General features: G+C 42.4%; 45 protein-coding genes, 1 tRNA gene and 1 pseudogene (2 of these 47 cut by a window edge). 22 read left to right on the top strand and 25 right to left on the bottom strand.

Going from position 1 to position 57,671, the window contains the following annotated elements; genetic code table 11:
* The 11 genes from mobA to AC2FA3_RS06800 form a co-directional block, all read right to left on the bottom strand.
* Positions 1-112, bottom strand: partial view of a molybdenum cofactor guanylyltransferase gene (gene mobA, locus AC2FA3_RS06850; protein ID WP_490508938.1) — the 5' end (the start) only. Its footprint begins 653 nt before the window's first position; only the first 112 of its 765 coding nucleotides appear in the window; the start codon lies at positions 110-112; its stop codon lies beyond the left edge, outside the window.
* 3 nt (positions 113-115) lie between these two features.
* The gene (gene moaB / locus AC2FA3_RS06845) at positions 116-646 is read right to left on the bottom strand and encodes a molybdenum cofactor biosynthesis protein B (RefSeq protein ID WP_045447155.1); all 531 of its coding nucleotides are present in this window, start codon (positions 644-646) and stop codon (positions 116-118) included.
* Between the two features lie 57 nt (positions 647-703).
* The gene (gene moaA / locus AC2FA3_RS06840) at positions 704-1,804 is read right to left on the bottom strand and encodes a GTP 3',8-cyclase MoaA (protein WP_490508937.1); all 1,101 of its coding nucleotides are present in this window, start codon (positions 1,802-1,804) and stop codon (positions 704-706) included.
* 291 nt (positions 1,805-2,095) lie between these two features.
* The gene (locus AC2FA3_RS06835) at positions 2,096-3,391 is read right to left on the bottom strand and encodes a molybdopterin molybdotransferase MoeA (protein ID WP_490508936.1); all 1,296 of its coding nucleotides are present in this window, start codon (positions 3,389-3,391) and stop codon (positions 2,096-2,098) included.
* A 164-nt stretch (positions 3,392-3,555) separates the two neighbouring features.
* Positions 3,556-4,680, bottom strand: a complete 1,125-nt coding sequence (locus AC2FA3_RS06830) for a peptidylprolyl isomerase (protein WP_490508935.1) — start codon at positions 4,678-4,680, stop codon at positions 3,556-3,558.
* A gap of 303 nt (positions 4,681-4,983) precedes the next feature.
* Positions 4,984-6,165, bottom strand: coding sequence for a globin domain-containing protein (locus AC2FA3_RS06825; protein WP_490508934.1), 1,182 nt, complete (start codon positions 6,163-6,165; stop codon positions 4,984-4,986).
* 230 nt (positions 6,166-6,395) lie between these two features.
* Positions 6,396-7,121 (bottom strand): respiratory nitrate reductase subunit gamma, encoded by a 726-nt coding sequence (gene narI, locus AC2FA3_RS06820; protein WP_490508933.1) that lies wholly within the window; start codon positions 7,119-7,121, stop codon positions 6,396-6,398.
* A gap of 14 nt (positions 7,122-7,135) precedes the next feature.
* Positions 7,136-7,984 carry a nitrate reductase molybdenum cofactor assembly chaperone gene (narJ, locus tag AC2FA3_RS06815; protein ID WP_490508932.1) on the bottom strand — a complete coding sequence of 283 codons (849 nt, stop codon included), beginning with the start codon at positions 7,982-7,984 and terminating at the stop codon, positions 7,136-7,138.
* 1 nt (position 7,985) lies between these two features.
* The gene (gene narH / locus AC2FA3_RS06810; protein WP_149489006.1) at positions 7,986-9,524 is read right to left on the bottom strand and encodes a nitrate reductase subunit beta; all 1,539 of its coding nucleotides are present in this window, start codon (positions 9,522-9,524) and stop codon (positions 7,986-7,988) included.
* A gap of 119 nt (positions 9,525-9,643) precedes the next feature.
* Entirely contained in the window at positions 9,644-13,402 is a 3,759-nt protein-coding gene (locus AC2FA3_RS06805; RefSeq protein WP_490508931.1) for a nitrate reductase subunit alpha, read from the bottom strand.
* A 363-nt stretch (positions 13,403-13,765) separates the two neighbouring features.
* Entirely contained in the window at positions 13,766-15,145 is a 1,380-nt protein-coding gene (locus AC2FA3_RS06800; protein WP_490508930.1) for a NarK family nitrate/nitrite MFS transporter, read from the bottom strand.
* 560 nt (positions 15,146-15,705) lie between these two features.
* Between AC2FA3_RS06800 and AC2FA3_RS06795 the strand changes: the two genes are divergently transcribed.
* From AC2FA3_RS06795 to AC2FA3_RS06785, 3 genes are all read left to right on the top strand, one after another.
* Positions 15,706-17,763, top strand: coding sequence for a histidine kinase (locus AC2FA3_RS06795; protein ID WP_490508929.1), 2,058 nt, complete (start codon positions 15,706-15,708; stop codon positions 17,761-17,763).
* A gap of 128 nt (positions 17,764-17,891) precedes the next feature.
* On the top strand, positions 17,892-18,551 hold the full coding sequence (narL, locus tag AC2FA3_RS06790; RefSeq protein WP_144297175.1) for a two-component system response regulator NarL: 660 nt from the start codon (positions 17,892-17,894) through the stop codon (positions 18,549-18,551).
* A 147-nt stretch (positions 18,552-18,698) separates the two neighbouring features.
* On the top strand, positions 18,699-19,751 hold the full coding sequence (locus tag AC2FA3_RS06785) for a cytochrome P450 (RefSeq protein WP_490508928.1): 1,053 nt from the start codon (positions 18,699-18,701) through the stop codon (positions 19,749-19,751).
* 90 nt (positions 19,752-19,841) lie between these two features.
* On the opposite strand, the gene AC2FA3_RS06780 is transcribed toward AC2FA3_RS06785, so the two are convergent.
* Positions 19,842-21,320, bottom strand: a complete 1,479-nt coding sequence (locus tag AC2FA3_RS06780) for an MFS transporter (protein WP_490508927.1) — start codon at positions 21,318-21,320, stop codon at positions 19,842-19,844.
* Positions 21,321-21,665: 345 nt separating this feature from the next.
* On the opposite strand from AC2FA3_RS06780, the gene AC2FA3_RS06775 reads away from it, so the two are divergent.
* The 3 genes from AC2FA3_RS06775 (at position 21,666) to AC2FA3_RS06765 (ending at position 25,942) form a co-directional block, all read left to right on the top strand.
* Positions 21,666-22,064, top strand: a complete 399-nt coding sequence (locus AC2FA3_RS06775) for a TehB family protein (RefSeq protein WP_490508926.1) — start codon at positions 21,666-21,668, stop codon at positions 22,062-22,064.
* 116 nt (positions 22,065-22,180) lie between these two features.
* Complete coding sequence (locus tag AC2FA3_RS06770) at positions 22,181-23,098, top strand: HpcH/HpaI aldolase/citrate lyase family protein (RefSeq protein ID WP_490508925.1); 918 nt, start codon at positions 22,181-22,183, stop codon at positions 23,096-23,098.
* A gap of 570 nt (positions 23,099-23,668) precedes the next feature.
* On the top strand, positions 23,669-25,942 hold the full coding sequence (locus AC2FA3_RS06765; RefSeq protein WP_490508924.1) for a nitric-oxide reductase large subunit: 2,274 nt from the start codon (positions 23,669-23,671) through the stop codon (positions 25,940-25,942).
* A 152-nt stretch (positions 25,943-26,094) separates the two neighbouring features.
* On the opposite strand, the gene AC2FA3_RS06760 is transcribed toward AC2FA3_RS06765, so the two are convergent.
* Positions 26,095-27,615: an ATP-binding protein gene (locus tag AC2FA3_RS06760; RefSeq protein WP_490508923.1), complete on the bottom strand. Its 1,521-nt coding sequence runs from the start codon at positions 27,613-27,615 to the stop codon at positions 26,095-26,097.
* A 1-nt stretch (position 27,616) separates the two neighbouring features.
* The gene (locus tag AC2FA3_RS06755; protein ID WP_201609004.1) at positions 27,617-28,324 is read right to left on the bottom strand and encodes a heavy metal response regulator transcription factor; all 708 of its coding nucleotides are present in this window, start codon (positions 28,322-28,324) and stop codon (positions 27,617-27,619) included.
* A 292-nt stretch (positions 28,325-28,616) separates the two neighbouring features.
* Between AC2FA3_RS06755 and AC2FA3_RS06750 the strand changes: the two genes are divergently transcribed.
* The 3 genes from AC2FA3_RS06750 (at position 28,617) to copM (ending at position 30,844) form a co-directional block, all read left to right on the top strand.
* The gene (locus tag AC2FA3_RS06750) at positions 28,617-29,318 is read left to right on the top strand and encodes a DUF411 domain-containing protein (protein ID WP_490508922.1); all 702 of its coding nucleotides are present in this window, start codon (positions 28,617-28,619) and stop codon (positions 29,316-29,318) included.
* A 171-nt stretch (positions 29,319-29,489) separates the two neighbouring features.
* The gene (locus tag AC2FA3_RS06745) at positions 29,490-29,957 is read left to right on the top strand and encodes a DUF305 domain-containing protein (protein WP_490508921.1); all 468 of its coding nucleotides are present in this window, start codon (positions 29,490-29,492) and stop codon (positions 29,955-29,957) included.
* 122 nt (positions 29,958-30,079) lie between these two features.
* Positions 30,080-30,844 (top strand): CopM family metallochaperone, encoded by a 765-nt coding sequence (gene copM / locus AC2FA3_RS06740; RefSeq protein WP_490508920.1) that lies wholly within the window; start codon positions 30,080-30,082, stop codon positions 30,842-30,844.
* A gap of 158 nt (positions 30,845-31,002) precedes the next feature.
* Here copM and AC2FA3_RS06735 read toward each other — a convergent pair whose 3' ends face one another.
* Positions 31,003-31,518, bottom strand: coding sequence for a hypothetical protein (locus tag AC2FA3_RS06735; RefSeq protein ID WP_201543648.1), 516 nt, complete (start codon positions 31,516-31,518; stop codon positions 31,003-31,005).
* Between the two features lie 355 nt (positions 31,519-31,873).
* Here AC2FA3_RS06735 and recJ point away from each other — a divergent pair, with 355 nt between their 5' ends.
* Complete coding sequence (recJ, locus tag AC2FA3_RS06730) at positions 31,874-33,712, top strand: single-stranded-DNA-specific exonuclease RecJ (protein WP_490508919.1); 1,839 nt, start codon at positions 31,874-31,876, stop codon at positions 33,710-33,712.
* A 78-nt stretch (positions 33,713-33,790) separates the two neighbouring features.
* On the opposite strand, the gene AC2FA3_RS06725 is transcribed toward recJ, so the two are convergent.
* From AC2FA3_RS06725 to AC2FA3_RS06690, 8 genes and pseudogenes are all read right to left on the bottom strand, one after another.
* On the bottom strand, positions 33,791-34,453 hold the full coding sequence (locus AC2FA3_RS06725; protein WP_490508918.1) for a trimeric intracellular cation channel family protein: 663 nt from the start codon (positions 34,451-34,453) through the stop codon (positions 33,791-33,793).
* A gap of 71 nt (positions 34,454-34,524) precedes the next feature.
* The gene (locus tag AC2FA3_RS06720; protein ID WP_490508917.1) at positions 34,525-35,160 is read right to left on the bottom strand and encodes a trimeric intracellular cation channel family protein; all 636 of its coding nucleotides are present in this window, start codon (positions 35,158-35,160) and stop codon (positions 34,525-34,527) included.
* 14 nt (positions 35,161-35,174) lie between these two features.
* Positions 35,175-36,356 carry a multidrug resistance efflux transporter family protein gene (locus AC2FA3_RS06715; RefSeq protein ID WP_490508916.1) on the bottom strand — a complete coding sequence of 394 codons (1,182 nt, stop codon included), beginning with the start codon at positions 36,354-36,356 and terminating at the stop codon, positions 35,175-35,177.
* A gap of 113 nt (positions 36,357-36,469) precedes the next feature.
* Entirely contained in the window at positions 36,470-36,937 is a 468-nt protein-coding gene (locus AC2FA3_RS06710; RefSeq protein ID WP_490508915.1) for a hypothetical protein, read from the bottom strand.
* A 135-nt stretch (positions 36,938-37,072) separates the two neighbouring features.
* Positions 37,073-37,894: a 2,3,4,5-tetrahydropyridine-2,6-dicarboxylate N-succinyltransferase gene (gene dapD / locus AC2FA3_RS06705; RefSeq protein WP_201609012.1), complete on the bottom strand. Its 822-nt coding sequence runs from the start codon at positions 37,892-37,894 to the stop codon at positions 37,073-37,075.
* 149 nt (positions 37,895-38,043) lie between these two features.
* Positions 38,044-38,985 (bottom strand): alpha/beta fold hydrolase, encoded by a 942-nt coding sequence (locus AC2FA3_RS06700; RefSeq protein WP_490508914.1) that lies wholly within the window; start codon positions 38,983-38,985, stop codon positions 38,044-38,046.
* 114 nt (positions 38,986-39,099) lie between these two features.
* A pseudogene (locus AC2FA3_RS06695) lies at positions 39,100-40,680 on the bottom strand (amidohydrolase).
* Positions 40,681-41,068: 388 nt separating this feature from the next.
* Positions 41,069-41,144, bottom strand: a tRNA-Asn gene (locus tag AC2FA3_RS06690).
* Positions 41,145-41,547: 403 nt separating this feature from the next.
* Here AC2FA3_RS06690 and AC2FA3_RS06685 point away from each other — a divergent pair.
* The 8 genes from AC2FA3_RS06685 (at position 41,548) to AC2FA3_RS06650 (ending at position 49,947) form a co-directional block, all read left to right on the top strand.
* Positions 41,548-42,306: an SDR family NAD(P)-dependent oxidoreductase gene (locus tag AC2FA3_RS06685; RefSeq protein WP_490508913.1), complete on the top strand. Its 759-nt coding sequence runs from the start codon at positions 41,548-41,550 to the stop codon at positions 42,304-42,306.
* A 71-nt stretch (positions 42,307-42,377) separates the two neighbouring features.
* On the top strand, positions 42,378-44,087 hold the full coding sequence (locus AC2FA3_RS06680; RefSeq protein ID WP_490508912.1) for an NAD(P)/FAD-dependent oxidoreductase: 1,710 nt from the start codon (positions 42,378-42,380) through the stop codon (positions 44,085-44,087).
* Positions 44,088-44,110: 23 nt separating this feature from the next.
* A complete protein-coding gene (locus tag AC2FA3_RS06675) occupies positions 44,111-45,142 on the top strand; it encodes a DUF1365 domain-containing protein (RefSeq protein ID WP_490508911.1) in 1,032 nt (343 codons plus the stop codon).
* A 61-nt stretch (positions 45,143-45,203) separates the two neighbouring features.
* The gene (locus tag AC2FA3_RS06670; RefSeq protein WP_490508910.1) at positions 45,204-46,562 is read left to right on the top strand and encodes a class I SAM-dependent methyltransferase; all 1,359 of its coding nucleotides are present in this window, start codon (positions 45,204-45,206) and stop codon (positions 46,560-46,562) included.
* 40 nt (positions 46,563-46,602) lie between these two features.
* On the top strand, positions 46,603-47,013 hold the full coding sequence (locus AC2FA3_RS06665) for a DUF2177 family protein (RefSeq protein ID WP_149489028.1): 411 nt from the start codon (positions 46,603-46,605) through the stop codon (positions 47,011-47,013).
* A gap of 195 nt (positions 47,014-47,208) precedes the next feature.
* Positions 47,209-47,817: an acyl-CoA thioesterase gene (locus AC2FA3_RS06660; RefSeq protein ID WP_262880628.1), complete on the top strand. Its 609-nt coding sequence runs from the start codon at positions 47,209-47,211 to the stop codon at positions 47,815-47,817.
* A 199-nt stretch (positions 47,818-48,016) separates the two neighbouring features.
* Positions 48,017-49,120: a cation diffusion facilitator family transporter gene (locus AC2FA3_RS06655; RefSeq protein ID WP_490508909.1), complete on the top strand. Its 1,104-nt coding sequence runs from the start codon at positions 48,017-48,019 to the stop codon at positions 49,118-49,120.
* A gap of 95 nt (positions 49,121-49,215) precedes the next feature.
* Positions 49,216-49,947: a DUF2059 domain-containing protein gene (locus AC2FA3_RS06650; protein ID WP_490508908.1), complete on the top strand. Its 732-nt coding sequence runs from the start codon at positions 49,216-49,218 to the stop codon at positions 49,945-49,947.
* A gap of 132 nt (positions 49,948-50,079) precedes the next feature.
* On the opposite strand, the gene dps is transcribed toward AC2FA3_RS06650, so the two are convergent.
* A complete protein-coding gene (gene dps, locus AC2FA3_RS06645; protein ID WP_490508907.1) occupies positions 50,080-50,577 on the bottom strand; it encodes a DNA starvation/stationary phase protection protein Dps in 498 nt (165 codons plus the stop codon).
* A gap of 508 nt (positions 50,578-51,085) precedes the next feature.
* Here dps and uvrB point away from each other — a divergent pair.
* The 4 genes from uvrB (at position 51,086) to AC2FA3_RS06625 (ending at position 56,592) form a co-directional block, all read left to right on the top strand.
* Positions 51,086-53,074: an excinuclease ABC subunit UvrB gene (gene uvrB, locus AC2FA3_RS06640; RefSeq protein ID WP_490509011.1), complete on the top strand. Its 1,989-nt coding sequence runs from the start codon at positions 51,086-51,088 to the stop codon at positions 53,072-53,074.
* 89 nt (positions 53,075-53,163) lie between these two features.
* Complete coding sequence (locus AC2FA3_RS06635) at positions 53,164-54,645, top strand: AbiH family protein (RefSeq protein ID WP_490508906.1); 1,482 nt, start codon at positions 53,164-53,166, stop codon at positions 54,643-54,645.
* Between the two features lie 207 nt (positions 54,646-54,852).
* Positions 54,853-55,929 carry a pyridoxal phosphate-dependent aminotransferase gene (locus AC2FA3_RS06630; protein WP_490508905.1) on the top strand — a complete coding sequence of 359 codons (1,077 nt, stop codon included), beginning with the start codon at positions 54,853-54,855 and terminating at the stop codon, positions 55,927-55,929.
* 285 nt (positions 55,930-56,214) lie between these two features.
* Positions 56,215-56,592 (top strand): hypothetical protein, encoded by a 378-nt coding sequence (locus AC2FA3_RS06625; RefSeq protein WP_490508904.1) that lies wholly within the window; start codon positions 56,215-56,217, stop codon positions 56,590-56,592.
* A gap of 137 nt (positions 56,593-56,729) precedes the next feature.
* Here the strand turns inward: AC2FA3_RS06625 and AC2FA3_RS06620 are convergent, their stop codons facing one another.
* Positions 56,730-57,671, bottom strand: partial view of an alkaline phosphatase D family protein gene (locus AC2FA3_RS06620; RefSeq protein WP_490508903.1) — the 3' portion only. 744 nt of this gene lie beyond the right edge of the window; only the last 942 of its 1,686 coding nucleotides appear in the window; the start codon falls outside the window, past its right edge; the stop codon is at positions 56,730-56,732.

The following is a 57,671-nucleotide window of genomic DNA, read 5'->3' as shown; positions in this document are numbered from 1 at the left end:
GCTCAGCTTTTGGCGTTCCCATACGTTTGGATGCGCCGCCTGCCAAGATAACGATACCGGCTAAGCGATTCAGTCTATCTACTTCGATTAAGCTATCCGAAACTTCAACCATTGATCAATCATGGCCTGGGTTGGTGCGCATAAAGTGCGGCACAAAATTACAAGGACGCGTGCGGCTATCGAGCTGCTCTTGTAAGATGCCTTCCCAAGCAGTGCGGCAAGCACCTGATGAGCCAGGTAAGCAGAAAATACCGGTGCCATTTGCCATGCCAGCCACGGCGCGAGATTGGATGGTAGACATACCGATATCGTCTTTTGAGATTAAGCGGAACATCTCGCCAAAGCCATCGACCGATTTATCAAATAACACTCCAACCGCTTCCGGCATACTGTCGCGGATATAAAAACCGGTACCGCCAGTGGTGATAATAGCGTGCACATTAGGGTCTGCAATCCAGCCACTGATAACGGCTCTGATTTTATAAATATCATCGATAATCAGCTGACGATCAGCCAGTTGATGACCTGCTGCTGTCAATTGATCGACCAAATACTGCCCTGAGGTGTCTTCTGCAAGAGTACGACTGTCAGAAACCGTCAAGATGGCGATATTAAGCGGGGTAAAGGGGGCTTGCAGCTTACTCATGGATGTTCCTTAATAAATACGCTTGTTATGAAAATAAAAGTTTTTATTATTAATAAATTAACCACCAATCATCGACAAATTATTCATCATGCCGCTGTTTGATTCGTGAAGATGATGATGTTCAGGTTTAATCGGCATAAAGCTGTGTAAGGTATTAACGAGACCAGCCACATCGTCTTGTTCGAGATACTGACGAATATCGTAGTTACCTTGGTCAAATAAGCACAAATGCACCTTGCCTTGGCTACTGACCCGCAGGCGATTGCAGCTGTCACAAAAATGGGCAGCATAAGGTGCGATCATACCGATGCGTCCTTTATAATCTGGATGGCTATATTCTATTGCTGGACCATCGTTACTGCCACGCACATGGGTTTGCCAGCCGTTTTTTAATAAGTAATTGGTAATAATATCGGACTGTGCATGCTGAGCAAAAAACAAATCGCTGTTGTCACTGGTCTGCATAAATTCAATAAATCGATAAGTGACAGGTCTGTCTTTTATATAATCGATGGCATTCATCAGATTTTCAAAGGCCGTTTCTGCCATTAAAATACTGTTTATCTTTAGCTTAATGTCTGTAGTCGCAAGTAAAGTATCCATATCAGCCAAGAGCTGAGGCAACATGTCAAAGCCAGTCATCTTATGAAAAGTAGCAGCATTAAAGCTATCCATACTGATATTGAGCTGGTTAAGCCCAGCGGCTTGCCAGTTAGCCAAATGCTTGCCAAGCTTATAGCCATTGCTGGTCATGGCAACGGTTTCAATGCCTTCGGTGTTTTTGATGGTTTTAATAATTTCTACCACATCACGGCGTATAGAGGGTTCACCGCCAGTAATTCTGACTTTTTTGGTGCCAACTTGGGCAAAGCCGCGGATTAAGGTGGCAATTTCGCTGATACTGAGCTCGTTTTGTGGTGGTTTGCCTTGATAGCCATCTGGCAGGCAATATTCACAGCGAAAATTACAGAAATCAGTAATCGATAGACGCAAATAGGTTAGACGTCGTGCGAAACCATCGGTTAATGGTTGAGAGAGCGTGACCGGAGAATACGTCGACGTGATAGCAGTTTTCGATGAGTCAGCATCAAAAACAGCGGGTGCAGCGGCAGGCGAATACAATTGCACGTTGCCTGCGTTGGGGGCAAGATGGTTCATAGATGATTACCATTAATATTAAGTATAGTGTGTACTTTTAGGCGTTGCCTCAGGTTGTGAGTGGGAATTTCTATTTAGATACGATTATGACAGCTGGCAAGCAAATAACTATTCACCGTAAGTGAGCTAAAAACTACTACCAAAGTAGTAGATAGTATTTGATAGTAAACAATCAGTTTCTCATGATTAACGGTATAAAGAGTTATTAACTGTGTAACTCTTTATACCGTTAATTAGCCATGCAGCTTTTTAGCTATACAGTTATCAATGAATCAATTATTTAGCTGTTATTTAGCAGTGCAACCAAGGGAAGGGCTGTACGGTTACTGTTTCGCCAGCAGCTACATTGCCAGAATCTTGTGCCAAAAGAATAAAGCAATTTGCGTGGCTAAGCTGTTTAATACGGTGTGATTGTTGCTTGCTAAAGCTCTCAACGTGAAATTCGCCCGCTGCATTCTGCGACAAAATACCTCTTTGAAAATCCATCCGTCCCGCTGATTTTTTTATATCATTTTTAAGGGTAGCGATTAGGCTGAGCTGCATGGGTCGCTGTTGTGGCGCAGCGCCTGCCATTTGCCACAAAGCTGGAATGACAAATTGCAAGCTACCGACGACGGTCGATAGCGGATTACCGGGCAAACCAAAATATAATACGGGTTTGGCAAGGTCTTTAGTCAGCTCACCGAAGACAAACGGCTTGCCGGGTTTCATTGCGACTTTATAATGGTTAATCTGTCCGAGCTGCTCAATGACCGTGGTCAAAAAATCATAGTCGCCAACCGATACGCCCGCAGTAGAGATAAGTACGTCACACTCTTGCATGGCTTGAGTTACGGCAGCAGTAGTTTTGTCTAAATCATCAGCAATGATGCCATAATCTCGAATAGTGACGGGCAAATCAGCGAGCAGGCTTTTTAGAGTAGGGGTGTTAGAGTTATAGATTTGCGCCAAGCTGTTCAGCTCATGACCAATCGCAACCAGTTCATCGCCCGTCGCGAGCACACCAACGATTAAAGGCTGATAGACATTGACTTTATCGAGCCCTAAATTAGCCAGTAGGCTGATATCACTAGGATTTAAGCGCTTACCCTTTAATAAAACCGCTTCGCCAGTTTCAATTTCTTCGCCTTGCTTACGGATATTATCATCATGCTTAGCGTTTTGACTGAGGGTAATAGCATAGGGCTGTGATTTATCAATACTGTCTTTTATCGCAGCAAAGTTGGTGTTTTCTTGCATGATAACCGTATCACAGCTGTCAGGAACGACCGCACCAGTAAAAATGCGGACACCTTGCCCTGATTGTATATCACCACTGTAAGGGCTGCCTGCTTGTGATTCACCGACGATATCAATCGTGCTGTTTGCTGAGAGTACGCTGTCTTTAGCAATCGCATAACCATCCATCGCTGATAGGTTTTGCCTTGGTATAGCAAAGGGCGAGACGATATCTTCTGCTAGTATATGATGACGGCTGTCTAATAAGTCGTAGCTAACGACGTCTCTTTTATTGAGCGGATAGTCTTTGGTATTATAAGTTTCTATACGCTGCTGTATTTCAAAGATTAGCCCTGCAACCGTAATCATAAACGTTTACTCATTTTATTAAAATTGAACTGTATTATTAATATGAAACTGCATATAGGTATAAAGAATAGGTTATATGCTGGCAATCTTTATACCGTAGCAGCTACTTTATAACATAAGAGCTACTTTATATCATAAGAAGTAAGCGACTGACAGCGAATTGCTTAGCCGCGGAAAATATTCTCTTGCTCAAGCGTCATGTCGATACCTTCGATTTCAGCTTCATTCGCTAAAGTAAATAAGTAGTCGCATAATGACTGGTGAAACGCTTGCTGGCTCAGCTTATTATGGATAGCAGGGCTAACTTGCTCATAAGTCATCTGTATGCCAGGTTCTTTATTGAGCACATCAACGATATGAAAACCGTAACGGCTCTCGATAGGGCTTGGGGCAAGTCCTGCATCTAATTTAAATAACGCACCTTCGAATTCTTGTACGGTTTGCCCTTTGCTAATAACGCCCAGCTCGCCACCTTGTTCTTTTGATGGGCAAGCTGAATGCTGGCGTGCTAATTGAATAAACTCGGCGTCAGGATTGGTATTGTTTTTGATTTGTTCAATTAATTCGTAAGCGGTCTTTTTAAGCTTTAAGCGCTCATCGCCATCTTCAGGCAGGCATGCCAATAAAATATGGCGTACGGTCATAATAGGATCGGTCTTAAAATCAGTGATGTTTTGATTATAATAACGCTCACAAGTTGCCATATCTGGCATCGTCGCTTGGACGTTTTTGTCTATCAAGGCAGAAATCGCTTGCTCTTCGTCGTTTTCCCATACCGCTTCACCAAGGCTTGGCTCATCTAAAACTGCCAATCTAAGTAATTCACGCACAACGAGCGCTTGTGTCGCTAAATATACCGCATCTTCTTTGTTTTCCGCTGGATGATACTGTAGCTCTTGGGCGATATTGGTTCTATCTATCATCACGCCATTAACCGTCACTGAAGGCAGCTCATCACGGCTAGAGGCAATCAGGTTCTTATGGTTGCTGCGTTCTTCTGCCATCGCTTTTTCGATAAACTCTTGATCAGAATGTGGTTTTTGTAAATCCGTCAAGGTTGGCATCAGATGCACGATATCATCACCATGGCTATGGTTGTGCTCATGGCTATGATCATGATCGTGGCTGTGGTCATGACCGCAATCATGACCGCCGTGTGTAGTATCAGCACCAGTAGGGGCATGAGCGGCATGGTCAGTATGAGTGTCACTACTAACGTGATTATTTACATAGTTATTTACGTTATTAGTCGTCGTGTGGTCGGCTGGATTGTAGGTACTGACAGTCATGGCTTTTGCTCCACTAAGGGTTCTGGTAATAGGAATTTTAAAATACAGTCAATCTTAAACTACAGTTAATATGAGTATGACGATTAAGGTTTTTGTTAAAACTATTTGGGTCAAAAACTATTTGCATTAAAGATAACGAGTGTTAAAGCGGAATAAAAAAATAGAGCCGCATTTAAATGATGTTACTGCTAATGAAGCATTTAAAGGCGGCTCTATGGCTGTTGCTAAGTGACTTTATACTATCTTTAACCAAGTATTGAGCGCATTTTCTATCTTACTCAATACTTAGTTAGACAGATAATATTAAGCCAGCTCTATGCTCATCTTCGGACCAAAGGGTTCGTAATGAACGCTATCAACGCCATGGTCAAGAGTCATTAAGCCATCAATGATACTTTCCATAAACATCATAGAGCCACAGACATAAATATCGGCAGGCTTCGGTAAATTGGCAAGCCACGCCTCATCTAAAATTTGCCCAGAGTCAAAGTAGAAGATGTGCTTTTCTACATTTTCGGCAGCGGCAAGCAACTCATTAACTTTGCTGTCAAAGGCATGATGTTCTTTATTCTGACAGGCATAAACCCAAACGATAGGGCGTAGCGGATTGGCAGTTACTTGCGCCTCTAACATCGATAAAATTGGGGTGACACCGACACCTGCACTGACCAATACCAATGGGATTTCGTTTTGTTGTACCAAGTCTTGGTTGAGCTCAAAATCACCGGCAGGGGCAGATAATAAAATCGTATCGCCAACGTCTAAGTGATCATGTAAGTAGTTTGACACTAAACCATTATACTCATTGCGGTTGTCACGTCTAACGGCAAACTGAATGCCTTTGTCGCTATTGGCTGAATATAAAGAATAGTGACGTAGAGCAATATGCTCGCTGTCTGTTGGATCGGTTTTAACGGTGATGTATTGACCGGCAGACAGTTTAAGTTTGTTTAAATCAATATCATCGTTTGCAGGAACAACAGTAAATGCGGCAATATCAGTCGCTGCTTCTGATTTTTCGGTAATCGTAAACGGCGCAAAACCTTCCCACATCTCTTGCTCGTACATGTCTTTTTCTAACTGAATAAAGACATCGGCAATTTCATCATAGGCTTCTGTCCAAGCATCGATGATGTCATCGTTTGCCGCTTCACCCAGTACTTCTTTGATAGCACCCAATAAATGATGACCAACGATAGGATAGTGCTCAGGCAAAATTTGCAAAGCGCGATGCTTATGGCTGATTTGGGTAACTTGCGGCAATAGTGTCGCTAAGTTTTCCAAATGCTTGGCTGCTGCCAAAACGGTCATAGCCAGTGCAGTTTGCTGACGGCCTAATTTTTGATTGGTTTCGTTAAAAATATCGAGCAGTTCAGGATGTTCGTTGAACATGTTTTTATAAAATACGGTAGTAATCGCGGTCCCATGTTCTTCGAGCACAGGTACGGTTGCTTTCACGATTTTTAATGTTTGTGGTGACGCCATGGTGGATCCTTTAGTGATATTTCACATTGATAAGTTTAGGGATTGAAGTTCTCTTTAAGAACCTGACAACCATTATCAGACGTTATAAAAAGCGCTGGGATTAAGCCTGTAACCGTCTAATAATTAAGTAGTTCACATAAGATTCATTAAAAATGAATCTTATGGTATCGTAACTTTATCTAAACATCAATGCTGTATCACTATTGTGGATATTTCTATTGGCAACGTTTCTATTGCGAACGTTTCTCTCTTACAATCTGGTAACGGCGACCGAAATACCAGATTGGTGCGCTGATAATATGAATAAGGCGTGTGAATGGGAATATCGCAATCAGGGTGATACCGAGCGCCATATGCAGCTGATAAATCAAGTCAGTTTGCTCGATACGCGCCGCTGCCTGCCAAGGTCTTAAGATAGTGATGTCTTGTGCCCAGCCTGCCAAATTCATCATGGTGTAGCCATCTAAATGCTTCACTGAGGTAAAAATGGAAATAAGACCTAAGTTAAGCTGAATAAATAACAGCACCAGTACCAATTTGTCCGAGAACGATGAAGTGTTTGAGATGCGGTCATCGGTAAAGCGTCGCCACATCAGCATGACCAGACCAAACCAACAGAATACCCCAGCGATACCACCGACAACCACCGCTAAAATCTGCTTATGGCCGGCACTGATAAAACGGTCATAAAGAAAATGCGGCGTCAACATGCCAAAGAGATGACCTAGTAATACGACGATAATACCGACGTGAAATAAGTTGCTGGCAAGGCGCATGTTTTTGGTTCTGAGCATTTGCGTCGAACCAGATTTCCATGAATACTGAGATAAATCAAAACGTACCCAAGTACCAATGATAGCGATAGTTAATGCTATGTACGGATAAACGCCAAAAAGGAAAATTTGCAGCCAACTGAGGTTGGCTAAAGACTGTACACTAGGATCTGCAATATTCATGTCCTTTCTCCCTATTATGGTTTAACCGGCTGGTTGGTTTTAAAGTCTACCCAGTGTACGGGGGCGTCGACAGCATTTGGATTGGCTCTAACACCCGCTTTTGCAGCAAGGTTTTGGGTGCTGGTTTGAGAGGAGCAACGCTCTTCTTGCTGCGCATCCAAAAACGTCACGACTTCCTCTTCCCATTCTTTATCTAAGGCCTCAAAGCTGTCATCAGGCTTTTCTTTGCTGATTTTCTCTTGATACTCTTCGACTATGTCTAAAGGCTTTCCAGCAATCTGCAATAGCGCATTAAAGCAGCCCTTATACATACTGCCGCGGTGCTCAAGTCTGGCAGCGAGCAAGGCAATAATATGGCTGACATCGGCGATATCCATACGAATTTGAATATCATCGTCGATAACCGTCGCTTGATACGCCAAAAATTCTAGATATAAAGGCAGATAATCAGGCAGCTCTTTGACGCTAATGGCAAAGCCAGCTTCTTCGTACTGACCCATCAAATCGACCATGGCTTGACCACGGTCGCGCGACTCGCCATGCACGTGTTCAAACAACCACAGCGATAAAGAACGACCGCGCTCAAACAGACCGTCATAACGCGCTTGTGCTTCAAGAGAGCCGGTGTCGATTAAATCTTCAATCAAGTCAATGATTTGCGCACGTACTTCAGGGCTAATAATGGTTGAAGTCGCTACAATCTCTGTGCAATCAGCAAGCGTATCGCCTAAAAACAGCTCATTGCTTGGATAATCGATAAGTAAGCTTAGGACTTTGAGTATTTTTAAGTCTGAAGCGCCAATCATCGGCGTCTCAATAATGTCATTTACTGAACTGCTGGTATGAACTTGAGTAGTTTGCATCTTATGACTCCCACTTTTGGACAGTATCGATGAAATCGCGGCGATTGGCTTTACGTTGTCCAAACATACTGTTGTCAGAATGTCCTGAACAGCCCTCGCCAAAGGTAAATCCGCAACCATTACGTTCAGCAAAAGCGTCACTTAACGCCTCTTCACGATGCGCCGTTGGAATCACAAAGCGGTCTTCGTAGTTGGCAATCGCCAAGTAGCGATACATCTCTTCAACTTGTAGCTTGGTCAGACCAACGTCGTCTAAAATGCTTTGTACTTCTTGTTTTTCGACCAGTTGCATACGCTTGTAGCTACGCATCGCAAGCAGACGTTTTAGCGCCAGACGAACCGGCTCTTCATCACCAGCGGTCAAAAGATTGGCTAAATAACGTAGCGGGATACGTAAGCTATCAACATCTGGAATCAGACCATCCATACCAACTTTGCCCGCTTCAGCAGCGTTTTGAATCGGTGATAATGGCGGTACATACCAAACCATTGGTAGCGTACGGTATTCAGGATGTAGCGGTAGCGCAAGCTTCCAGTCTACGGCAAGCTTATATACTGGTGAGCGCTGCGCAGAATCAATCACTGACTGCGGCACACCGTCTTTTAATGCTTGAGCAATAACTACAGGGTCATTAGGATCCAAGAATAAATCCAATTGCGCTGGATAAATGTCTTTTTCATTTGGTGTACTAGCCGCTTCAGCGATTTTGTCAGCGTCATATAGTAAGACGCCTAAGTAGCGAATCCGACCAACACAAGTTTCCGAACAAACCGTTGGCAAGCCAGCTTCAATGCGTGGATAGCAGAAGATACATTTTTCAGATTTGCCGGACTTCCAGTTGTAGTAAATCTTTTTATAAGGGCAGCCTGAGATACACATGCGCCAGCCGCGACATTTTTCCTGATCAATTAGGACAATACCGTCTTCTTCACGCTTGTAGATCGCACCACTAGGACAAGCCGCTACGCAAGTTGGGTTCAAGCAATGCTCACACAGACGCGGCAAATACATCATAAAAGTATTTTCGTACTCTCCGTAGATATCCGCTTGAATATTGTCAAAGTTTTTATCTTTACGACGTTTTTCAAACTCCGTACCAAGAATCTCTTCCCAGTTAGGACCCCATTCAATCTTTTGCATACGCTTGCCAGTGATGGCTGAACGCGGACGGGCGATAGGTTGATGGTTACTGATAGGCGCAGTATGCAGATGCTGATAATCGAAATCATACGGTTCGTAATAATCATCAATCTCTGGCAAATCCGGGTTGGCAAAGATATTGGCCAATACTCTAAATTTACCACCGATGCGCGGATTGATGGTGCCATTGGCATTACGTATCCAGCCACCTTTCCATTTGGTTTGGTTTTCCCACTCTTTGGGATAGCCAATACCGGGCTTTGACTCAACGTTGTTAAACCACGCATATTCCATACCTTCACGGCTGGTCCAAACGTTTTTACAGGTGACTGAGCAGGTATGACAACCGATACATTTATCAAGGTTAAGCACCATGCCGACTTGCGAACGAATTTTCATGGATCTGTGCTCCAAATATTAGTAGAAAAAGCAGCCTTTATTCTTCATCAAGGTTGTTTAAAAGATGTCGTTTTAAAAAACTCTTTTAAAACGACATATTCTCAATAGAAGAAGATGCTTTAATCCTCAATGGTGGTTGGTAGTGGACGCGGTAATTCGTTATCTGGCTTGTCTTCGAGCCAGTCAATTTTTGACATTTTACGAATTACGACAAACTCATCACGGTTACAACCCACGGTGCCATAGTAGTTAAAGCCATAAGATTGCTGAGCATAGCTACCAATCATATGTGTCGGTTTCAAGATAGTACGGGTCATTGAGTTATGAATACCGCCACGCGTACCGGTCTGCTCAGAACCTGGGATATTGACCAGTTTTTCTTGAGCGTGGTACATCATGGTCATGCCTTCTTTGACACGTTGGCTGACGATGGCACGAGCGGTCAGGGCGCCGTTGGCATTAAATAATTCAATCCAGTCGTTATCGACGATACCTGCTTTCGCCGCATCGACTTCTGACATCCAAACACAAGGTCCACCACGGCTTAAGGTCAGCATCAATAAGTTTTCAGAGTAGGTACTGTGGATGCCCCATTTTTGGTGCGGTGTTAAGAAGTTCAGTACAATCTCTTTATTGCCATTTGGTTTGGCGTCTTTGAGCAGTTCAGTGGTCTTGGTATCAATCGGTGGACGATACTGTTGCATTTGCTCACCAAACGCCTGCATCCAAGGATGGTCTTGATAAAACTGCTGACGACCAGTCAGCGTGCGCCAAGGAATCAGTTCATGAACGTTGGTATAACCGGCGTTATAACTCACCTGATCCGACTCAATACCTGACCACGTTGGGCTTGAAATAATCTTGCGCGGCTGGGCAACGATATCTTTAAAGCGGATTTTTTCATGTTCGCTAGATTTGGCAAGATGAGTATGGTCGCGACCGGTGAACTGTGACAATGCCGCCCAACCTTTTACCGCGACATGACCATTGGTTTCAGGTGCGAGCATCAAAATCATTTCAGAAGCATTGATAGCGGTATTGAGACTTGGTCTGCCTTCAGAAATACCCGGCTCAGTCACACGGTGGTTTAAATCACCAAGCTGTTTGACTTCGGTTTTCATATCCCAATTTAAGCCTTTTGAGCCGTTGCCTAGTTTTTCTAGGGCAGGACCCATAGAAGTAAACTTCTTGTAAGTATTTGGATAATCACGCTCAACCACCATAATCATCGGACAGTTCTTACCGGGTACTGGTTTTTCGCCAGCCGTTTTCCAGTCAGTGCCACCAAACGGCTGTGCCAATTCACCCGGGGTGTCATGTTGCATCGGCAAGGTGACGACATCAGTTTCAACACCTAAATGACCTTTTGAGACTTCAGAGAAGCTCTTGGCAATACCTTTATAGATTTCCCAATCGGTTTTAGATTCCCATGCAGGGTCGGTCGCTGCAGTAAGTGGGTGGATAAACGGATGCATATCTGAGGTATTCATGTCATCTTTTTCGTACCATGTTGCAGTCGGTAGCACGATGTCAGAATACAGACAGGTCGACGACATACGGAAGTCTAGAGTGACAACCAAGTCCAATTTACCGGTAGGACCTTTTTCTACCCAATCGACTTCTTTTGGTTGCAGATGACCCTCGGCGTTTTCTTCATTAAGCAGGCCGTTTTTGGTACCCAAGAAATACTTGAGCATATATTCATGGCCTTTACCTGACGAACCCAATAAGTTTGAGCGCCAGATAAACATATTGCGCGGGAAGTTGGCTGGATTATCAGGAGATTCACAAGCAAAGCGTAAGCTGCCATCTTCGAGAGAGTCGACGACATACTCTTCTATATCTTTGCCGCTTTCTTTGGCTTTGGCCGCGATGGTCAATGGGTTACGGTTTAATTGTGGCGCTGAAGGCAACCAGCCTGCACGCTCTGCTTGAATATTATAGTCAAGCATGTGCTCTGGGAAGAATTTCTTATTAACCAGTGGCGATAGGATTTCATGGGCAGAAATAGTTTCATGACGCCACTGTGAGCTGTGGGTATAGAAGAAACTGGTACCTGCCATATGACGCGGTGGACGCATCCAGTCGAGTGCAAATGCCAATGGCAACCAGCCAGTCTGTGGACGTAGTTTTTCTTGACCAACATAATGCGCCCAGCCGCCGCCCGATTTACCGATACAGCCACACAGCATCAGCATGTTAATAACGCCGCGATAGTTCATATCGAGGTGATACCAATGGTTCATACCTGCGCCGATGATAATCATCGATTTACCATGCGTTTTATGCGCGTTTTCAGCGAACTCACGTGCGACTTGGATAACGCGCTCACGGCTAAGACCCGTGATGACTTCTTGCCAAGCAGGTGTTCCCGGAACCGTCTCGTCATTGTAATCATCGGTGACGTGTTCGCCGCCAACACCATTATCAACACCAAGGTTAGCAACGGTTAAATCAAAAACGGTGGCGACGATAGCGGTGCTGCCATCGGCAAGGGTAATGGTTTTGCAAGGGACAGTTTTTTGCTGTATCGCTTCGCCCGGTACCGAGGTAAAGTGTGGGTGTGACACATGACCAAAGTAATCAAAGCCGACTACGCAGGTTTCATTGCTATCTTTTAACGTCAGTGTTAGGTCAATATCTGCACCTGTCGTGCCGCTTTTTTGCTCAAGATTCCATTTGCCTTTTTCGCCCCAACGATAACCGATAGAGCCGAGTGGAGAAACCAGCTCGCCATCACTATTTAGACCAATGGTTTTCCATTCTGGGTTGTTTTCTTGACCTAAATTATCGATTAAGTCAGAAGCACGCAGATAGCGACCTGCATGGCGCGCGCCTTCTTCACCTTCTAGCATGACTAGCACAGGTAAATCAGTGTAGCGTTTGGCGTAATCTAAGAAGTAATCGCTTGGCTGCTTAAGATAAAACTCTTTGATAATGACATGACAGAATGCCTGCGCGACTGCCGCATCAGTACCCTGTTTTGGATTTAGCCATAAGTCAGTTAACTTAGAAACCTCAGCATAATCAGGGGTGATGGAGACGGTTTTAGTACCTTTATAACGCACTTCGGTGAAGAAATGCGCATCTGGTGTACGCGTTTGCGGAACGTTTGAGCCCCAAGCAATAATATAATCAGAGTTGTACCAATCGGCTGACTCTGGCACGTCAGTCTGCTCGCCCCAGACCATTGGCGACGCTGGCGGTAGATCACAATACCAGTCGTAGAATGACAAGCAAACACCACCAATCAACGATAAATAACGACTACCCGCAGCATAACTGACCATCGACATCGCAGGAATCGGAGAGAAACCAACGATACGGTCAGGACCAAAGGTTTTGGCGGTATAGACGTTACTGGCAGCGATGATTTCGTTGACTTCCGCCCACGTCGAGCGAATAAAACCACCCAAACCGCGCTTAGATTTGTACTGTTCTGCTTTGATAGGGTCTTGGACAATACTGCCCCAAGCATCGACTGGATCAGGATACTGCGCTTTGGCTTCACGCCATAATTTTAGAAGCGGCTTACGTACCTTAGGGTATTTAACACGGTTGGCTGAGTACATATACCAGCTATAGCTTGCGCCACGTGGGCAGCCACGCGGTTCGTGGTTTGGTAGATCTGGACGGGTTTCAGGATAGTCGGTTTGCTGCGTCTCCCACGTCACCAAGCCGTTTTTGACGTAAATTTTCCACGAGCAAGAACCGGTACAGTTGACACCATGCGTTGAGCGCACAACTTTGTCATACTGCCAGCGGCTACGATATACGTTTTCCCAATCACGAGCTTCATCACGCGTCTCGCCATGCCCATCGGAAAATTCGCCCTGTTTACGTTTAAAAAAACGGAATTGGTCGAGTAAATGGCTCATTTCGCTATCCTCTGTTTTATTGCCTATGGTGTATCTAGAGCTGAGTGCAGAATGCTTCTATCTTTATCTTGCTATGCACATAAGCCGTAAATATTTTTCGATGGTGTCATTTTAGTTAAGCGATCACGCTGTTACTATCAGCTAACATGAGCAGAGCACTACCACCTTAGTAGTAGCTGCTAAAACTGAGAACTCATTTAAAACACTATTAAATCTAAGTTATTAATGATGATTAATAACTCAAAAGTCGTTAACAAGTATTTAAAACAAAAAAAGTGCTACTTACGCTGGCAAGTAGCACTATAAAGAGAGACGTTTGAATTAAAAGAAATATCCTTAATAGCTTTATATAAGTGAATCAGCTTAACAAGGAATCTCAGCGTTAGGACGGCTGTAATACCACCAAGTTAATACAATACAAAGAACATAAAAGACAATTAAGGCGATAAAAGTGCCATCGACGCCCAGTCCTGAACCGAACATCTTCGGTACAAAGAACGCGCCATAGGCGGCGACTGCCGAGGTAAACCCAACCACCGCTGCAGACTCTTTACGTATCTCGACAAACAACTCTTCTGTCCCTGCTTTTTCAGGCTCACGGCGGTCATGAAAGGTTCTAAAAATAACCGGAATCATGGTAAAGGTCGAGCCGTTACCGATACCTGTGGTGATAAATAGCACCATAAAGGAGATAAAGTAGCCAACGAAGCTGCCCTCATGGGTTTCGCTAGGTAGGAAATACATCACCGCAAATACTGCCAATACCATCACAATGTAGTTCCAAAAAGTGACTTTTGCGCCGCTGGTTTTATCAGATATCCAGCCACCTAGTGGACGAAATAGTGCGCCGACCAGAGGACCTAAAAAGGCAAATTTAAGCGCATCAATAGCAGGGAACGAGTTCTTAATCAACATCGGAAACGCGGCTGAAAAACCAATGAACGAGCCAAAGGTCGCCATATAAAGGATACACATGATCCAGTTATGTTTGCGTTTAAAGATAACCGCTTGGTCTTTAAAAGAAGCCTTGGCGGTGGCAATATCGTTCATGCCAAACCAAGCCAGCGCTGAAAATAGTAGGATAAAGGGTACCCAGATAAAGCCAGCATTTTGTAGATAAAACAATTTACCGCTTGCAGAAACTTGCGGATCGCCGCCTAAGCTACCAAAGGCTGCTACCAATATAATCATCGGTACCACAAACTGCATGACCGAGACGCCAAGGTTACCTAAGCCGGCGTTTAAACCAAGTGCAGTGCCTTGTTCCGCTTTTGGAAAGAAGAACGAGATATTGGACATGGACGAAGCGAAGTTACCACCGCCAAAGCCGCAAAGCAGCGCAATAATGGCGAATGTCATAAACGGCGTTTCAGGATTTTGTACCGCAAAGCCCATCCATAACGCTGGAATCAACAGAGATAAAGTCGATATCGCTGTCCAACGACGACCACCAAAAATCGGGACCATAAAAGAATAAAAAATCCGTAGCGTTGCCCCTGATAGACCGGGCAGCGCCGCTAACCAAAATAGCTGTCCGCCATCAAAATCAAAACCAATCTCTGGTAAGCGCACGATGACCGCGCTCCATACCATCCATACCGCAAACGCTAATAGTAAGGATGGAATGGATATCCATAAATTTCTACGGGCGACTTTTTTACCGCCACCCTCCCAAAACTCTTTTACTTCTGGTCGCCAGTCAGTGATGAGCTTACCACCTTTGGAGTTGTAATCATTGCCCATACTATTCCTCACTTAATATCATCTATGCTTAGTTATAATGGATATTTTTATAATGCTAAGTAGCTATAAAAATTGTCATAGGCAGTCGTTTTATTGATTTATGATGACCGCTTATGTATATGTTAGATTGATGCGGAAAATTTATATTGGTTGCCAAGGCGTTTTTTATGACCGTTAGCCATGACAGTTAATCGTGTCAAGCAATCATGACAACCAATGATGATAACTATCAATCTTATAAAAATGATACCTCACAGTACTTCGTTATCGCGATGAAGAGTATTCATACATAGTGGTATACTGATGGCTAAAAGGGGTATATTAGGCGCAGAGTTATTACCAAAAGTTTGCTTTTTTATTGATCAGTAAGCGTTTTTGTTATTTTAAATGTTTGTTTTTAAAGGCCTGTTTTAAAGTGGTCTTTTTTGAAGTATTGAAGTACGGTAGTTGCGAATCTAATTACGTTTAACTTACTTTAAGTGCGCTCGCTTTTAAACAGAGCGCTTCACTGGCCATATTTAACCCTTTTTTCCGCTAATTTTGCTGGGTGAATGCTATTCATGAGTTCTAATCAACGCAGGCAGTCTTTAGCCCTTCATGCTTGGGGCGCTATTATCATCATTGCCATCTTATCTTTGATGTCGGCGCTAGGGAGTGGGGCACTGGCGTGGGTCGCAAAATCTGATGCTGAAGCCATTAATACGGCAGGCTCAATACGCATGGCAACCTATCGTATCAACTTTCAGATAGCGACAGATTTTTCTGATGACCATCCTTTTAGCCCAAGTTTAAATATTCGCCAAAACGACGTAAGCGATACAGAGAATAAGCAGAGCGCCAAACAAGACAAATTAGACTTCGCTAATAAAACTAACCCTGAAAAGATAGATATTCTCAGTCGAGACATGGAAAATCGACTCGAAGAATTACAGGTTTATCAGCTAACGAGCGCCAATAGACATGTGCGCATCAATGAGCAGCTTAATGAGATAAAAGAGCAATGGTATCAAGATTTAAAGCCGGCGTTATTAGCGCAAGACAAGCAAGGTTTTTATAGCGTTTCATCGCGTTATATCGAAGATGTGAATCACTTTGTCGGTGAGCTGCAGTACCGAAACGAGCAGCGCCAGACCTGGCAGCAAAACCTACAAATACTTTCATTGATACTCATCGTTATTATGGTATTTATCGGTATGCGCCGAATGCAAAAATTGGTACTCCTGCCCATTAAGCAACTAATTACAGCCAATAATGAATTTAAAAGAGGTAAGAGCCAGACTCGGGTGTCAATCAAGGGCTATCGAGAGTTTGAAGTGCTGGGTAATTCTTTTAATGACATGGCAAGTACGATTGAAACCTATCAGCGCTCGCTTGAAAGTGAAGTGCAGATAAAAACCCAGCATCTCGTCAAAGCCAATCAAGTACTGTCGCTGTTTTATGACTTTTCAAAATCGCTGACCACCAGCCAAGTGAGCTTATATCGGCTCGATGCTTTGATTGCAGATTTTAGTAAAACCTTGCCGCATTTAGAATTTACCTTGTGTATCCAGAATAAATATATCACCAATAAAAACTCAATCGTGCTGCATGGCGACCAAATGAAAGAGCTGTGCAAAAAGCTTAGCTGTGACAGTTGTATCACTAAAAATGGCGAGCATACCAAGACCTATCCCATTGTCCATCAACAAGAAGCGTTTGGAGAATTGCGCGTGCGACCAAAGTCGGCACTGGTGATGAATCGCTCTTTTATCGCTGATGATGGTATTAATGATAATAATGAGACTGGTAATTATATAACGCCTGAACAGCGCATAAGAATGACAGAGGCAGGGAGTATTTTCCCGTTTAGCAGTCCTGAATTAGATGCACAAAATAACGAGCTCATCGTCTCGCTGACCAACCTAATCAGTACCGCGCTATCGCTGCGTAAACAAAGACAGCAAGAGCATCAGCTGATTTTATTTGAAGAGCGCTCGACCATTGCCAGAGAATTGCATGACTCTTTGGCGCAGTCGTTGTCTTATTTAAAAATCCAAGTCAGTGTTTTAGAGCGCCACCTCAAAAACCAAATGAGCGAACCAGAGGCAGCCGCTATCTATCAGAATATCGAACAAATAAAGGTGGGTTTGGGTTCGGCGTATCGGCAGCTAAGAGACTTATTGGTAACGTTTCGTTTAACCATCGATAATGATAATTTTGATGAAGCATTGCATGAAGCCGCTAGTGAATTTGCTTTAAAAGGCGGGTTTATCATAAAGGTAAACAATGACATTATGACGCTCAATTTGAGCGCTCATGAACAGATAGATTTAATTCAGATTGCTAGAGAAGCGCTATCGAACATCAGTCGGCATGCACAAGCGCAAAATGTCGAGATTCATCTGCAGTATGAAGAAGGTAATAAGCATATCCTCATGCGTATCATCGATGATGGCGTTGGCATGTCAGGCAGTGTCGATCAAACCCAGCACCATGGCTTGATGATTATGAAGGAGCGCGCTCACAATATCGGCGGCGAGCTCATCGTGACTGATAATAAACCACGCGGCACCATTATCACCGTCAGGTTTGAGCCCAACTTCTTTGATGAAGAAAATAATCAGGACGCTTATTTATAAGTTAAGAGAACGATAGTGTTAAGCGCTTAACTTATTGTTATGACGTTTAATTTTTTGCCTGATTTGTTTAGTTAATACGTGTTAAATAATAAAATTCTTGTACCATTTTTTTTATTTGTGAGTATGTTATGAGCACCAAAGTTTATACCAGTACGTCGCCCGCGCGCCTATTATTGGTCGATGACCATCCGATGTTACGCCGCGGCATCTCTGAATTATTAAGTCTTGAAGACGATGTCAAAGTCGTTGGTGAAGCCAGCAATGGTCAAGAAGCATTGGCATTTTTGGAAAATAACGATGTCGATTTGGTGATACTTGACCATAAAATGCCGGTGCTCACCGGTATCGAAACTTTACGAGAAATCAAAGCCCGCAACATCAATACCAAGACCGTATTGTTTACGGTTTCAGATAGCGGTGAGGACGTACAAGAGGCGTTAAAATTGGGCGTCGACGGTTATCTGTTAAAAGATATGGAGCCTGAGCTGATTATTATTGATATCAGAAAAATACTGCGTGGCGAGTTGGTTATTAGTCCCAACTTAGCTTCGATACTTGCCCAAACGTTGCGCACACCTAGTATTGAAGATATCGCCAGTAATCTGACCAGTAGAGAGCTACAAGTCATTCAGATGATTGCTGAAGGGCTGAGTAATAAAATGATTGCCAATAATCTAGATATTGCCGAATCAACGGTAAAAGTACACGTTAAGCATATCCTCAATAAAACTGGTCTGCGCACGCGGGTAGAGGCGGCGGTGTGGACAGTGAATCATTTGTCTAAGTAAAGAGGGTCTTAAATCGTACTGTTTTATCCGTTAAAACCTTATAGATTTGAGCATTTTATGGGGAATCATGTTGATAAGATTCCTCATAAAATCTTTAAGAAATAGAGATGCTCTACAAGACTCAATACACTGCTGTAAGGATTTATTATGACATCCAGCTTACTTGACCAAAAAACCATTAATTTGAATGCTGAGGTCATTATTAGTAAAGAAATTGACCTGCGCGCTTTGACTGATAACTTACGTCAGCAGCATGATGTGATAAAAGATGAAGCAGGTGAGTGGGTGTTATTACGCCATGCTGATGTGGTGGCGGCTGCTTTAGATGACAAGCGATTTTCTAGTCAGGTGTCGCGTTTTTTGCAAGTGCCCAATGGTTTGGACGGCGCAGAGCACGAGCATTTTAGGGTGCTGATTGATAGCTATCTTAGTAAAGAAGCGCTGATGCCTTATGTCCCTGTATTTAAAAAGGTAGCAACAGAATTAATGAGTGAGCTACCAAAAGGTAAAACGCTCAATGCAGTCGATGATATTATTCGCTTGGTGATAAGCCCGTATCGTAATGCTGACGCAATGGCTGGCATGTTTAGCGCTAGCATTGCTAAAAACAGCATTCATATGAATAGCATCACCGCTCAATTATGCTGTGAGCGCATCAATGGGCATGAGCTAAGCGAAGCCGAGCTGGTTTCTATATTACGTAATTGGACAGGCGGTGATTTGGGTTCTATTGCTTTATGCGTGGGCGTTATTATCGCTTATATTGCGCAGCATCCTGAGCAAGTAAACGTTTGGACAAAGGCTTCTGATAGCGAACTCGAGGCCATCATCGACGAGATATTACGTATCGATGATCCATTTGTCTCGAACCGCCGTATTACTACTTGTCCCGTTTCCATTGGCGCGCATAAGCTACCTAAAGGAGCACGAGTACAATTAAACTGGACGTCAGCCAATCGCGATGAAGTGGTATTTGGCGACAACGGTTTTGCCCCCGAAGCGCATGCCGCCGCTAATCTGGTGTATGGTATCGGAAAGCACGTCTGCCCAGGGCGGGTGCTTGCTACTTGGCAGCTTAGAATCGCCACCCAAGCATTATTGACCTATTTTAAAGACTTACTGTTAGCGGCGGATTTTCCTTTAGAGCGTGAGCCGCCGCCATTAGGTGGTTATAGCAATGTGCCTGTCGTGTTAGGCTAGAGTAAATTGCGATAAGTGTAGCGCGCATTAAAAACCCACTTAACTCTAGCTAAGTGGGTTTTTGTTTTTTATCGAAGATATTATTAATAACTAGCCTTGTTCTGCCGCAATCTGCCGATCGACAGAGGACATTTTATATTCATCACCAAAGGCATCTTCAGGTTCTTCCAACCAGAAATAACATACAATCCACGCAATAAATGCGCCGACCGCGATGATATAAAAGAACTGGTTAGGCTGTACAAAGGTGTAAATGAATAAGTAAAATACTGCGCCAACGTTACCATAAGCGCCTGCCATACCTGATATCTGACCGGTTAGACGACGCTTAATCGAAGGAATAATCCCAAACGTCGCGCCTTCTGCCCCTTGTACAAATACCGAACACAAAATGGTAAACACCACGGCGATAAATAGCGGCCACTCAGCATTGAGCACGCCCATCAGCACAAAACCAATGCCAATACCAAACATATAAATCAGCATGACCAAACGGCGATTACCGACTTTATCAGAGATATAACCGCCAAGGGGACGCGCCCATAAATTCACAAAGGCAAAAGTTGACGCAATCAAACCTGCTACGGTTGGATCCAGTTTCCAAGTCGCCGCAAAGAACATCGGCAGCATGGAAACCACTGCTAGCTCTGCGCCAAAATTAGCAAAGTAACTCACATTTAGCGCAGCGACGGACTTAAAGGGGTATTTATCATCTTCTGGAATACCGGCTTTAATAATTGGTACATTCACACTGATGGCTTTATAAATCTGATAGACAATCATCAATACCAGCACGCCGTAGCAAGCGATAGCGCCCGTCATACTTAAGAAATTCATCGCTTGGGTGCGATAAACCAGCAATCCCAATACGCCATATAAAGGAATAATAAATAAGCAATATAACCACAAGTCTTTCCAAGTAGAGACTTCTAAAGCCCCTGATTTTCGTGCTTTTTTATGGGTGCCGACCTCTGATCCATCAGTAATTAAAAACCAATAAGCCACGCCATATACAGCTAATAGCAAACCAGATAAGGCAATTGCCCAGCGCCAGCCATCGTCACCACCAAAAAACTGTAAGGCTACAGTGGGTATGGTAATAGCAGCGGCGGCGGAACCAAAGTTACCCCAACCGGCATAGAAGCCTTCAGCAAAGCCAATGTCTTTTGGCTTAAACCATAAAGCGGTCATATGAATACCGACAACAAAACCTGCGCCAACGATAGACATAAATAAGCGCGCGACGAATAGCTGCATGGCAGAATCGCCAAAAGCGAAAAACCAAGTCGGTATCGCCATCACTATCATAAGGATAGAAAAAACGCGCCGAGGACCAAAACGGTCTAATGCCATACCAACGATCACGCGACCAGGAATGGTCAAAGCGACGTTGGCAATAAGGAATAATTTAATATGATCTGAGGTCAAATAGCTTTCGGTCTGTAGCATCGACGTGGCAAGCGGCGCCATATTGAACCAAACATAAAAGGTGAGAAAAAAGGCAATCCACGTATAGTGAAGTGCCCTTATATCACGGCGTTCAAGCTCAAGTAACTCTTTTGCATGCATGATAATGTCCCCATTATAAATTCTGATGCTGGTAATGGGCACAAGATAGCAACAAGCAGGCTGCATAACTATTGAGCGAAAGCAGTATAAGTACGCCTTTCCCTACTACTTAATAGGGACTAAAGCGTGACTTTACAGTTTTCATTATTATCCGTCGTCAAAAATATGAGAGTAGCAAAACGTTTTTAAAAATGTTATTTTATAAAAACGATAATTATTATCATTAAATATTTTATTTTTATCGATAAAACTTTCTGTTTTAAGATAAGTAAAAATAAAAAGCATTAAGATAAATAACAATAGGGCTAATAATTCTAATCTAATGAAATAAACCAAGGAGCTATCATGAGTGACGCTACCACAAATCCAGTCATCCCAAGCCATTGGAAAATCAAACGTTCAACCCACTTCTTTACCAAAGACAAAGTCCCTAATGCTTTATTGACCCATCACAATACGGCAGAGGGCGTATACGGGCAAATATGTGTCATGCAAGGCACGGTTACTTTTTATGGTTTTGCCGATGAAGCTGCGACTGAACCAGAAAAAACCATTGTTATCGAAGCAGGGCAGTTTGCTGTCAGCCCGCCGCAGTATTGGCACCGTGTAGAGTTAAGTGATGATGCCCAGTTTAATATCAACTTTTGGACAGAAAGTGAGACAGGCAATAAGTCGATGTTTAATAGCTCTAAAATCCACAGTAAACCTATCGAAAAGTTGTTTGATAAACCAGAAGAATCTTAATCGTTAAAGATATTTTTCTATAAAGTTATTGTGCTATTACAAGTGCTTTTGTCATGGCACAATAATGCTGAATGTTGATAAGATGGATATTTATCTATTCATCTAGGGAATCAAGCATGTCAGCTTCCAGCAATCAGCCTGCGCATAAAAACATGGGCATCGATATCCATATTGAATCGCCAAGTTACCGAGCTGTCATCAAATCACTTGCTGATACCAAGACATGGTTATTTGTGCCAGCAACGCGAATAGATCGGATAGCCAAAGCTTTTGCCAGTGGTGCGGATGCGGTGATTGTTGATTTAGAAGATGCGGTTGCGCAAACAGACAAAGCCCAAGCTCGCGCGGCTTTGAAAGACTATTATGATGCTCAACATGAGGCTAAAAGCTATCGCCCGATTTGGCTGCGTATTAATCAAGCGGGTAGTGCTGAATTTATTAAGGATTTAGCGCTATGTCAACAGTTGCCTAAGCTGGCAGGTGTCCTGTTAGCAAAAGCGGAACAAGCAGCAGATATCGAAAAATTTTACCAACAGACAGGTCTGCCCGTGATTGCCTTGATAGAAAGTGCGATGGGCTTATACCGTATTGATGAGATGGCAAAAGCGAGAGGACTGTTTACATTTAGCTATGGATTTTTAGATCTATGCAACGACCTACAAGTACAAGTGGGTACCGCGTCAGCGGATATCATCGCCAATCAAATTCGCTATCAGCTTATTCTGACTTCAAAAGTCCATCAATTGCTCGCGCCTATTGATAGTGTGTACGCAGACTTTAATGACAGTAAAGGTCTGCACAAGCGCGTGCAGCTATGGTCACAGATGGGTATGTCTGGCATGCTTTGTATCCATCCTAAGCAAGTAGACATCGTCAAGCAAGCACTGCAACCGACAGACAGTGAACTTGAATTTGCGCAGCGGGTAATCGAAGAATACGAGCGCAGTGGGCAAGCAGTTTTTAAAGTAGAGGGTAATATGGTCGATGCGCCGGTCATTGAGCGCAGTTATCAGCTGTTATCGCTTGCCGAGTAAGTAGAAAATTGAATGCGGCGTAATCTATTTAACAAATATTCGAAAAGATTGTAGTAGATAAAGTAAACTTAAAAAACCAGATAACGTAGCGTTGTCTGGTTTTTTTTATGCATATTCATTCAGCACATTAATTAAGCACAAGTTTTTGTTATCCTGAGTTTTTTTATCTAAATTTGGTTATGAATAAAGAAGATAACTGACGGTTTTATAAAGAGTGAACGGTGCAGTTTATGATAAAAATGAGAATAAGTCGAAATAACTCTTAACATTCATATTAAATGAATGTTAAGATGTTTCCAATTTGATGCTAGATGTAAATAATCATCAAATAATTTTAGCCAATGAAGCGATAAAATCTATCCATTTGGCAATGACATCATCTTGAATTTGAGCCTTTACTTTTAATTCTCAATCTATATTAGGCTTAATATCATACATGATTATTCATAGATTTATCGCAATAGGCAACTTTAGTTTTTTATTTTTGGAAACGTTATTACACTTATAAAAATTCATTTTAAATGTATGTTTAAGTGTTCAAATTATCTATCTAGCCATTAGGAGCAAGATATGGGCGAATATAAGAAGTATTGGTGGGGCTTAATCGCCGTCCTCGTGGTCACCTTTACCTTTTTAGGCTGGGGCGGCGTGGAAGTTTATCGTACCGCACCTCCTATCCCTGATCAGTATATTGACAGCAATGGGAAGGTTTTAATCACAGAAGAAGATATTTTAGACGGTCAATCTGCTTGGCAGCGTACCGGTGGACAGCAGCTAGGCTCCGTACTCGGGCATGGGGCATATCAAGCGCCTGATTGGACGGCAGATTGGTTACACAGAGAGCTTGTGGCTTGGTTAGATATCAGAGCACAAGAATTATATGGGCATGATTTTGCCACTGCAACAGACGATCAAAAAGCGGTGCTCAATGCGCAGTTGAAAAAAGAATACCGTGGTAGCAATACCAATGATAAAAATCAAGTGGTGTTGTCTGATACGCGTATCGCCGCCATCAATGAAGTCGCGCCTTACTATATCGGTCTATACGGTAATGAGCCTTCATTGCAAAAGTCGCGTGAAAACTTTGCCATGAAGAACAATACTTTGGCAGATCTTGAAGACAGACAAAAACTGACCAACTTTTTCTTTTGGACCACTTGGATTGCGTCTACCAACCGTCCTGGTACTGACGCAACTTATACCAATAACTGGCCGCATGAGCCTTTAATTGATAACGTACCAACCTCAGAAAATATCATGTGGTCTATTGCCAGTGTGGTGTTCTTAATTGCTGGGGTTGGTTTCCTCATTTGGGGTTGGTCATTCTTACGTAAAGAAGAAGACGTTAAGGAAATCACACCAGATGCTGACCCATTAACCAAAATAGCGTTAACACCTTCGCAAAAAGCGTTGGCAAAATACGGTGTTTTAGTCATGGGGCTGTTTGTCTTTCAGGTATTTATTGGCGGTTTCGTCGCGCATTATACCGTTGAGGGACAAGAGTTTTACGGTATTGCCGTCTCAAATTACTTCCCATACTCGTTAGTACGTACGTGGCATGTTCAGGCAGCATTGTTTTGGATTGCCACCGCTTTCTTAATGGCAGGCTTGTACTTAACGCCGCTTATCAATGGTGGTAAAGATCCTAAATACCAAAAATTGGGCGTTGATATCCTCTGGGTGGCACTCATTATCGTGGTCGTTGGCTCGTTTATTAGTCAATACTTTGCGATTGCCGGCATTATGCCTGCAAAATACAACTTCTGGTTTGGTCATCAAGGCTATGAATTTATTGACCTTGGTCGCTTCTGGCAGATTTTAAAATGGGTTGGCGTATTGTTCTGGTTGGTATTAATGACCCGTGGTTGCTTACCAGCATTTAAACAGCCAGGTGATAAAAACTTATTAGCCATCTTCTTTGCCTCAGTCGTTTGCGTGGGTTTATTCTACGGTGCCGGCTTGTTCTACGGCGAGCGTACACACTTGACCATCATGGAATACTGGCGCTGGTGGGTGGTACATTTATGGGTAGAAGGCTTCTTTGAAGTATTCGCCACCGTATCATTGGCTTTCATTTTCTATAACTTAGGCTTGGTCAACAAAAAAATCGCCACAGGTTCTGCCATCGCTTCAGCCGCACTATTTATGCTCGGCGGTGTCCCAGGTACCTTCCACCATTTATATTTTTCAGGCACAACCACGCCAGTGATGGCAATCGGTGCGTCATTTAGTGCTTTAGAAGTTGTACCCTTGGTTGTATTAGGTTACGAAGGTTATGAGCATTGGTCTATGCAGCGTCAAGCGCCATGGATGAATAAACTTAAATGGCCTATCATGTGTTTCGTTGCGGTCGCATTCTGGAATATGTTGGGTGCAGGGGTGTTTGGCTTTATGATTAACCCACCTGTGTCGCTGTTCTATTTACAAGGGTTAAATACCACGGCCGTTCACTCACATGCTGCTTTATTCGGAGTTTATGGATTCTTAGCAATCGGGTTTGTCTTACTGGTCATGCGTTATATCCGCCCAGATTATGTATTTAGTGAAAACCTTATCAAAACCGGTTTTTGGGCGCTAAATGCAGGCTTGGTATTGATGATTGTCACCAGCTTATTACCGATCGGTATTTTCCAAGCGCACGCATCAATGACCGAAGGTCTCTGGTACGCTCGTAGTGAAGGTTTCTTACAACAAGATTTCTTACAGACACTACGTTGGATTCGTACCTTTGGTGATGTGGTCTTAATCACTGGTGCTGTTTGTGTGGCATTGCAGGTTGTTAAGTTTGCCTTTGCAAAACCATCACATTCAAACTACCAACCTGAAAACCCTGTAAATGATTAATATCTAAGTCATTAACAAGGTTAAAGAATGAAAAAGCTCTGCAATGGCAGGGCTTTTTTAGGGCTTAAATAAAAGTATTTTCTAATAAAAAACGTTTAATAAAAAGCTGTTAATGAAAATACGGTTTAAGGTTAAACTCTTTACTTTTTTTATTAAGCAATCAGGAGTTTGATACTGACCGCAAAGTAATGTTCATCTTTGACAGTGATGGCTATTTTACCATTGTGGGCGTTGACAATCGCGTGCACAATCGATAAACCTAAGCCTGTACCTGCATGCATCGATATGGTTTTATGATGGCGATAAAAGCGCTCTGATAATTTATCTACTTCTGCTTGCGTCATTGGTGCGGTTAGACGATTGGTAAAAGTAATTTGCAGGTACGAGATAGGCATGCCTGATAAAGATAAAACCTGCCCACTACTTGCAACGTTATCCGTTACAGTTGCGGCGCTAATATAAATAATACTATCACTGGCGGCATAATAGACCGCGTTAGCAAGTAAGTTGGCAAACAGCCTTTGCAATAAGCTTTCATCACCAAGCACAGCTTTAAACTCACCTGTTTTCTCAAAAGAGATAGCACGGTCTTCCGCTATCCATTCATAATAATCAATCATCTTAGTTAGCAGTAGATCGCTATCCACGCGATGAAATTGCGAATGAATCAACCCTTTTTGAGTTTTTGCCAGTAGCAGCATATTGTTAATGAGATTGGATAACTGCGCTAAGGTGTCATGCTGATGATGCAGCTGCTCGATATATTCTTGGTTATCTCGCGGTTTACTAAGCATCACTTGGGTTTGGGTGCTAAGAGTAGCAAGCGGTGTGCGCAGCTCGTGGGCGATATCGTCTGAGAAGCGTGAAAGCGATGCAAAATTGTGCGCCAGCTTATCCATCATCGCATTATACGTCTCAGCAAGCGGGCGCAACTCACTGGGCATATCAGCTATCACAATTCTATCTTCGAGCTGTTCGGCATTGATGCCGCTCATTTTTTGCCTAATAGTCGCCAGCGGCGTAAAGCCCAAATGCACACTAAAAGCGGCGATAGATACTAAAATAAAGGTAATGGCGATTAAAATCATAATCAGCTGACGGTTAAATTGCGCCAAATACTGATGATGAACATCGATGGGTAGGGCGATGAGTGCCAAGCGATTGGCGTGCTGAATGATAATAGCGCGATAGTGGCGCTCGTTGATAGTTAAATTAAACGGCTGCTCATGATGTTTTTGCCACAGATTTTTAACGGCACCATCATTGCTCGATTGATTGATAAAACCTGCGGGCACACTAATAAGGACTTGCCCGTTATTATCGGTAATGACAGTTTTGACTTCATAGTCGATGCTAGCGTTCTGCAATGCTAACGTCTGCTGAGAAAGTAGTATTTCCTTTTTAGAGTCAGCATCGGTAGTAGTAATATTATTATTAATGTTGGCAATGCCACCAGTATTCATAGTGTCGCCGATGTGATTGCTGTCCATATATTGGCGTAAATTAAACGCCGCATGGGTCAAAATCTCTGCATCCATTTGCTCAAAATGGTCATTAACCGAGCGCTGTATCCAAATATATAGAAATATCTGGGTGACGATAACGCACAGGCTTAATAATAGAATAGTGCGCCACAATAAAGATAAGCGACCATCTGTCGCAATCGGTGTCATATTACTGACTCATCGCTGTGATGTCGCTATTATCAATATGGTCGAGCCGATAACCCATGCCGCGCACCGTATGAATCAGCTTAATATCGAAATCATCATCGATTTTAATCCGCAAACGCCGTATCGCCACGTCAATCACATTGGTGTCGCTATCGAAATTGATATCCCATACTTGCGAGGCAATCACAGAGCGCGGCAGCACCTCACCCTGTCGCTCAAGGAAAAACTGCAATAGCGCAAACTCTTTTGCAGTTAATTTAATAATCTGGCCACCACGCGATACTGTGCGTTTAGCAATATCCATTTTTAAATCGGTAATCTGTAGCACTGTGCTGGCATAATCGGTTTGATTGACGCGGCGCAATAGGTTTTTGATTCTGACCAGTAGCTCAGCAAAGGCAAAAGGCTTGGTTAGATAATCATCGCCGCCGATTTCTATGCCCTTTACGCGGTCGCTTAAATCATCTTTTGCCGTTAGAAATAATACTGGTGTCAGTTTGCCCGCTGCCCGATAATTGCGCACCAACTCAAAGCCACTCACATCGGGTAACATCACATCCATAATGACCACATTAAAATCCTCGGTCATCAAAGCATGATAACCGTCTAACCCAGTTGTATGATGCTCAACGATAAAACCCGCTTCACTTAAGCCTTTTTTAATATAGTCGCCAAGCGATATTTCATCTTCGACCAATAGTATTTTCATAGCGTATATATGCTCATTATTCATGCTCATTATTTATGATATTTTTATGCTAGTGCAGTTGCGATATTGCTAGATTTTCTGCCATCAATCATAGAGCAATGGCAGCGCTATTCCTATGCTAAGCTGACAAGATGACAAAATTGTCATCTTAGCGTCATCTGCTTGTCAGGCTGACGTTGTTATAATTTTTATATAATATTTTAACGCTAGACCTTATTACTGTTACTACAACTACCAATGTTATGCATTTCTAAAAATACCTGCCATTTTTACCATTAATGAGACATTTACTATGGTTATCCTTGCCACTAAATTTGGTCGTCAATCTAAGTCTGGTCAGCTAAACCCTAACCAGCTCGTAAAGAAATCTCTACGCGGCAGCTTGATGATATTAGCAGTGTCGACACTTTTTGCCTGCAATCAAGCCGATATTAAAGCAAATGCTAATGTAGATACTGAGGCAGATAGCGGGAAAGCTAGTCTAAACTCGGCGCAAACCCAAGTTTCGGTGAATAATACGTCGGCGGATAATGTAGAAAACACCAACCAATCTGCTACGATAAATACTAAAGCCCACCATTCTGATTTACTCAAAAACGTCTCAGCGACCGTTTATAAAGACGTCAATTGCGGCTGCTGTAAAGACTGGATGGAACATGCGCAAAATAATGGTCTGACAGCGACGAGCCAGCATCCAAAGGATTTGTCATTATTCAAAGACCGCTATGGCGTGCCGACTGAAATGCGCTCATGCCATACTGCGGTAACGACTGATGGTTATGTGTTTGAGGGTCATGTACCCGCTAAATATGTTGCTCAGTTTTTAGCCAATCCACCGGCACAAGCAATCGGGCTTGCCGTGCCTGGTATGCCAATGGGCAGTCCGGGGATGGAGTATCAAGGGCAGTTTGCGCCTTATCAGATTATGCAAATAAACAAAGATGGTACCAACCAAGTATATGCAGATATTGAGTCTGCTGAGCAGCAGTTATAAGCTCATAGCATAAGAAACGAATAAAATAATGAACTAACTAATAAAGAAAGGAACTAATAAAGTAAAAAACGTCTTTGATTAAACACCTTTAACAATAAATTAACTTTTAAATAGCCTAAGTACCATATAAATAAGAAAAATAATTTAAGTAATGTAGAAGGACGCTAGGGTATGCAGCATTCAGAACAAGAAAAAATGAATCCATATATAAAGTTTTCACTGATAATTTTAACATCGACGATAGTCATGTATATCATGATGTACTTCAATACCTATCAATGGGAGCACGTGTATTTTAGCGAGACCAGAGCATATATGGCACTGTATATGGGCGCTGGCATGGCGGTCATTATGCTGGCATTTATGGGTAATATGTATAAAAAAACCAAGGTCAATCTTATGATTTACGGTCTTAGCGTTTTGATGTTTGCCGTGGGTATTTGGGGCGTCAGATCTCAAGCAACCGTCGATCAAGTTGACTGGATGCAAGCGATGATACCGCACCATTCGATTGCTATTTTGACCAGTAGTCGCGCTGATATCGAAGACCCAAGAGTACAGAAACTTGCCGATGATATTATCGAGGCGCAAAAGCGTGAAATCGCTGAGATGCAGGCGCTTATTGAAGCGCTTAAATAGAGCGTTTCATAAGTAATTATTTTGAACTAACAGCATTTAACCCATTCGTTTAATAGTTTTTTTATTGGTAAATCTTAACTGATTTACCATTTTTTATTTTCTACTTACATAAAGGATATACCATGAAAATCACTCATTATTCACGTCTTGCCGTGCTCACCGCTAGCATCAGTGCGGCATTGCTAATCAGTGCCTGTCAGCCTGCCAATGAAAAGGCTGCGACAGCGCCTACTACAGAAAACACAGCGGTAGTTAATGATACTAATAATGTTAACGATGCAGCCGACGCTACGGGTCCGCACGCCAGTCACGATATGTCCGCGGGCGCAATGGCAGATGCTGAACATATGACGCCAATGCATCGAGCGTACAATAACTCTATGGTAAAGATGCATGACGAGATGATGGTCGGGATGGAATATAACGATCCAGATGCTGCCTTTGCAAAAGGGATGCTAGGTCATCATATTGGCGCGGTTGATATGGCAGAGATTCAGCTGAAATACGGTACTGATAAAGAGATGCGTCAACTGGCACAAGAGATCATCGATGCTCAACAAGCAGAAATTGAGCAAATGCAAGCGTGGCTAGCCAGTCATCCTGATACATCTGAAGCAACACCGGATACCAAAGTCATGCAACAAGCCTATGCCGATGGTATGGACGCCATGCATGATGAGATGATGGCGGGTATTGCTGATCCTAATCCTGATATGGCATTTGCACGTGGCATGTTGCCGCATCATGTTGGCGCGGTCGATATGGCAAAGGTTCAGCTGAAATATGGTAAAGATGCCGAAATGCGACAGCTGGCGCAAGCTGTCATCGATGCTCAGCAGTCTGAGATTGAGCAGATGCAAAACTGGATTGGCAAACAAGATAGTTAGAAGCAAGGTAGCTAGAATAAAGTCGCTAGAAGCTTGGCGTAATATTTTGCTTAATTAAATATCAATAGAAAACCCAGCTAAGAGCTTCTTAGCTGGGTTTATTTTTAGCTTATTATTCAACTGTTAATCAATTGTTAAGCTTTTGATTCGTTATATTTTTAGACATTTTTACCATGTTGCTTTTGCTGAATATCTTTTGCCAAGTTATAGCATTCATTGATATGGTCGGTGGCAATTTTTTTGAAAATCATATAGCCCATTGTACCTGCGACCAGTTGACCACCTAATGGGATAAACTTGGTCACTTGCTTGGCTGCGATACGACCACCAAAGCCTTGAACCGTCTTTTTGACGATACCACGAGTTGCCATTAAACCGGCAAAATCAATCGTACGATTTTTTAACTCTTTCCAATGTACTGCACGTGATTCTAAATCAACAGCGCCTTGACGATCTTTTAGAAGCCCGAAGCGCTCACTGATCTCAGGCAATAACATAGTCAGCATGCTGGCATCGACTGCCACATCAAAAAACGGCACAGGAACGATAGCAACACCAGCAGAGACTCTAGCGCGTCTTTTGACCATAGCAAGACATTCTTTTTTCACTTGCTCAAGATCTAAATTCGGATCAATGGTATTAGGCAGTTTTTCAGCAGTTGGTGTGGTTTTCATAAAGCGTCCTTAAAATGTTTAAAAAACAGAAAATAGTTAATATAGTAAAAGCAAAAATGGCAAAATGATAAGTATCTTATAGGTTCTTAGATGTTTACCATTTTATGGATTTATAAGCCTTGTACAATCATTGCTTTGTAGCAAAATGCAGAAAATTACAGTCACTCTGCACCGTTTTTGTAAATAAGTAACGGCTTAGCAAGAAGGCGTTTAGAAATAAGCCGTTTTTAAACTTTGTGTGCCATGCATGGAATATAAATTACGCCATCAGACGCAGCGACGCAATCGCTAAACCTAGACGACAGTGCTAAAAATTCCCATTGTGGCTATCTGTCAAAGCCAGTAGAATACCAACATGCTAAATTTAACCCCCCGTTATACCAGCACTCGCATCGACGAGTTGCCCGCCGCGTTGCAATCGCTTGCCGCTCAATCATTCACCCTTGCTAGGCTTTATGCCGGTCGCGGTATCACTGCGCCTGATGAGCTAGAGACTGGATTATCTGGTTTACTGCCTGCTGAGATGCTACATGGCGTCACCGAAGCAGTGTGTTTGTTAGATGTCGCTATCGATGAAGGTCAGCGTATCTTAATCGTTGGGGATTTTGACTGCGATGGGGCAACCAGCACGGCACTAATGATGCGCGCGCTGACAAAGATGGGTGCGGTCGTTGATTTTTTAGTACCTGACCGTTTTAAATATGGCTATGGTCTGACGCCGGAGATTGTCGAATTAGGTATCAAGACTTATAAGCCCGACATGATTGTGACGGTGGACAATGGTATCTCGAGTCACGAAGGTGTGGCGCGTGCGCAAGCTGATGGCATCACTGTCATTATTACTGACCATCACCTGACTACCAAAGAGACACCTCCCGCAGAAGCCGTTGTCAATCCCAATCAGCTCGACTGTAACTTTAGCAGTAAGGCATTGGTCGGTGTTGGCGTGGCGTTTTATGTGCTCGGACGCTTAGCAAAACTGCGCCGTGAAGCAGGCAAGTCTAGCGTGCAAGTCAGCCAGTATTTGGATTTGGTGGCACTTGGGACGATTGCTGATGTAGGCGTACTTGATAAAAACAATCGCATTTTAGTCCATCATGGTCTGAACGCCATTCGTCAAGGGTGCTGCTCGCTCGGTATATTGGCATTGCTTGAACAAGCGGGTCGTGATCCTAAGCAATTACAGGCGCAGGACTTTGGTTTTGTTTTAGGTCCGCGTATCAATGCTGCTGGGCGTATGGATAATATGCGTATCGGTATTGAGTGCTTACTAACCGATGACTGGAGCACCGCACAACGTTTGGCACAAGAGCTTGAACAACTGAATCGTACCCGCCGCCATGTGGAAGGTGAGATGCGCGCGCAAGCGGATAGTATTGTGCAAGCATTAGCTGCTACTGATTCTAATGCTGATGTTAATACTGATGCTGACGAGAGCGATGCTATTATTATTCAGCACAAGCTTGAGCAACAGATTGTTAATAATCAAAATCGCAGCATTATTTTATATCAAGATGATTGGCATCAAGGCGTTATCGGTATCGTCGCTGGCCGTCTAAAAGAAAGCCATTATCTGCCCAGTATCATCTTTGCGCCAGCAGACACAGAGCGTACGGGTGACGACGATGCCATCAAGGGCTCGGCGCGCTCTATCGCTGGCGTACATATTCGTGATGCGATTGAGCAAGTTGCCGAACGATATCCTGATTTAATCAGCCATTTCGGTGGTCATGCCATGGCAGCAGGTTTGACCATCAAACGTTGCAACTTTGATGGCTTTGTGACCGCGTTTAACGAAGTGATGGCGCAGATGGATGATGAAGTCTTTGCCGAGCAGAAATTTACCGATGGAGCACTACAAGCGGGTGACTTTAGCTTATGGTTTGCAGAACATTTAGCCAATGCCAGTATCTGGGGTCATGGCTTTGCGCCGCCGATATTTGATGGCGTATTTGAGGTGCTGAGCTTTAAGATATTAAAGGACAAGCATCTTAAACTGTCGCTACGTTATCCTGATGTGCAATATCCGATTGAAGCAATCCAATTCAATTTTGATAGTGGTGCTTGGGATTACCGCGCCGAAAAAGTGCATTTATTATTTCAGCTAGACATTAACGAGTGGAATGGCAAACAAAGCTTACAGTTGATGGTAAAAGACCTAGCGCTGGTAAAAGAGACGGTAGCAGAAAGCTAGCGAGTTGATTGGACTGGTAGTGATTTTATTAATAGTTGCTAGATTTTCATGCTTCCATGCTTTAATAACTCCATAACTTTAATACTTCCATTCAATAGTCGGAAATTGCCAGTCATAACGGATAGCAAGCATACGTAAGGTAAAAATCGTCGCCATTGCCGAGATATCAGCAATCCAAGCGGTCACGCCAAGATTGTGCAGCGCAAAGTAGAGAATACCGCCTGTTAAAGCGGCACTGATATAAATCTCTTGCTGTAGCACCAATGGAATTTCATTACAAATCATATCGCGGATGATGCCGCCGACAATAATCGTAATCACTCCCAGTAGTAATGCCACTGGCACATTGGTGCCTATACTATCAGCAACCTTGATACCGATTAACGTAAAGGCTGATAGCCCTATCGTGTCAGAGAGCTTGAGGAATTTATCAACGCGCCTAGAGTTAGGGTGAAAGAATATCTGCATCACCAGCGAAGAGATGGTAATAACCGTCAGATAACTCATGTCCACCATCCAAAACAGCGGATGACGATCCAGAATGACATCACGCACCGTACCGCCGCCGATGGCAGTCACAATCGATACCAGTAAGCAGCCGAATACATCAAAGTTCTTATGCTTAGCTAATATCGTCCCTGAGATACTACAAGCGACAATCCCAATCATATCAAACAGATAAATCAGCGAGCGCGGGTCAAAAGTAGTAATCAATTCAGAATCTAAAGCGATGGTGAGCATGCGTTTTTCTCATTAAAGCACTACTATTAAAGCATTGATATTAAAACACTGATGTTTTCTTCGCTAATCAGTTAATCGACCAAACGAATCGAAGGCAGGTGCCAGTCGAATTTAAGCGCCAACATACGCACGGCAAAGATGATAAATAACATCATAAACTCATTGATAACTGCGTCAACACCCCAGTAATCAAGCGCCAAATAGCTCAAAGACCCTGCAATACTGGCGGTGATATAAATCTCGCGCTGCAACAGTAGCGGTATCTCATTACATATAATATCACGTAATAAGCCACCAATAATCGCCGTCCAAACCCCCATCATAACGGCAATAACTGGCGACACATCTTGCGCCAAAGCCACTTTAAAACCAATCACACTAAAAGCCGCCAGACCAATCGCATCAAACAGCTTAAGCGCTTTATCAATCTTATGATACAAATGAAAGAAAATTTGTAGAATAAGGGAGGTGAGGGTAATGACGATGACATAGTTAAGGTCAGTCATCCAAAATAGCGGATGACGATCGAGCGCCATATCACGTAATGTACCGCCGCCAATGGCATTGACCATAGAAACCAAAATACAGCCAGCAATATCAAAGCCTTTATGCTGCGCCAGCAAGGTGCCGGCAATGGCACAAGCAATGACGCCCACCATATCTAATAAATACAGCAGAATATCGGGAAAAATAAAGTTACTTATCATGATTTATGTGAGCCTCAACCGTCTTTTGCAAATAATATTAGGCCTAGCATAATCAGCCCAATACCGACCAATCCCAATGTTGAAGGTAGCGCGTTATTCAACAATAGTATACCGCCAATCAAAGCAAAGATTACCTCGCTGGCTTGGGTCGAGTCAACGCCTGCGACTTCACTTGAGGTCACTGCTTGTTCACGCGCATAAAAAAATATGCTCGTCGCCGCAACGCCAGCCAGCAATGCCACTAGCAAGATATTAAATAACTGGGTGGTTGCAGGAGGTTCAGGTTGTATAAAAACGCCTAAAATTAGCCAAAATGGCAAACTACCCAATGTCATGAGCCAAACCTTATTAAAGGCATTTTGTAATAGCGTCGTCTCGATAGCAGGAATACGGGCGATGAGGTTTCGTAGAGGAGAGGAAGATTTAGCTTCGATGGTAGGATTTGTATTTAACGTAATGCTGCTATCTACCGAACTATTTATGGCAGCAGATAAGTCGAAAGCTTCTGCGACAAGCGGTTGGTTAGTATCGACGTTATTATTTTTATTGGTATGAGGCTTCGTATCGGCTTCTCGCGCTTGTTGCAGCTTCTCGCTATTTTTATGAGAATTGTGTTTACGTGAGTTGTGGGAAACCTGCCACACCAGCTGATTGCCGATTGGGTAACTAAAAGCCGCGATTAATGCAGGTAGGGCACCGTAAAGCAGCATTTCTGCCATCGGCGCGCTATCAATATCGGTGAGGGCAGAGGCGCGCAAGCCTTCGCTGACGTTGACCAATACCACTCCGATAAACACCAAAAAGGCATAAATGATAAACTTTTTATCGAAACGTTGTCCAAAAGCCAGTAGTACCAATAGGCTGGTGACAACAGTAAACATAAAGGTAGCAGCAACGACCCAGCCAGCGACGTGGTCGCCAGCATAGCAAATGCCTGTATAAAATATCCCAAAGCCAATGCTGCCGGTAAGACACCAAAAGCGCCAATGCTGACGAAAAATAGTCGCAAGCTCTCTGATGCGACCAAAGCCGTGTTGCAGAATAATAATGGCGGTGATAATCAGCCACATAAAGACATAGCGTAGGCTCGCTGACCAAAACCAATGACCACCGGCATTACTCATCAGCTCATTTAAAATAAATGTCGAGCTAAAGAACGCCCCCGCCAATAAGCCTAATAAAATCAGTTTGACCATTCATGCGTCCTTGCAGTCGGCTCGTTAGCTATTTAGAGTATATTTAGTTTGTTGTTTTGGATATTTGCTTATCTGAACCGTTGACTTCTATAACTAGCGCAAAGGTCATTTAGTTATTTACCTTTGGCATCGGCCCAAATAATCTTATGCAATTGTAATTGAAAACGTACCGGTAAAGCGTCTGCTAGCATCCATTCAGCCAACTTGCGTGCCAATACTGGCACCTCAAGGCTTCTTAATGCTTTATCAGCAGCTACCTCTTCTGCGATATTAAACATCGGTGAAAACCAAACCGTACCAACCAATTTATCCAGCTGATACTCAAGCAGTTTTTCTTTCGCCCACTCATAATCAGCGCGGTTCATAATGACAAATTTGATTTGGTCATGTTGGGTAAGGTAGCTAAGATTTGACCGAAGGTTTTTATCAACTTCGCCTGAGCTTGGCGTTTTAAGATCCATCACTTTGCTGACCGCTGACGGTATATTTTCTACCGTCAGCGCGCCGGCAGTTTCGAGCGATATCTCATAACCGTCATTTAACAAACGCTGCATTAGTTCATCAGCGTCCAAACGAGGCAAAGATTATAACGTAACGTCTTAGATTAAACTTGCCATTAACCTGCTATAGAGCATTAAAAAAGATGCTAGAGTCAGCCCTAGCATCTTTATGATAAAAACAATTAATGTAATGATTAAAACTTAATAACTAAAAAGCTAGGCCAAACGTAATAACTCATTAACTGATGTTTTAGCACGGGTTTGTGCATCAACTTTTTTTACGATAATTGCAGCATATAAGCTGTGAGTGCCGTCTTCTGATGGCAAGCTACCCGGTACAACTACTGAGCCTGCTGGTACACGGCCGCGATGAATCTCGCCCGTTTCGCGATCATAAATACGCGTCGATTGACCGATAAACACGCCCATAGAAATCACTGAGCCTTCTTCTACAATAACGCCTTCAACGATTTCAGAGCGCGCACCGATAAAGCAATTGTCTTCAATGATGGTTGGATTGGCTTGCAGCGGCTCTAAGACACCGCCGATACCAACGCCGCCTGATAAATGCACATTTTTACCGATTTGGGCACATGAACCAACCGTTGCCCACGTATCTACCATCGCGCCTTGGTCGACATAGGCACCAATATTGACGTACGATGGCATCAATACGGCACCGGCTGCGATATATGAACCTTTACGAGCAACCGCTGGTGGTACCACGCGCACGCCAGCTGCTTTAAATTGCGCTTCTGTCCAATTAGCAAACTTCGTTGGTACCTTGTCATAAAACTGCACGTGTTCGCCCGCAGCTTGGACATAGTTATCGTTTAAACGAAATGATAATAAAACGGCTTTTTTAGCCCACTGATTGACCACCCATTCGCCATCTTTTTTCTCTGCCACCCGCAAGCTACCGTTGTCTAGTTGCTCAAGCACTTCATTGATGGCATCGCGTACGTCTTTTGGCATGGTTGCTGGGCTATATTCGTTACGATTTTCAAAGGCTTGTTCAATGGTTTGTTGCAATGACATAAATATTCCTAAAGTTGGTAAAGGTAAATAAAACGATGGTAATAAGTGTGGTCGGTTATAAAAAGCTTTGGGTATTGCTGATAATTTAGCGAGTTTTAGCAAATAGGTTAGGTGCATTATCAGAGCTATTATTATTGCTAATGCTGATATTAATGATCAGCGCTGTTAATTTTTATCCATTCTAAAATATCTTGATAAACCAGCGCTTTATTCTGTTCATGAATTGGCTCATGACGCATGTGCGGGTAGAGTTGTAGCGCGACATTGCTAAAGTTCTGTTTTTCTAAACGGCCGGCAATTTTACGGATGCCTTTGCCCATATCGCCAATAGGATCATTCTCGCCGCTGACCAATAACATAGGAAAATCTTTGGTGATCGTTGTCGCCCAGTTTTTATTGAGACCAGCTTCCATCAAGGTAAATAAAGTTAGAAAACCATTATTAGTAAATTCAAAGCCAGTTAATGGATCGGCTTCGTAGGCTTCGACAGCCGCAGGGTCTTCGTTTAACCAGGCAAATTTTGAAGAAGAAATACGATTATCAAGCTTGCTGTTGAGCACTTTATTCATCGTATTGGCAAAAACTGAGTTTGGCTTTTTAGGCGCCACTTTTGCCAGTACTTTATTAATCGGTAGTAGCACTTTGGTCAATGGATTGGCATCAGCGGTGCCCATTAAAATTGCACCGCTAAAGTTACGCGCATGATGTTTGAGGACGTTGCGCACGATAAACGAGCCCATCGAATGCCCCATGACAAAGTGCGGCACGTTAGGATGGCGTGCCTTTAGGCTGTCTGCCATGATAATGACGTCTTTTAATAATGACTGCACCGGATGTTCGTCAGCAAAGAATCCCAAATCACTGGCTGATTTAACCGTCTGTCCATGACCAAGCTGATCATAAGTGGCGACCGCAATACCGTTATCTGCTAAAAACTGCGCAAATTCTGCATAACGCTCACTGTGTTCTGCCATACCATGCACAATCAGTAGGGTAGCAATAATCGGGGTCGTATTATCACTTGGCTCAAAAAAAGTATGGTGCAGATAATGCGTGTTATCAGAGGAAGTAATTTGTTCGGTGTTACTCATAAACGAATCCTGATGTTGATATAAAAGAGACAGAAAAAACTTTATAGTCAAACCTATAGAGATTTGACTATAAAGCATTAAAGTGTTCATTCTTAGTATGCTGTTATTATAGTTTTATTTTGCTGGGCGCTGATAGATTATTTTACCTTCTTTAATAGTCGTTACGACATTAATATCTTTAAGCTTATCTGCATTTATCGTCAACGGATTGGCATCTAATATAACCAAGTCAGCTAGCTTACCCTTCGTTAATGTACCTTTACTATTTTCATCATAGTACTCATAAGCGGCATTAGTCGTAATGGCTTTGAGCGCTTGATAAGGGGTCGCGCGCTCATCGACACCGATAATCTTACCTGAGCGCGAGGTGCGATTGACCGCTGACCAAATGGTAAATAACGGATCGACGGGCGTCACGGTATCGTCAGAATGGTTGGTGTATTTTAACCCCATTTTATCCGCCGTCGCTATCGGGCTTGAAAAATCAGCGCGTTTTTTACCTAGATTATTGACATGCACATCACCCCAAAAATAGGCATGATTGGTAAAAAATGACGGTAGCATCTTGTACTTTTTAAAAGACTCTAACTGGTCAGGGCGTGCAAACTGGGCATGAATAGGCACCGTACGGCGATCTTTATCGGCGGCTTGTCCAGTCTTCTTAACCGCATATTAATGTGCTTTGATAATCATATCTGTCGCGCCATCGCCATTGTTATGAATAAACAGTTGGTTATCACGCTGATAAGCCTTTACAAACATCTCATTGAGCTCATCTTGGCTAACACTTGGTAAGCCACGACAGTCTTTTTCGCAGTCTGGCACTGGCATCAAATAAGGCTGACTAAAGTAAGCGGTCTTACCTTGCGGTGAGCCATCGGCAACGATTTTAGTCCCTTGTACTTTAAAGCCGTTTTGATAAGTCTTCCAGACAAAGTCTTTGTCCGCTAAGTTTTCATCTAAATCGCTGACACCAGCAAGGGCGACCAAATCAATCTTGAGTTTGCCCGCATCGGCTTGCTTTTGGAAAAACTGGATGGTGTTACGAGCCGTCGAGCCATTATGCGCAGTAGTCAGACCATTTTCGGCATAGTAATCTTGGGTCTGCTCAAAGAATTTGGCTTGATTGGGCTCCAATACCTCTAGCATACGACGAACGAATGGATACATAGCAATTTCTTGGACAAGACCATTTGGTTCGTTAGAGCCTTTAACCCGTGCAATATTACCGCCATCTGGGTTTTTGCTAGCCGCAGTCACTTTCATAGCCGCCAAGCCTTTACTGTTTGCCACACCCATATGGCCACTGGTATGTTGCAAATAAACAGGATTATTCGGCAATACTTTATCGATGTCTGCTTTGGTTGGATGACGCTCCTCAGCTAATTGACTCTCATCATAGCCCCAACCGTATATCCACTCCCCATCAGCAATCTTGTTATCTGTTTTATAAGCTTTTAAGGCTTGCAGCATATTTTCAATATTATTGACTTTGCCGACTGGTGGCGGGTTTAAGTTTACCTGCCCCATGGTATTTGACACCATATCAAAGTGGCTGTGCGGATCAATAAAGCCTGGTAATAACGTCTTGCTGTTTAAATTAACTTGCGCCGCATTTTTATATTTTGATTGAGCAGTATTCAAATCACCAGCGTAAGCAATCTTGCCTGCCTGAGTGACTAAAGCTTCGACCATCTGCGGCTGCTCACCTTCCATCGTGATGATATGGCCATTGTAATAAACAGTAGCTGAGTTACTTGCCTGTTCCGTATTTACCCGTTCTATGGTGGTTTGCATGGCAGTGCAGCCAATCATACTCATCAGTCCAATACTCAGTAACGTCGGCTTAATGATGCTTATAGTCATGGCGCTATCCTTAATATTGTTTTTAGATAAATAAGTGCTGTCACCAATTTAACGACAAAGCTTTAAGGGGTCAATGTTATTTATGATTTTATCGTCATTACGAAATATAGCAGTTATAAAAATAGCAGCCATAAAAAAACCCTCATCAAAGTGATGAGGGTCTTGGCAAATGCCATAATCGAATCAAAGGAGATTCAAAAAATTTACTACTAAAATATGGCTCTCCAACCTGGGCTCGAACCAGGGACACACGGATTAACAGTCCGTTGCTCTACCAACTGAGCTATTGGAGAATAAGTTGCAAGTGTTTAATCGCTTACAACGAGCTTAGAAAGTCTCTAACGAGTTCTTGCTAAGTGGGGCGTATTCTAGCAAAGATAAAAAATAGGTCAAGCTTTATTTACATATTTTTTTAGATAAAGGCATCTATATTATGAAAAGCGATGATAAACAGTTTTATACAGCGAATTTGTTCAGCGTTTCATCCAGATATCTGTTTGCGAAGTAACAACAATTTGAGATGCCTAGTTATACTATAATTATTTAGATTTGATAAATAAACGAAGCTATTGGTTAATGAAATGATGTTAATAAATTAATATTTCTTATAACTATCTAATGCTTAAAGGTATATTTAATAAGCATTTATCAAAAAAACTGTATATAAGACAGCAAGCAAATAAAAGGATGTTTACGATGACAGCGACGCTTAAAAAACAACATATTGTGATTACAGGTGCGACCTCTGGTATTGGCTATCAGTTGGCAAAAGACTATCTGCAAGAAGGACATTATGTTTATGCCGTTGGTCGTGATGACAAAGCTTTGTCTGAGCTTAAATCATTGGGAGCAGAGACGATTGAGCTCGATCTGATGGATCGAGATAAAGTAATCGCAGCTTTTGATAATATTAGTGAGATTGATTTGGCAATTTGCGGCGCTGGCATGTGTGAATATTTGGATATGCCAAACTTTGATAGTGCGGCGTTTATGAAAGTGATGTCAGTGAATATGGGGACATTATCACATGCTATTGAAGGCGTGCTACCAAAGCTGATCGCTTCAAAAGGTCGTTTGGTCGGTATCGGCTCAGCATCGGCTTATGTGCCCTTTGCCCGTGCAGAGGCGTATGGTAGCTCAAAAGCAGCTATCCATTATTTGATGAAAACTTTGCAAATTAGTCTTGCACCGCAAGGCGTAGCGGTGAGCTTAGTCGTTCCCGGCTTCGTTGAAACAGCAATGACCAAGCAAAACGATTTTCCAATGCCGTTTCTACAAACACCCGAGCAGGCAAGCCAAGCGATTCGTGACGGTATTGCGAGCGGCCATGACGTGATTGAGTTTCCTAAAAAACTGACGTTGCCATTAAAGGTATTAGGGACACTACCTGATTTGGTTTGGCAACACGTCAGTGAAAAAATCAATAAAAACCAATCAGTAAAAAATAGTCAATAAAAAACAGTCAGTTTTGATGCTTTTGAGTAGCTGTTTTAAGCATTTATAAAGAACATAACAAGGAACACGCTATGCCGTTTTTGCGCCGTAAATCTAAGCAAATATCTAGTCAAGTAGAAGCTGTTATTAGCAATACAAGCCGTCATTCAGAGAATGCAAAGGATGTTCAGGCTAAAAAACGTATCGCTATCATTGGCTCAGGGGTATCAGGATTAACTTGTGCTCATTACTTGGCAGCGCAATTTGACGTCACCGTATTTGAAGCCAGTGATTATATCGGTGGGCACGTAAATACCATTGATGTGACGCTACAAGACGGTAAAAAGTATAAACCTAATAAAGTTGAAAACAGTGCCATAGATACTGGCTTCATTGTCTTTAATGAGCGCACTTACCCTAACTTTTTTCGCCTGCTTCATGAGCTACAAGTACCCTTTCAAGCAACAGACATGAGTTTTTCTGTTAAAAATACGGCACGAAATTTTGAATATAATGGTCATACGCTTAATACCTTGTTATCGCAGCGCAAGAATATTTTCAACCCGAAATTTTGGGGCTTTATTAATGATATTTTGCAGTTTAATAAACAGGTGCGTCAGCTACGCCAAGATTATGATAAGGCACGCGAGCAAGGGCAGGATATTGCTATTTTTACCAAGCAAACGCTAGGTGAGTATCTAGATACTAAAAAATATGGTGATTTATTTACCGATAATTACCTACTGCCGATGGTGTCTGCCATTTGGTCGACCAGCCTGCGCGAAGTACAAGATTTCCCCTTAGTGTTTTTCGCTCAATTTTTTGATAATCATGGTCTGCTAGATGTGGTCAATCGTCCGCAGTGGTTCACGATAAAAGGCGGCTCTAAGCAGTATGTGAATAAGCTAGTCAAACGTTTTGTAAAAGCAGGCGGCAGCGTTCGCGTGAACAGCCCTGTGCAATCCGTTATTCGCGAAGATGACAAGGTAATATTGAAGGTTATAGATACAATGGATGATAAGACGCAAACACTTATATTTGATGAGGTCATCTTTGCTTGTCATGCAGATACCGCGCTCAAAATATTACAAGATACCAATCCTATTGAACAAGAAGTATTGAGTCATTTTACCTTTACCGAGAATACAGCCGTCCTACATACAGATAGCGCAGTCTTACCGAAAAAGTCGCTGGCATGGGCAAGCTGGAACTATTTAATCGATGGTAAAAGTGCTATTAACAATGATAAAGAACAGCCAGAAACTGCCGTAAAGCCCGTATTGACTTATCACATGAATATTTTGCAGCGTTTAACCAAGCAGCATAATTACTTAGTTACACTCAATCATGAAATAGATGAAAGCCAAGTTATCAAGCGTATCGACTATAGTCATCCGGTGTTTAATAATCAGATGATAGCTGCGCAAGGGCAGTGGTCAAGTATCTCTAGTAGCGATTCACACACCCATTTTTGCGGTGCTTATTGGTTCAATGGCTTTCATGAAGATGGCGTAAGAAGTGCGCTACGCGTCTGTCAGGCATTAGGATGCGACATCGATATTAAGGATACCGTTGACCCAAATCATCTGCCTGATACCGAGAGTGCTCATACGCCGTTCCGATATAAAGACTTGCCAATAAAGGCAGACAAACAGTTACGTAAACTTAAAAAACGTCAGATAATCACTGCCACGACCAATCAAGAATTAGTGGTATATATTGCAACTCTAGAGCCATCTGCCAAAGTAGACAGTAAGAAAAAACTGGGATTTTTCGCTCGTCGTAAAGCCAAAAACACTTAGTAGGCTTAGCCAAGGAGGGTATGATGAGTAATGAGATGCAACCGCCTAATATTAAGTCAAATGAAGACTTAGATGATATTCATACTAGATTGCCGCACCAAATTTTTTATGGAAGTACATGGCACAGTCGCTTGTTACCCAGTATGCATAAATTTGCTTATCCTTATCGTTATTGGGGGGTCAATATTAGTGCATTAGCGGCAGGGCAACCACTCCCAGAAGTTAATATTAATACGTCAGTTTTTTCCAAAAGTAAGATTTTAAAAAAACTGCTCTTATTCTCTGGTACCAAAAAGGCCTTGCAGCAATTCCACCCCAATGATTATTTACCAGGGTTAGGTTTAGAAAAAAATAGCCTAAGTAAAAAAAAGAATGCAGAATCAAATACAGCAAAGGCATTTAGCGCTGACCAAGCGCTAGAGCAGCGTTTAATACAGGCATTTACTAAACAGACGGGTAGTGCGCCAACAGGCGATATGATTGGCATGCTTGTTTGCCGCAATGCTGGTATTTATTTTAGCCCAGTGAATTTCTATCTAGGTTTTGATAGCGAGCAAAATCCTACCCATCTGCTAGCAGAGGTGTCAAATACTCCATGGGACAAACGCCATTATTATGGGTTTCTATTAGACGGCGCAAATACAGAGTTTTGTCATGATAAAGACTTTCATGTGTCGCCGTTTAATCCCATTGATCAGCAGTATTGCTGGCAAGTTGCGATAAAAAGTACAGTAAAAACTGAGACAAAAAAACAGTCGCAAAGCGGTTTACAAGTTCGGATTGCTATTAATATCAGTGACTCGCGCGGTGAGGTTTTAAAAACAGGTATAAAAATGTCTGGTACACCAATGACAGCAATCACCATTCGCGAAAGTTTGCGCAAAAACCCATTGATGAATGTGACGTCTTTGACCCGCATCTATTGGCATGCTTTCAAACTTTATGCCATTAAAAAAGTGCCCTATATTAACTATGATGAAAAGTTAGCCGATAGCGAACAGCAACAATCGAAGGTGGGTAAAAAACCGGATATGAGAAATAAACTGCAAAAATAAGCCCCACGACTTTAGAAATCTAATATTCAGCATGATGCATTTAAACAAGGATGATTACAGAATGTCAGCACGACCAACCGACAGAGCACCCGCCTCAAAATTAGGAAGAATTAGCGCCCGTATGAGCCGAACGATTAATGAAAGCGCTATTTTACAACCTATCAATAGCAGCGTGAATTATGTGGCAAAACAAGCCATATTTCGTGCTCTCACTCATATTCAATTTGGCAGTATTACTATTATTGAGGATTTTGTTGGACAAGATGCTAAGCCGCATCTTTTTGGCAAACCATCTTCTGACAACATGAGCAGCTCAGCTATCGGTCGTCATCCGTTAGACATCACACTTATGATTCATGACAGCAACGTTTATCGTCAGTTGTTATTTGGCGGTTCTATTGCGCTAGCGGACAGCTATATCAATGGCGAATGGGATACGGATGATTTGACAGGTTTGATTCGACTGGCGGCACGTAATTTGGCAGTGCTTAATCAGTTAGAAAGCCGTTTTGCAGGTATCAATAAAACGTTTGAGCGGGCCAATCATAAGCTGCGCAGCAATGATAAATCTGGCGCGAAATCTAATATCTTAGCGCATTATGATTTGGGTAATGAGATGTACCAGCGTTTTTTAGACGATACGATGATGTATTCATCAGCAGTTTATAAAAATGTAGATACGACATTGGCTGAGGCGCAGCAGCACAAACTGGCCTTGATTTGTGAGCGTCTACAACTAAAACCTGAGGATACTGTGCTAGAGATTGGCACTGGTTGGGGCGGTTTTGCCATTTATGCCGCGCATCATTATGGCTGTCAGATAACGACCACAACTATATCGGACGCGCAATATGAAGAGGCGCAGCGCCGTGTTGCAGCGGCTGGGCTGTCAGATAAAATCACCCTACTCAAGCAAGACTACCGTGAGTTGACAGGGCAGTATGACAAGCTTGTGAGCATTGAGATGATTGAGGCAGTCGGACACGAATATTTGCCGACGTTTTTTGCCAAATGCAATAGCCTGCTGAAGCCGACAGGCTTGATGGTATTGCAAGCCATTACTTTTAATGATCAACATTATCAAGATTATATAAAGTCAGTCGATTTTATTCAAACCCACATTTTCCCCGGTGGTTGTCTATTATCCAATCAAGAATTAACTACGCAATTTACCGAACAGACAGATATGGTCATTAAGCAGTTGCATGACTACGGCTTTGATTATGCTTACACACTGCGCGATTGGCGTACTGCGTTTATGGCACAGCGTGAAGAGATTAAAGCGCTCGGTTATGATGAAGCGTTTATTCGCCTATGGGAGTTTTACTTCTGCTACTGCGAAGGCGGATTTTTGGAGCGGACGATTGGAGTAGTACAAGTCACCGCGGTCAAGCCAAACAATATTGATGCATGGCATTAATAGGCTGCATTTTTAGTCCCTATTATAAAAGGATATTATTATGGGTTATGTATATATCTATCTTGCTGCTGTGGCTATATTTTTAGGCATCGATGCGGTCTGGCTAAAGACGATGACTGGTCTTTTTTATGAAAAGCGCATCGGACATCTGCTTGCCGATGAGCCCAATATGATTGCAGCGGGCGTGTTTTATCTGTTTTATTTATTGGCGCTGTGCATCATTATCTTATACCCACAAATCAAAGCACAGGCTTCGCTCGGTCATATTTTTTTAATGGGTGCTTTGATAGGGTTGATGGCTTACGGTACTTATGACTTTACCAGCTTGGCACTGTATAAAGGCTATACCTTAGATACTGCATTGGTAGACTTTGTATGGGGCGGACTATTAACAGGCACGGTTAGCGCGATTGTCGCTTGGCTTGCGTATCGTTTTCATTGGTTGAGCTAATGAGCCGATTCAGTGAGCGCATTTACGAGTTAAGCAAAGATACTTTGGTTAATTGCTATTTATTATCATGACATAAAATTTGGCGTTTATACCCGTAAGACTGTACTTTAGCGGGCATTTATTTGCGATTTATCAGAGGCTGCTGTATAACGGACATTCAAAATAGATAGGCTTCTGATAACGGTAAGGAATATTATGTCGCAATACAATACTAGCTCTACTGCCAAAAGTGCACCTTTAAACCATGAGTTATATATGTCGGTGTTAATGACGCCAGATATGGCAAACTTCATAGGCAATGTGCACGGCGGTGATTTGCTCAAGATGCTTGATCAAGTCGCTTATGCTTGCGCCAGTCGCTATAGTGGTAGTTACGTCGTGACGCTATCGGTCGATCAGGTAATGTTCCGTGAGCCTATCTATGTCGGCGAGTTGGTTACCTTTGCAGCCAGTATCAACTACGTCGGCAGAACGTCTATGGAAGTGGGCATTCGTGTTGAAGCCGAAGATGTTCGCGCCCGTACGATTCGCCATACCAATAGCTGCTATTTTACTATGGTAGCAATTGACGATAATGGTAAGCCAACCCCTGTGCCTGAGCTTGAAATTAAAAATGAGATGCAACAATGCCGTTTTGATGCAGGCTTAGCACGTAAAAACCTACGTATGGAAGGCTCGCATCGTCCCAGTTGTGATATTAATCAAATGATTGGTGAAAGTTTAGGCGCTGGAAATCTAGACGCTGAAAACAAGGCGGATAAAGGCATGGTTGGCGAGCTTTCTCAGCGTAGCAATGCGAAGTAGGGTGCTTTCAAACTATCTCGTCTATTAAAGCTATCAATACTTAAACAAAGTCTCACTAAAACCTTACTGAACAGCGCTCGGTTTTTGGTTAAATTTAATGGTAAATAAGGCAGATAAAAAAACAGATAAAACGGCTAACATTGATAGCTCGACTGTTTTATTTGGCTGCCTTAACCCATTATATAAAACAGAGACTCATATGAGTTCAAAACCCTCAGGATTACCAGAATCCTACTCTACAGAGCAGTCAATACTGCAGTCCAGTCGCACTCGCGGTGGTAATAGCACGCGTCTTGATGTCACGAATACCTCCTCTCACTCTGCACCCAATGATAATGACAAAAAAGATGATCATAAATCTTCATCATTGATCACTGTGCTGATTGCGGTTGGGGCAAATCTTATTATTGCGATTGCCAAAACAATTGCGGCCTTTATGACCGGTTCTGCTTCTATGATAGCGGAATCAGCGCACTCTTGGGCAGACGCGGGCAATGGTACCTTATTAATCGTTGCAGAAAAAAAGTCGATCAAACCTGCTGATAAAAGCCATCCATTAGGCTATGGTAAAGAATCATACGTGTGGTCGATGATTGCTGCCTTTGGCGTCTTTATGGCGGGCTCCATTGTTTCTATTTATACCGGTATTACCGAATGGAATGCGTCCGAAACTGATACGAACTATACCATTGGCTTTATTGTCTTAGCAGTGGCCTTTGTACTTGAAGGCTTTTCCTTATTGCAAGCTTATTTGCAAAGTAAAAAACATGGCGAGGCTATCAATCTTAGCGCCCTTGGTTATGTTATTGATACCTCAAACCCAACCTTGCGCGGCGTCTTCTTTGAGGATTTAGCAGCGGTCATTGGCTTGGTCATTGCCGCAGCGGCGATGGGCATGCATGCTTATACCGGACAACCTTTTTGGGATGCGCTTGGGTCGATTGTTGTCGGTATACTGTTGGGTATGGTCGCCATCTTTTTAATCAGCCGCAATCGCGACTTTTTGGTGGGCTATAAAGTCTCAGAAAAAATGCATTGCTACATATTAACTGAGTTATTAAATCATCCGGATATCGATAGCGTTTCTTATTTACATTTGGAATGGGTCGGACCCAAAAAAGTATTTATGGTAGCTGCAGTAGACATCGCTGGTAACCAGAAAGAACAGCAAATCGCGCAAAAATTTGAAGATATTGAAAATCAGTTTCGAGCCAATCCGCTATTTCAAGAAGCCATCCTAACGCTGTCAATCCCTAATGCTGAGATTTTACGCCCACCAGATCAGATAGCTGATACTGTTTAAAAGGTCTATTTAGTAACTGAACATTCATAACTGAAAACTGATAGCCGTACTACTTAAAACTATAATACCGGAAACTATAATAATGAGAGCCTAATATGAAACGTTCTAATGCCGCTACTATAAAAAAATCGCGAAAGCGTACCAGTGCTATAAACCCATTACTCACCTTAGTAGTAACGACGCTCTTATCAGCGCCTATCGTCAATGCCAACGCAGAATTAATTATCCATAGTGAGCCTAAGCAAGCCAGTCAGTCTAATCAAAACCAACAAGTCGCGACGCCAGTAAATAATGCTATTAACAATATCGCCAATCAGCAAAATAATAATAAACAAGCACCGACCGATGTTTCTATTATTAAGCTTATGCAGGTGATGCATATTGACGAGCAAATACAATCTATCGTTAATGGCCAACAGGCGGCTATGGATGCCATCAATATGCAAACACAACAACAGGCTCAAAACGCCAGTCAGCAAGTAAATGATAAACAACTAAATAAGCGTCAACGTCAGCTGCAGGAGCAAATTCAAAGTGTCTTAGGCCAGTATGCTAAGATTATGAGCAATGGGATAGGCAATGCAACAGACGCGCAAACTTTGACGCAAGCTTATATCAGTGCGGCTAAGACTTACTATACACAATCGGAAGTTGATGCCCAAATCAAATTTTATGACACGGAAATGGGTCAGAGTATTCTCGCAAAACAGCCGCAAATTACGGCTGCTTTTTTACAGCAATCCTTGCCACAAGATACTTCTGAGACTGAAAACCAGTTAAGCGAGCTGCTACCACAGATGAAGCAAATCGTGAAAGGTATTTTTTAAGTTAGCTATTTTACCCTAGATTTTAACTGAGATATTTTAAAGTCAGTTTCGAAAATGGAACGCATAAAAAAGGTCACCATCTAGGTGACCTTTTTCTATTTAGCAAATAAGTTAAGATTTTCTAATATAGACTTATTTTTTAGACGTATCTTTTTTAGGGGCATTTGCACCGATAAACCAAGCATCTTTATCGACAATACGGCTGACTTCCGTTAATAGGTCAGCGGTATCTTCATCACCCGCATCACCCGCAGTATCGATCCCTTCACGCAAAGACGCAGCAATGGTTTTATAGCGATTGGTCAGCTCACGCACGTGCTCATCTACTTTAGTGATGTCAGTCGGGTAAGTCTCTAAGATAGAGTCCTCAACGACACGCTTAGAGATACCATTGGCTTTACCACCAAGGATAACGATACGTTCAGCAACGGTATCATAAGCCTCCGTTAAGCGCCCATAAGTGTCATCTAATAGCTGATGCACCCCGATAAAGCCAGTGCCTTGCAAGTTCCAATGGCACTGCTTGCTGTCCATACTCAAATCAATGAGATTTGCTAAATTAGCGTTCAATAAGTCAATCATTTTCTTTGCGGTTGCGTCATCTATTCCACTTGCGTAACGTTCTCTCATGTTCTACTCCGTTATGTGTATTATTTTAATGAAAACTTCATTTGTTGTTATTGGTATTTTCTTGATGAACTACTTGTTGATTCGTTATGAATAATAGCAGCTTAAATGAAGGTTGGAACCCTCAAGCTTTAGGCTTTATTAGGTGGTCGTGTAATGAGTTTGTTAATCATGAAAAGCTTTGTAAGTTTAGCGGATGCTGTGTGCGTTTTTTATAACGAAGGTACTATTTATTCGTTAGAAATAGGGCCTGCGACCTCATGTCTAGGTGCTCGTATTGCAAGAGAAGATGGTAAGATAAAACCCTTAATTGCCTTTAAAAACCCTAGCTTAGGCCCCACATTGTTATAAACCTAACCTCTTATAAAAAATCAGGAAGACAGCCATTATGCGAATGCCTGAACCGCGCTCGTCGCGTCAGTTAAACCAATTGGCCACTCAGCTACAGGGCGAAGCTGAAATTAGTGGGGTCAATGCGTCTGGTACGCAAATATCAAGTCGCGCCTTTGAGATGGTAACGGAATTTGAGCCCGCAGGTGATCAGCCGCAAGCCATTAAAAAACTGGTTAACGGTATTAATTCTGGCATGGATGAGCAGCTACTACTGGGTGTGACGGGCTCTGGTAAGACCTATACCATGGCAAAGGTTATCTCTGAGACGCAACGTCCTACCATTATCATGGCGCATAATAAGACGCTTGCCGCGCAGTTATATGGGGAATTTAAATCGTTCTTTCCCAATAACGCGGTTGAGTATTTCGTCAGTTATTACGACTATTATCAGCCGGAAGCATATGTCGCAGCGAGCGATACCTTTATCGAAAAAGACAGTGCCATTAATGATCATATTGACCAAATGCGTCTGTCAGCGACGCGTGCATTATTAGAGCGCCGTGATGCAATTATCGTCGCGTCCGTATCCTGTATCTATGGTTTAGGTGATCCAGAAAGTTACCTAAAAATGCTGCTACATGTTGTAGTCGGTGACAAAATAGACCGTACTGCGACGATTAAGCGCTTGGTTGAGATGCAATATGAACGTAATGAACTCGACTTTGGGCGTGGTACGTATCGTCTGCGCGGTGAGCTACTGGATATCTATCCTGCTGAGTCTGAACAGCTGGCGGTACGCGTCCATCTGTTTGACAATGAAGTGGAAAAAATCACCTGGTTTGATCCTTTAACGGGCAAAACGGTGCGTACGGTGCCGCGTATTACTATCTATCCGAAGTCGCATTATGTGACGCCACGTAATAAGTTAGAAGCGGCAACCCATACGATTCGTGCTGAGCTTGAGCCGCGTCTTGAATATTTTCGTGAGAATAACAAACTGGTTGAGGCGCAGCGTCTAAAAGAGCGCACCCAGTATGATTTAGAGATGATTCAGCAGCTTGGTTACTGTAACGGTATCGAAAACTACTCGCAGCATCTGTCTGGTCGTCCGTCAGGCGAGGCGCCGCCGACGCTGTTTGATTATATTCCAGAAGATGCGCTGCTATTCATTGATGAATCACACGTGACGGTATCGCAGATTGGCGCGATGTATAAAGGCGATAGATCGCGTAAAGAAAACCTCGTCAATTACGGCTTTCGTCTACCAAGCGCGATGAATAATCGCCCGATGAAGTTTGAAGAGTGGGAGCGTATCAAGCCCAAAACTATTTATGTTAGCGCCACTCCTGCATTATATGAGCTTGAGCATAGTGAGCAAGTAGTTGAGCAAGTCGTGCGTCCAACGGGTCTGATTGACCCTGAGATTGAGATTCGTCCCGTCTTAACGCAAGTCGATGATGTGCTATCTGAGATTACTAAACGCCGTGAAAAAGATGAGCGCGTGCTAATCACTACCTTGACCAAGCGTATGTCAGAGGACTTGACCAGCTATTTGAAAGAATATGACGTCAAAGTCGCTTATCTTCACTCGGATATCGATACCCTTGAGCGTATGCAGATTATCCATGAGCTGCGTACGGGCGTACATGACGTGCTAGTGGGCATCAACTTGCTACGTGAGGGTCTTGATATGCCCGAAGTATCATTGGTCGCGATATTTGATGCTGATAAAGAGGGCTTTTTGCGTTCGGAACGTGCCTTGATTCAGACTATTGGTCGTGCTGCCCGTCATATTAATGGTAAAGCCATTCTCTATGCCGACCGTATTACCAACAGTATGCAAAAAGCGATTGACGAGACCGATCGTCGCCGCGAAAAACAAGTGGCCTTTAATCTTGAGCATAACATCACGCCAACAGGTGCGCGCCGTAGTATCACCGATAAAATCGATACAGGTGACGATTTGGATGCCAACGACAATCAAGTGATTCCTATCAAAAGCAATCTACCTGATGTCGATATTAGTATCTTACGTAGCCCTGATTTGCTCGCTAAAGAAATCAATCGTCTTGAGAAGCTGATGAAGCAGATGTCGCGTGACTTGAAGTTTGAAGATGCAGCGAAAACGCGTGATAAGGTATTAGAGTTAAAAGCGCATTTGATTTAGAAATAAAGATGTAGAATGTAAAAATAGTAGGGCGAGTTAACGGATAGTTAGCTCGCTTTCTTTTTGGATTGTAAAAAGGAAGCTAAAAATTGGACACAAAAAGAATATTCGTACTAGGTAATGGCTTTGATTTAGCTCATTATTTACCAACTGCGTATGTACATTTTATGGATGCAATGATGGTTGTCGAATCTTGTAAAGAAGATCAGGAGCTTGGATTTGATGATTTATTTCAGAAATATATCGAAGGTGAATGTTCCGATAGAGAAAAGAATTTTTTTAGCAAAACTAAGGAGTTGTATAGAACAGATGACTTGAGACTATCTGTTGAGATAGTCAAATGCTTGCAAGAGAAGTTAATAAATAATGGTTGGTTTCAGCATTTTAAGCATCATTTGACCGATGTAGATACGTGGATTGATTTCGAAAATGAGATTGAAAATATCTTAACTTCTTTTAGTTCGATATTTGACATTGAATTTAGTGGTAGTACCGTATCGGATAGTATTGTTGGAAGCTATACAAATCCTAGTCCGGATGTTGATATAAGAAAAGTTTTAGATAGTGATGAACAAGTATTTGATTGGCAAATATTTAAGAAGTTTGGAGTTAAATTAAACTATTTTTTAAATTTACTTAACAACTTTAATGTAATTAAAAGAATATATGGTTGTGCTGAATATGAAATAGAGAGCCAACGCGGTCAACAGTCTATATACAAAAATCAGGTTTCTAAAAGGTTGAATAAATTAGAGTATGATTCCTTTGATGCTTTTGAGAATAAAAAAATAGATGAAATTACTACTAGGACAACAATTAAAAAGTCTTTCGAGAATATCGTAGAAATAAAGTATTTAAATCGTTTATCTACTATATATACTTCTTTTAATGAGAATGAAGTTTTTAATAAAGCATTGAAAGACTTGGAATTATTTTCAGAAATATTTACTACCTACATAGGTTTAGTCGTTAATCAACTTGAGACAGTAGAGTCTTTTTGCGCTTTTGGTAATCTAGGTCAAGAAATTGAAGCTTTATATACTTTTAATTACTCTAATACTTTTGAGAAGCTATACCCCAGTAGTTTTGATAAAGAATATAATCATGTTCAATATATTCATGGTAGCGCAGAACGTAAAAATATCGTTCTGGGCATAAGTGACTTAGATGAACATCAATTAAAAAAGTATAAAATCTATGGTTTTGTTAAGGCTTTTCAAAAGCTTATAAATAATACCGATTATAAGTTTCTTGATAATACAGATATCAAAGTTGCAAGAAGTATACCTAGAGAGGCTGGACAAGTAAGAGCACATTATGAGGTAGTGATTTGGGGTCATTCGCTAGATGCTTCAGACGCAGAATATATTCGAGAAATATTTAGTCTTAACCATGCAGCCCTATTAAATAGAGTCACTATAAAGATTTGGTATCATAGCTCGCCACATATGCAACTCGCTAATCTTATGTATATTATGGGTAAAGACGTTATTCAAGAGTGGATGAAGAAAGGCTGGCTAGTATTTGAAGCCGCACCTGATATCTATGCAGAGAATATAGAGGTTGAATGATTATAGATTGAGAGAATTGTCTTGTAACTTAAGTCTTATATTTTAGAGGTATATGTTAGGAGCAAAAGGTAGGGCTTTACCCATTAGAATTGATAACTAATAATTTGCCGTTAGATAACTTGTAATTATACCAAATGCCGCTTAAGATAATATCAAGCAGCTGCATTCGCTTTATTACTCACGGACGACTTAGGCGGATTATCTATCATGCATATAAATACCATTACCCATAATAAAACTGATGAATTACTAAGATTGGACTTCAATGAAAACTCCTTAGGCATGTCAGCTTCTGTCAAAGAAGCTATCCTTACTGCTTTAGATGGCGCTGCTCGTTATCCCGATAAGCAGCGCGCCAAACTGATGAACAAAGTAGCCGCTCTCAATGGCGTACCTGAAAAACAGGTCTTGTTGGGTAATGGCTCAATTGAGAGTATCAGAGCTGTCGTACAAATGCTGCATGATAAAGCCTTGAAGACAGACGTAGGGTTTCAGCTAGTCATTCCAGACCCAACCTTTGGCTGTGCAGAGCTGTATGCAATCTCTCTTGGCGTACCAGTGGTCAAAGTACCATTAACTCGCGATGACTATGATTTAGACTATGACAATCTACAAAAAGCTGCCACTGAGTTTGACGGTATTAGCTTGTTTTATCTGTGCAATCCTAACAATCCCACGGCAATTATTACTGCGACGGATACGCTCAAAGCTTGGATAAAAAATGCCCCAAAAAATCATTACTTCTTATTGGATGAAGCCTACTTTGGCTATGTCACAGACCCAAGTTTTGAGAGTGGCGTTGAGTGGGTAAAGCAGGAGCTATCAGATAACCTAATTGTCGTTCGTACTTTCTCAAAACTATTTGGACTTGCAGGTCTACGCGTTGGCTATGCGATTGCAAGTCCGCAGACTATTGCAGAAACTGGGTTTTTAATGTCTACGGATAATATTAACGTATCAGGTGCGGTTGCCGCAATCGCAACGCTCGAAGATGAGGCATTTTTGGTGCACAGTTTACAAACCACCAATCAAGCAAGGCACATGATGGAGACGGCGCTGGATGAGTTGGGACTACGTTATTTACCCTCGCAAACCAACTTTATTTTTTATGAAGTAAACGGCGATGTGCAAACATACATAGATAGAATGAAAGAGCATGGTATCGCGGTCGGTCGTGAGTTTCCTTCTATCCCAGGTTTCAATCGTATTACTCTCGGTACACCCGAAGAGATGATGGTGGTTATCGATACGTTGCAGTTATTTCGTGAGAAAGGCTGGGTGTGAATAAGCTTAATTGTATGGTTTAATTAATTCAAAGATGAATGGCTTAGATGGCATCTTTCCTTTTTTATTTTTCCAATCATTTTTATAGCCTATAGATAGAACGAGCACGCAATTTTTACCAACATCAAACGCAGTTTTACATATTCTGTCTTAAAAATCAGCCGCCCAGCTTATAGAATAGGTTAATAAAGCACGACCTGTTAATCTTAAAAATAAGTGCTAGACCAAGACCATAAGAATAGGCGTGCTAAAGGTTTTTAAAATTTTAAGATAAAGGGTGTATATATGTTTGATATCAAATCTTTTTTTAAGAGAGAGGTAGAAAAAAAGCTCATGGATGTGGATGATTATATCTTTATGCCTGAGCGTGTAGAGATGGAGTTAGAAGGCGGTCTATTAAACTGTGTACTCAATAGTGACGGTCGTGTCGATATTTTTTATACTAAGCAAGGCGTGACAGAAGTGAGCTCAGCATCGCGTAAGCATCCTTTTACAGCGTTTGAGACCGAGTTATATCATGGCATTTATGATGATGTTATCCATGCCTTGATTAAAGAAGTAGATAAGATAATTGACGGCTCTTCCAAGTATTTTCATCGTAGTAAAATATTGCCAACGACAGCTTCTTTACCCATTAGTCCCTTGCCTAATAGTAAATTATAAGTTGACTCGTCATAAGTGCGTCAGCATTTTATAGAGACTATTAATAATAAGATGAGCAATAAAAAGGGTAAATCATATATGATTCACCCTTTTTTATTGGCTTATATTTTTTCACATTGAGTGTGTAAAATATGGTGTTAAGCGCCACTTAAAGCGGCAGACTTTTTCACTGCCATAGATTTATCAGCAGCAGACAAGGCCGTGATATTGGTAGGCGGGCGAGATTGGCTACCCTCAATCAAGTGGTTAGTCTGTGTTTGAGTAACTAAACTTTTTGCAAATCTAACGCTATCATCACGCTTTTTTAAGGTCTCGGTATAATACCACTCACATTGTAAAGCCTGTTCGTTAATGTCCAATAACATATAACCGTGATCGGTTTGGTTATTGAATTTTTGATGTGGATTTTCTTCTACTCCTGCGCCGCTTTCTGGAAAGGCTAGAGAAGTTAGGGCAGGACAGACAAATTCTACTGCTAATGAGCCTTCACCTGTAAGAGGGTTATATCCGCTAGTATCAAAAGGATTTTTTGCGACGTCAAAAGCAAATGAGGCATGATAGTCGCCGGTTAAGACCACCGTATTATCGATACTATTTTTTTCGATGAAATCTAATAAACGTGTACGCGCACTGGCATAACCATTCCAAATATCCCCAGAATTGGTCGCAGAAGACCCTTTAAATGGCGCTAAAATGACTTGTTGCCCGAGTATTTGCCATGTTGCTTGACGGCGTTTACCCTCTAGCATCTTTAAATAAAGCCAGTTTTCTTGTTCAATACCTAATAATTGGCGTTCAGGCTCGTTACTAGCTTTGGCATCAAGCTTCTCGCGACCAAATATCCGTGTGTCTAACATATTCAAATCAAACAATTTACCAAACTCAAAACGTCGATAAATACGTAATTGACTGTCTAGCTCGTTACTGCTGTCGTCGCGGATAGGCATCCATTCATGATAGGCGCGCACGGCGGACATTTTGCGTTCTATATAGCTACCTTTACTCTCAGTATGAAAACCTGCGCCACCTTTCCATGAATTATCCGCTATTTCATGATCATCCCAAACGGCGATAAACGG

Source organism: Janibacter sp. CoH_79_TC_3 (genome assembly GCF_058197955.1).
Note: the sequence above shows the minus strand (reverse complement) of the source record. Positions and strands in the feature narration are given on the sequence as shown.

Bases quoted from the DNA above. Each gene is read 5' to 3' on its own strand.
- AC2FA3_RS06735 (WP_201543648.1), bottom strand. From the start codon at position 31,518: ATGAAAACCACACCAACTGCTGAAAAACTGCCTAATACCATTGATCCG.
- AC2FA3_RS06660 (WP_262880628.1), top strand. From the start codon at position 47,209: ATGTCGCAATACAATACTAGCTCTACTGCCAAAAGTGCACCTTTAAAC.
- moaB (WP_045447155.1), bottom strand. From the start codon at position 646: ATGAGTAAGCTGCAAGCCCCCTTTACCCCGCTTAATATCGCCATCTTG.
- moaA (WP_490508937.1), bottom strand. From the start codon at position 1,804: ATGAACCATCTTGCCCCCAACGCAGGCAACGTGCAATTGTATTCGCCT.
- AC2FA3_RS06765 (WP_490508924.1), top strand. From the start codon at position 23,669: ATGGGCGAATATAAGAAGTATTGGTGGGGCTTAATCGCCGTCCTCGTG.
- AC2FA3_RS06745 (WP_490508921.1), top strand. From the start codon at position 29,490: ATGCAGCATTCAGAACAAGAAAAAATGAATCCATATATAAAGTTTTCA.
- AC2FA3_RS06665 (WP_149489028.1), top strand. From the start codon at position 46,603: ATGGGTTATGTATATATCTATCTTGCTGCTGTGGCTATATTTTTAGGC.
- AC2FA3_RS06625 (WP_490508904.1), top strand. From the start codon at position 56,215: ATGTTTGATATCAAATCTTTTTTTAAGAGAGAGGTAGAAAAAAAGCTC.
- narL (WP_144297175.1), top strand. From the start codon at position 17,892: ATGAGCACCAAAGTTTATACCAGTACGTCGCCCGCGCGCCTATTATTG.
- AC2FA3_RS06830 (WP_490508935.1), bottom strand. From the start codon at position 4,680: ATGACTGTCAGTACCTACAATCCAGCCGACCACACGACGACTAATAAC.
- AC2FA3_RS06835 (WP_490508936.1), bottom strand. From the start codon at position 3,391: ATGATTACGGTTGCAGGGCTAATCTTTGAAATACAGCAGCGTATAGAA.
- AC2FA3_RS06795 (WP_490508929.1), top strand. From the start codon at position 15,706: ATGAGTTCTAATCAACGCAGGCAGTCTTTAGCCCTTCATGCTTGGGGC.
- AC2FA3_RS06760 (WP_490508923.1), bottom strand. From the start codon at position 27,615: ATGACACCGATTGCGACAGATGGTCGCTTATCTTTATTGTGGCGCACT.
- AC2FA3_RS06770 (WP_490508925.1), top strand. From the start codon at position 22,181: ATGTCAGCTTCCAGCAATCAGCCTGCGCATAAAAACATGGGCATCGAT.
- AC2FA3_RS06680 (WP_490508912.1), top strand. From the start codon at position 42,378: ATGCCGTTTTTGCGCCGTAAATCTAAGCAAATATCTAGTCAAGTAGAA.
- AC2FA3_RS06630 (WP_490508905.1), top strand. From the start codon at position 54,853: ATGCATATAAATACCATTACCCATAATAAAACTGATGAATTACTAAGA.
- AC2FA3_RS06700 (WP_490508914.1), bottom strand. From the start codon at position 38,985: ATGAGTAACACCGAACAAATTACTTCCTCTGATAACACGCATTATCTG.
- AC2FA3_RS06805 (WP_490508931.1), bottom strand. From the start codon at position 13,402: ATGAGCCATTTACTCGACCAATTCCGTTTTTTTAAACGTAAACAGGGC.
- AC2FA3_RS06655 (WP_490508909.1), top strand. From the start codon at position 48,017: ATGAGTTCAAAACCCTCAGGATTACCAGAATCCTACTCTACAGAGCAG.
- AC2FA3_RS06800 (WP_490508930.1), bottom strand. From the start codon at position 15,145: ATGGGCAATGATTACAACTCCAAAGGTGGTAAGCTCATCACTGACTGG.
- AC2FA3_RS06750 (WP_490508922.1), top strand. From the start codon at position 28,617: ATGGTTATCCTTGCCACTAAATTTGGTCGTCAATCTAAGTCTGGTCAG.
- AC2FA3_RS06725 (WP_490508918.1), bottom strand. From the start codon at position 34,453: ATGCTCACCATCGCTTTAGATTCTGAATTGATTACTACTTTTGACCCG.
- AC2FA3_RS06755 (WP_201609004.1), bottom strand. From the start codon at position 28,324: ATGAAAATACTATTGGTCGAAGATGAAATATCGCTTGGCGACTATATT.
- copM (WP_490508920.1), top strand. From the start codon at position 30,080: ATGAAAATCACTCATTATTCACGTCTTGCCGTGCTCACCGCTAGCATC.
- uvrB (WP_490509011.1), top strand. From the start codon at position 51,086: ATGGTAACGGAATTTGAGCCCGCAGGTGATCAGCCGCAAGCCATTAAA.
- dapD (WP_201609012.1), bottom strand. From the start codon at position 37,894: ATGTCATTGCAACAAACCATTGAACAAGCCTTTGAAAATCGTAACGAA.
- recJ (WP_490508919.1), top strand. From the start codon at position 31,874: ATGCTAAATTTAACCCCCCGTTATACCAGCACTCGCATCGACGAGTTG.
- AC2FA3_RS06720 (WP_490508917.1), bottom strand. From the start codon at position 35,160: ATGATAAGTAACTTTATTTTTCCCGATATTCTGCTGTATTTATTAGAT.
- narI (WP_490508933.1), bottom strand. From the start codon at position 7,121: ATGAATATTGCAGATCCTAGTGTACAGTCTTTAGCCAACCTCAGTTGG.
- AC2FA3_RS06775 (WP_490508926.1), top strand. From the start codon at position 21,666: ATGAGTGACGCTACCACAAATCCAGTCATCCCAAGCCATTGGAAAATC.
- AC2FA3_RS06780 (WP_490508927.1), bottom strand. From the start codon at position 21,320: ATGCATGCAAAAGAGTTACTTGAGCTTGAACGCCGTGATATAAGGGCA.
- dps (WP_490508907.1), bottom strand. From the start codon at position 50,577: ATGAGAGAACGTTACGCAAGTGGAATAGATGACGCAACCGCAAAGAAA.
- narJ (WP_490508932.1), bottom strand. From the start codon at position 7,984: ATGCAAACTACTCAAGTTCATACCAGCAGTTCAGTAAATGACATTATT.
- AC2FA3_RS06650 (WP_490508908.1), top strand. From the start codon at position 49,216: ATGAAACGTTCTAATGCCGCTACTATAAAAAAATCGCGAAAGCGTACC.
- AC2FA3_RS06675 (WP_490508911.1), top strand. From the start codon at position 44,111: ATGAGTAATGAGATGCAACCGCCTAATATTAAGTCAAATGAAGACTTA.
- AC2FA3_RS06785 (WP_490508928.1), top strand. From the start codon at position 18,699: ATGACATCCAGCTTACTTGACCAAAAAACCATTAATTTGAATGCTGAG.
- AC2FA3_RS06670 (WP_490508910.1), top strand. From the start codon at position 45,204: ATGTCAGCACGACCAACCGACAGAGCACCCGCCTCAAAATTAGGAAGA.
- AC2FA3_RS06715 (WP_490508916.1), bottom strand. From the start codon at position 36,356: ATGGTCAAACTGATTTTATTAGGCTTATTGGCGGGGGCGTTCTTTAGC.
- narH (WP_149489006.1), bottom strand. From the start codon at position 9,524: ATGAAAATTCGTTCGCAAGTCGGCATGGTGCTTAACCTTGATAAATGT.
- AC2FA3_RS06825 (WP_490508934.1), bottom strand. From the start codon at position 6,165: ATGGCGTCACCACAAACATTAAAAATCGTGAAAGCAACCGTACCTGTG.
- AC2FA3_RS06685 (WP_490508913.1), top strand. From the start codon at position 41,548: ATGACAGCGACGCTTAAAAAACAACATATTGTGATTACAGGTGCGACC.